Source organism: Arthrobacter sp. NPDC057388 (assembly GCF_042668165.1).
Lineage (GTDB): Bacteria > Actinomycetota > Actinomycetes > Actinomycetales > Micrococcaceae > Arthrobacter.
In genome coordinates this window covers 56946-112541 of the sequence record NZ_JBHVBL010000006.1, presented here as the reverse complement: position 1 = coordinate 112541, position 55596 = coordinate 56946, and the positions used below count along the sequence as shown (strand labels likewise).

At 67.5% G+C, this 55596-nt stretch carries 52 protein-coding genes and 1 pseudogene (2 of these 53 running past the window's edge); 16 read left to right on the top strand and 37 right to left on the bottom strand.

All coding sequences use genetic code 11. The annotated features are described in order from the left end of the window. The 3 genes from ACFUTU_RS04985 to ACFUTU_RS04975 form a co-directional block, all read left to right on the top strand. On the top strand, positions 1–2106 hold the 3' portion of the coding sequence (locus tag ACFUTU_RS04985; RefSeq protein WP_377961374.1) for an efflux RND transporter permease subunit. Its footprint begins 1113 nt before the window's first position; only the last 2106 of its 3219 coding nucleotides appear in the window; its start codon lies off the left edge, out of view; it ends in the stop codon at positions 2104–2106. 167 nt (positions 2107–2273) lie between these two features. Then, positions 2274–3437, top strand: coding sequence for an LLM class flavin-dependent oxidoreductase (locus ACFUTU_RS04980; RefSeq protein ID WP_377961372.1), 1164 nt, complete (start codon positions 2274–2276; stop codon positions 3435–3437). Beyond that, complete coding sequence (locus ACFUTU_RS04975; RefSeq protein ID WP_377961369.1) at positions 3434–3931, top strand: MarR family winged helix-turn-helix transcriptional regulator; 498 nt, start codon at positions 3434–3436, stop codon at positions 3929–3931. The genes ACFUTU_RS04980 and ACFUTU_RS04975 overlap by 4 nt, the downstream gene beginning before the upstream one ends. Before the next feature lie 3 nt (positions 3932–3934). Here the strand turns inward: ACFUTU_RS04975 and ACFUTU_RS04970 are convergent, their stop codons facing one another. Both ACFUTU_RS04970 and ACFUTU_RS04965 read right to left on the bottom strand, forming a co-directional pair. Continuing rightward, positions 3935–4741: a transglutaminase family protein gene (locus tag ACFUTU_RS04970; RefSeq protein WP_377961366.1), complete on the bottom strand. Its 807-nt coding sequence runs from the start codon at positions 4739–4741 to the stop codon at positions 3935–3937. A 67-nt stretch (positions 4742–4808) separates the two neighbouring features. Continuing rightward, the gene (locus tag ACFUTU_RS04965) at positions 4809–5615 is read right to left on the bottom strand and encodes a hypothetical protein (protein ID WP_377961364.1); all 807 of its coding nucleotides are present in this window, start codon (positions 5613–5615) and stop codon (positions 4809–4811) included. A 112-nt stretch (positions 5616–5727) separates the two neighbouring features. Here ACFUTU_RS04965 and ACFUTU_RS04960 point away from each other — a divergent pair, with 112 nt between their 5' ends. Continuing rightward, entirely contained in the window at positions 5728–6390 is a 663-nt protein-coding gene (locus ACFUTU_RS04960) for a DUF1684 domain-containing protein (protein WP_377961361.1), read from the top strand. 46 nt (positions 6391–6436) lie between these two features. Beyond that, positions 6437–7297, top strand: a complete 861-nt coding sequence (locus ACFUTU_RS04955; RefSeq protein WP_377961359.1) for a fumarylacetoacetate hydrolase family protein — start codon at positions 6437–6439, stop codon at positions 7295–7297. An 8-nt stretch (positions 7298–7305) separates the two neighbouring features. On the opposite strand, the gene ACFUTU_RS04950 is transcribed toward ACFUTU_RS04955, so the two are convergent. Genes ACFUTU_RS04950 through ACFUTU_RS04930 form a run of 5 tightly spaced genes read right to left on the bottom strand, consistent with a single transcriptional unit; the run spans position 7306 to position 13171 of the window. After that, entirely contained in the window at positions 7306–8469 is a 1164-nt protein-coding gene (locus tag ACFUTU_RS04950) for a cysteine desulfurase family protein (protein ID WP_377961356.1), read from the bottom strand. Between the two features lie 6 nt (positions 8470–8475). Further along, the gene (gene nadC / locus ACFUTU_RS04945; RefSeq protein ID WP_377961353.1) at positions 8476–9348 is read right to left on the bottom strand and encodes a carboxylating nicotinate-nucleotide diphosphorylase; all 873 of its coding nucleotides are present in this window, start codon (positions 9346–9348) and stop codon (positions 8476–8478) included. Beyond that, on the bottom strand, positions 9341–11143 hold the full coding sequence (gene nadB / locus ACFUTU_RS04940; protein WP_377961351.1) for an L-aspartate oxidase: 1803 nt from the start codon (positions 11141–11143) through the stop codon (positions 9341–9343). Before nadB ends, nadC begins: the two co-directional genes overlap by 8 nt. A gap of 13 nt (positions 11144–11156) precedes the next feature. Next, positions 11157–12464: a quinolinate synthase NadA gene (nadA, locus tag ACFUTU_RS04935; RefSeq protein WP_377961348.1), complete on the bottom strand. Its 1308-nt coding sequence runs from the start codon at positions 12462–12464 to the stop codon at positions 11157–11159. After that, positions 12461–13171 carry an NUDIX domain-containing protein gene (locus ACFUTU_RS04930; RefSeq protein WP_377961346.1) on the bottom strand — a complete coding sequence of 237 codons (711 nt, stop codon included), beginning with the start codon at positions 13169–13171 and terminating at the stop codon, positions 12461–12463. The genes nadA and ACFUTU_RS04930 overlap by 4 nt, the downstream gene beginning before the upstream one ends. A gap of 207 nt (positions 13172–13378) precedes the next feature. Here ACFUTU_RS04930 and ACFUTU_RS04925 point away from each other — a divergent pair, with 207 nt between their 5' ends. The 3 genes from ACFUTU_RS04925 to ACFUTU_RS04915 all read left to right on the top strand — a co-directional run bounded on the left by ACFUTU_RS04925 (position 13379) and on the right by ACFUTU_RS04915 (position 16439). Further along, positions 13379–14761, top strand: a complete 1383-nt coding sequence (locus tag ACFUTU_RS04925; protein WP_377961343.1) for an amino acid permease — start codon at positions 13379–13381, stop codon at positions 14759–14761. 121 nt (positions 14762–14882) lie between these two features. Next, positions 14883–15710 (top strand): alpha/beta fold hydrolase, encoded by an 828-nt coding sequence (locus ACFUTU_RS04920; protein WP_377961454.1) that lies wholly within the window; start codon positions 14883–14885, stop codon positions 15708–15710. Between the two features lie 75 nt (positions 15711–15785). Next, positions 15786–16439 (top strand): phosphoribosyltransferase, encoded by a 654-nt coding sequence (locus ACFUTU_RS04915; RefSeq protein WP_377961340.1) that lies wholly within the window; start codon positions 15786–15788, stop codon positions 16437–16439. 13 nt (positions 16440–16452) lie between these two features. On the opposite strand, the gene ACFUTU_RS04910 is transcribed toward ACFUTU_RS04915, so the two are convergent. The 3 genes from ACFUTU_RS04910 to ACFUTU_RS04900 all read right to left on the bottom strand — a co-directional run bounded on the left by ACFUTU_RS04910 (position 16453) and on the right by ACFUTU_RS04900 (position 19934). Next, on the bottom strand, positions 16453–17784 hold the full coding sequence (locus ACFUTU_RS04910; protein WP_377961338.1) for an MFS transporter: 1332 nt from the start codon (positions 17782–17784) through the stop codon (positions 16453–16455). 114 nt (positions 17785–17898) lie between these two features. Continuing rightward, positions 17899–19353 (bottom strand): 4-hydroxyphenylacetate 3-monooxygenase, oxygenase component, encoded by a 1455-nt coding sequence (gene hpaB, locus ACFUTU_RS04905; protein ID WP_377961335.1) that lies wholly within the window; start codon positions 19351–19353, stop codon positions 17899–17901. 53 nt (positions 19354–19406) lie between these two features. Beyond that, positions 19407–19934: a flavin reductase family protein gene (locus ACFUTU_RS04900; protein WP_377961333.1), complete on the bottom strand. Its 528-nt coding sequence runs from the start codon at positions 19932–19934 to the stop codon at positions 19407–19409. A gap of 134 nt (positions 19935–20068) precedes the next feature. On the opposite strand from ACFUTU_RS04900, the gene ACFUTU_RS04895 reads away from it, so the two are divergent. Continuing rightward, positions 20069–20803, top strand: a complete 735-nt coding sequence (locus tag ACFUTU_RS04895) for an IclR family transcriptional regulator (RefSeq protein WP_377961330.1) — start codon at positions 20069–20071, stop codon at positions 20801–20803. Here the strand turns inward: ACFUTU_RS04895 and ACFUTU_RS04890 are convergent. The 4 genes from ACFUTU_RS04890 to ACFUTU_RS04875 all read right to left on the bottom strand — a co-directional run bounded on the left by ACFUTU_RS04890 (position 20791) and on the right by ACFUTU_RS04875 (position 27530). Continuing rightward, entirely contained in the window at positions 20791–22143 is a 1353-nt protein-coding gene (locus tag ACFUTU_RS04890) for an MFS transporter (RefSeq protein WP_377961328.1), read from the bottom strand. The two genes, ACFUTU_RS04895 and ACFUTU_RS04890, sit on opposite strands and share 13 nt — an antisense overlap. A gap of 143 nt (positions 22144–22286) precedes the next feature. Then, positions 22287–25310, bottom strand: a complete 3024-nt coding sequence (locus tag ACFUTU_RS04885) for an AAA family ATPase (RefSeq protein WP_377961325.1) — start codon at positions 25308–25310, stop codon at positions 22287–22289. Continuing rightward, positions 25307–26488 (bottom strand): exonuclease SbcCD subunit D, encoded by a 1182-nt coding sequence (locus tag ACFUTU_RS04880; RefSeq protein ID WP_377961322.1) that lies wholly within the window; start codon positions 26486–26488, stop codon positions 25307–25309. The genes ACFUTU_RS04885 and ACFUTU_RS04880 overlap by 4 nt, the downstream gene beginning before the upstream one ends. A 55-nt stretch (positions 26489–26543) precedes the next feature. Continuing rightward, positions 26544–27530 (bottom strand): MIP/aquaporin family protein, encoded by a 987-nt coding sequence (locus tag ACFUTU_RS04875; protein WP_377961320.1) that lies wholly within the window; start codon positions 27528–27530, stop codon positions 26544–26546. 189 nt (positions 27531–27719) lie between these two features. On the opposite strand from ACFUTU_RS04875, the gene ACFUTU_RS04870 reads away from it, so the two are divergent. Further along, entirely contained in the window at positions 27720–28814 is a 1095-nt protein-coding gene (locus ACFUTU_RS04870) for an ADP-ribosylglycohydrolase family protein (protein ID WP_377961317.1), read from the top strand. Here ACFUTU_RS04870 and ACFUTU_RS04865 read toward each other — a convergent pair. Together ACFUTU_RS04865 and ACFUTU_RS04860 are read right to left on the bottom strand one after the other, a co-directional pair. Then, a pseudogene (locus ACFUTU_RS04865) lies at positions 28801–28893 on the bottom strand (DUF4395 domain-containing protein); the annotation flags it as partial. The gene ACFUTU_RS04870 and the pseudogene ACFUTU_RS04865 sit on opposite strands and share 14 nt — an antisense overlap. A gap of 85 nt (positions 28894–28978) precedes the next feature. After that, positions 28979–30007, bottom strand: a complete 1029-nt coding sequence (locus tag ACFUTU_RS04860) for an exonuclease domain-containing protein (protein ID WP_377961314.1) — start codon at positions 30005–30007, stop codon at positions 28979–28981. 68 nt (positions 30008–30075) lie between these two features. Between ACFUTU_RS04860 and ACFUTU_RS04855 the strand changes: the two genes are divergently transcribed. Next, positions 30076–30849 (top strand): DedA family protein, encoded by a 774-nt coding sequence (locus tag ACFUTU_RS04855; RefSeq protein ID WP_377961452.1) that lies wholly within the window; start codon positions 30076–30078, stop codon positions 30847–30849. Positions 30850–30927: 78 nt separating this feature from the next. Here ACFUTU_RS04855 and rdgB read toward each other — a convergent pair whose 3' ends face one another. The 6 genes from rdgB to clpS form a co-directional block, all read right to left on the bottom strand. Beyond that, positions 30928–31590: an RdgB/HAM1 family non-canonical purine NTP pyrophosphatase gene (gene rdgB, locus ACFUTU_RS04850; protein WP_377961311.1), complete on the bottom strand. Its 663-nt coding sequence runs from the start codon at positions 31588–31590 to the stop codon at positions 30928–30930. Then, complete coding sequence (gene rph, locus ACFUTU_RS04845; RefSeq protein ID WP_003805875.1) at positions 31587–32345, bottom strand: ribonuclease PH; 759 nt, start codon at positions 32343–32345, stop codon at positions 31587–31589. The genes rdgB and rph overlap by 4 nt, the downstream gene beginning before the upstream one ends. A gap of 69 nt (positions 32346–32414) precedes the next feature. Continuing rightward, on the bottom strand, positions 32415–33212 hold the full coding sequence (locus ACFUTU_RS04840) for an MBL fold metallo-hydrolase (protein WP_377961307.1): 798 nt from the start codon (positions 33210–33212) through the stop codon (positions 32415–32417). Then, positions 33209–34228, bottom strand: a complete 1020-nt coding sequence (murI, locus tag ACFUTU_RS04835; RefSeq protein WP_377961305.1) for a glutamate racemase — start codon at positions 34226–34228, stop codon at positions 33209–33211. The genes ACFUTU_RS04840 and murI overlap by 4 nt, the downstream gene beginning before the upstream one ends. A 127-nt stretch (positions 34229–34355) precedes the next feature. After that, complete coding sequence (locus ACFUTU_RS04830; RefSeq protein ID WP_377961303.1) at positions 34356–34922, bottom strand: DUF2017 domain-containing protein; 567 nt, start codon at positions 34920–34922, stop codon at positions 34356–34358. Next, positions 34915–35295 carry an ATP-dependent Clp protease adapter ClpS gene (gene clpS, locus ACFUTU_RS04825; protein ID WP_377961301.1) on the bottom strand — a complete coding sequence of 127 codons (381 nt, stop codon included), beginning with the start codon at positions 35293–35295 and terminating at the stop codon, positions 34915–34917. The genes ACFUTU_RS04830 and clpS overlap by 8 nt, the downstream gene beginning before the upstream one ends. A gap of 96 nt (positions 35296–35391) precedes the next feature. On the opposite strand from clpS, the gene ACFUTU_RS04820 reads away from it, so the two are divergent. Continuing rightward, positions 35392–36720, top strand: a complete 1329-nt coding sequence (locus ACFUTU_RS04820; protein ID WP_377961299.1) for a nicotinate phosphoribosyltransferase — start codon at positions 35392–35394, stop codon at positions 36718–36720. Between the two features lie 9 nt (positions 36721–36729). Further along, positions 36730–37377, top strand: coding sequence for an isochorismatase family protein (locus ACFUTU_RS04815; RefSeq protein WP_377961296.1), 648 nt, complete (start codon positions 36730–36732; stop codon positions 37375–37377). A gap of 31 nt (positions 37378–37408) precedes the next feature. Here the strand turns inward: ACFUTU_RS04815 and ACFUTU_RS04810 are convergent, their stop codons facing one another. From ACFUTU_RS04810 to ACFUTU_RS04775, 8 genes are all read right to left on the bottom strand, one after another. Beyond that, on the bottom strand, positions 37409–39187 hold the full coding sequence (locus ACFUTU_RS04810; protein WP_377961293.1) for a DEAD/DEAH box helicase: 1779 nt from the start codon (positions 39185–39187) through the stop codon (positions 37409–37411). Beyond that, positions 39187–39528, bottom strand: coding sequence for a DUF3039 domain-containing protein (locus ACFUTU_RS04805; RefSeq protein ID WP_377961291.1), 342 nt, complete (start codon positions 39526–39528; stop codon positions 39187–39189). Before ACFUTU_RS04805 ends, ACFUTU_RS04810 begins: the two co-directional genes overlap by 1 nt. A gap of 84 nt (positions 39529–39612) precedes the next feature. Further along, positions 39613–40395 carry a glucosamine-6-phosphate deaminase gene (gene nagB / locus ACFUTU_RS04800; protein ID WP_377961288.1) on the bottom strand — a complete coding sequence of 261 codons (783 nt, stop codon included), beginning with the start codon at positions 40393–40395 and terminating at the stop codon, positions 39613–39615. 112 nt (positions 40396–40507) lie between these two features. Further along, the gene (locus tag ACFUTU_RS04795) at positions 40508–42079 is read right to left on the bottom strand and encodes a transporter (protein WP_377961285.1); all 1572 of its coding nucleotides are present in this window, start codon (positions 42077–42079) and stop codon (positions 40508–40510) included. Beyond that, a complete protein-coding gene (locus ACFUTU_RS04790; protein ID WP_377961283.1) occupies positions 42061–42825 on the bottom strand; it encodes an ABC transporter ATP-binding protein in 765 nt (254 codons plus the stop codon). The genes ACFUTU_RS04795 and ACFUTU_RS04790 overlap by 19 nt, the downstream gene beginning before the upstream one ends. A gap of 85 nt (positions 42826–42910) precedes the next feature. Beyond that, positions 42911–44014 carry an NADH:flavin oxidoreductase/NADH oxidase gene (locus tag ACFUTU_RS04785; protein ID WP_377961280.1) on the bottom strand — a complete coding sequence of 368 codons (1104 nt, stop codon included), beginning with the start codon at positions 44012–44014 and terminating at the stop codon, positions 42911–42913. Continuing rightward, entirely contained in the window at positions 44014–44997 is a 984-nt protein-coding gene (locus tag ACFUTU_RS04780) for a co-chaperone YbbN (RefSeq protein ID WP_377961277.1), read from the bottom strand. The genes ACFUTU_RS04785 and ACFUTU_RS04780 overlap by 1 nt, the downstream gene beginning before the upstream one ends. A gap of 80 nt (positions 44998–45077) precedes the next feature. Beyond that, a complete protein-coding gene (locus ACFUTU_RS04775; protein WP_377961275.1) occupies positions 45078–46844 on the bottom strand; it encodes a hypothetical protein in 1767 nt (588 codons plus the stop codon). A 192-nt stretch (positions 46845–47036) separates the two neighbouring features. On the opposite strand from ACFUTU_RS04775, the gene ACFUTU_RS04770 reads away from it, so the two are divergent. Continuing rightward, entirely contained in the window at positions 47037–48380 is a 1344-nt protein-coding gene (locus ACFUTU_RS04770; protein ID WP_377961272.1) for an AI-2E family transporter, read from the top strand. A 28-nt stretch (positions 48381–48408) separates the two neighbouring features. Here ACFUTU_RS04770 and ACFUTU_RS04765 read toward each other — a convergent pair whose 3' ends face one another. Beyond that, a complete protein-coding gene (locus ACFUTU_RS04765) occupies positions 48409–49209 on the bottom strand; it encodes an alpha/beta hydrolase (protein WP_377961269.1) in 801 nt (266 codons plus the stop codon). A 52-nt stretch (positions 49210–49261) separates the two neighbouring features. Continuing rightward, on the bottom strand, positions 49262–49618 hold the full coding sequence (locus tag ACFUTU_RS04760; protein ID WP_377961267.1) for an ATP/GTP-binding protein: 357 nt from the start codon (positions 49616–49618) through the stop codon (positions 49262–49264). 117 nt (positions 49619–49735) lie between these two features. On the opposite strand from ACFUTU_RS04760, the gene nucS reads away from it, so the two are divergent. Together nucS and ACFUTU_RS04750 are read left to right on the top strand one after the other, a co-directional pair. Further along, a complete protein-coding gene (gene nucS / locus ACFUTU_RS04755; RefSeq protein ID WP_377961264.1) occupies positions 49736–50431 on the top strand; it encodes an endonuclease NucS in 696 nt (231 codons plus the stop codon). 284 nt (positions 50432–50715) lie between these two features. Continuing rightward, positions 50716–50919: a cold-shock protein gene (locus ACFUTU_RS04750; RefSeq protein WP_056738186.1), complete on the top strand. Its 204-nt coding sequence runs from the start codon at positions 50716–50718 to the stop codon at positions 50917–50919. A 96-nt stretch (positions 50920–51015) separates the two neighbouring features. Here ACFUTU_RS04750 and ACFUTU_RS04745 read toward each other — a convergent pair whose 3' ends face one another. From ACFUTU_RS04745 to atpA, 5 genes are all read right to left on the bottom strand, one after another. Continuing rightward, complete coding sequence (locus tag ACFUTU_RS04745; RefSeq protein WP_377961262.1) at positions 51016–51447, bottom strand: DUF2550 domain-containing protein; 432 nt, start codon at positions 51445–51447, stop codon at positions 51016–51018. A 10-nt stretch (positions 51448–51457) separates the two neighbouring features. Further along, positions 51458–51742, bottom strand: a complete 285-nt coding sequence (locus ACFUTU_RS04740; protein WP_306924356.1) for a F0F1 ATP synthase subunit epsilon — start codon at positions 51740–51742, stop codon at positions 51458–51460. 1 nt (position 51743) lies between these two features. Then, the gene (atpD, locus tag ACFUTU_RS04735; protein ID WP_377961260.1) at positions 51744–53198 is read right to left on the bottom strand and encodes a F0F1 ATP synthase subunit beta; all 1455 of its coding nucleotides are present in this window, start codon (positions 53196–53198) and stop codon (positions 51744–51746) included. Between the two features lie 80 nt (positions 53199–53278). Further along, entirely contained in the window at positions 53279–54169 is an 891-nt protein-coding gene (locus ACFUTU_RS04730; protein ID WP_377961258.1) for a F0F1 ATP synthase subunit gamma, read from the bottom strand. A gap of 76 nt (positions 54170–54245) precedes the next feature. After that, a protein-coding gene (gene atpA / locus ACFUTU_RS04725) for a F0F1 ATP synthase subunit alpha (protein WP_377961255.1) crosses the window boundary here: on the bottom strand, positions 54246–55596 show its 3' portion. The gene runs 287 nt beyond the window's last position; the window shows 1351 of its 1638 coding nt (coding positions 288–1638); the start codon falls outside the window, past its right edge; the stop codon is at positions 54246–54248.

Below are 55596 nucleotides of genomic sequence, written 5' to 3'. Positions count from 1 at the left end.
ATCGGCCTGTCCGGCACAGGGTATTCACTGAACATCCTCACCCTCGGTGCCCTGACCATCGCGATCGGCCGGGTGGTGGACGACTCCATCGTGGTGATCGAGAACATCAAGCGGCACCTGAGCTACGGCGAAGCCAAACTCACTGCCATCCTCACCTCCATCCGTGAAGTGGCCGGCGCCATCACCGCTTCCACGCTGACCACCGTGGCTGTCTTCCTCCCGATCGCCTTTGTGGGCGAGCTCGCGGGCGAACTGTTCCGTCCGTTCGCGCTGACGGTCACCATCGCCCTGCTCTCCTCGCTCCTGGTGTCCCTGACCATCGTCCCCGTGCTTGCCTACTGGTTCCTGAAGAGCCCAGCCAGCGGGGCTGCCGGGGACGTCCCGCGCAGTGCCCGGGAAGTCCAGGCCCAGGCCCACGAGGCCGACCAGCGCAGTCTGCTCCAGCGCGGCTACCTTCCCGTGCTGAACAAGACCCAGAAGCACCCGGTCATCACGCTGATCGCCGCGGTCCTGGTCCTCGGCGGCACCGCCGCCATGACACCGCTGCTCGCCACCGACCTGCTGGGCCGGTCCGGGGAGAACAGCATGACGGTCAAGCAGGAACTGCCCGCCGGAACCAGCCTCGACGACACCAGCGCCGCAGCCCGGAAGGTCGAGGATGTACTCCTGGACATCGACGGGATCAAGGACGTCCAGGTCACCTCCGGCAATGCGCAGGCGGGCTTCACCGCGCTGACGTCCTCGGGTGCCTCCAATTCCTCCTTCACGGTTGTGACGGACGAGAAGGCGAACCAGGGCAAACTGCAGGACACGGTCCGCAGCAAACTGGCGGCGGCGAACGTTCAGGGCAAGATCTCCGTGGGTTCACAGCAGGGAGGCTTCGGCACGTCCTCCACCGTGGACATCACCCTCAAGGCAGCCACCTCCGGTGACCTGAGGAAAGCCAGCGACGCCATGGTCAAGGCCATGACCGGAGTCCCCGGAAGCAGCGAGGTAACCACCAACCTGGCGGCCAGCCAGCCCGTGGTCCAGGTGAAGGTTGACCGGGCCAAGGCCGTTGCCGCCGGCCTCACGGAAGAACAGGTGGCAGGCGTCCTGGCATCCACCATCAGCCCCGTCCCTGCGGGCACCGTCCGGATCGACACGGACGACTTCCCGGTCCAGATCGGGGAAGGCAAACGTTTCACCAGCATCTCCGCCGTGCGGGACATCCCGCTTCCGACAGCGTCCGGAGCGGTCCCCCTCAGCCAGATTGCCGACGTCGAACAGGTGGACGTCCCCGTCTCCATTACCTCGAGCAACGGGCAGCGCACAGCGCAAGTGTCCATCACGCCGTCGGGATCCAACCTGGGCGCCGTCAGCGCCGAGGTGCAGCAGCGCCTGAAATCCGTGGACCTTCCGGCCGGGGTAACCGCGGCGATCGGCGGCGCCACCACACAGCAGGCGGAATCGTTCCGGCAGCTCGGCCTGGCGCTGCTGGCCGCCATCGCCATCGTCTACGTGATCATGGTTGCCACCTTCAAATCCCTGGTGCAGCCACTGATCCTCCTCGTTTCGGTGCCGTTCGCCGCCACCGGCGCCGTGGGTCTGCTGCTGGTGACACGGGTGCCGCTGGGGCTGCCGTCGCTGATCGGCATGCTGATGCTCGTGGGCATCGTGGTAACCAACGCGATCGTGCTGATCGACCTGATCAACCAGTACAGGACTCCGCGCGGCGGCAAGCCGGGGATGAGCGTCGCCGAGGCCATCACCCACGGCGCCCGGCAGAGGCTCCGCCCCATCCTGATGACCGCGCTGGCCACGGTCTTCGCGCTCACCCCGATGGCTCTCGGCCTGACGGGCGGCGGCGGGTTCATCTCCCAGCCGCTGGCCATCGTGGTGATCGGCGGCCTGGTCTCCTCCACGGCGCTCACCCTGGTGCTGGTCCCCGTGCTGTACCGGCTGGTGGAGGGGCGGAAGGAGAAAAAGGAGCTCCTGCGCCAGCTTAAGGAACGGCCCGGTTTCTCCCCGGCGGATGACGATGTGGACGCCGAGTTCGCCGACTGGACCACGGGCATGGTGCCCAAGCTCAGCGGCCGCCGCGCCGCCCCCGGCTCCCCCGACTAGCGCCCTCCCGCCGTCGGCACAGCAGCTTGGGCACCGTCTGGGTAGCAGTTCGGAAGGGCGGGAATATCCTGACGCCGGGGACGTTGAGGTGGGTACATGCAAATACATGTAAATCGGTACACTGTTAACTACAGTCCCGAACAACTTCGGCGAACGGAAGGCTCATCATGCAGATCGGCGTATTCAGCGTCAGCGACATCACCCAGGACCCCACCACGGGCCGGACCCCCACGGAGCACGAGCGCATCAAAGCCTCCGTGGCAATCGCCAAGAAGGTCGAAGAGATCGGCATGGACGTCTACGCCCTCGGCGAGCACCACAACCGCCCGTTCTTCTCCTCCTCCCCCACCACGACACTCGCGTACATCGCCGCCCAGACCGAGCGCATCACGCTGTCCACGGCCACCACCCTGATCACCACGAACGATCCGGTCAAGATCGCCGAGGACTTCGCGATGCTCCAGCACCTCGCCGACGGCCGCGTCGACCTGGTGCTGGGCCGCGGCAACACGGCGCCGGTCTACCCGTGGTTCGGCAAGAACATCCAGGACGGGATCGAACTCGCCATCGAGAACTACAGCCTGCTGCGCAAGCTGTGGGATGAGGACACCGTCAACTGGTCCGGAAAGTTCCGCACGCCGCTGCAGAACTTCACCTCCACCCCGCGCCCGCTCGACGGCGTGGCCCCCTTCGTGTGGCACGGCTCCATCCGCACCCCCCAGATCGCCGAAGTGGCGGCGTACTACGGCGACGGGTTCTTCGCCAACAACATCTTCTGGCCCAAGGAGCACTACCAGCAGCTGATCGGCCTCTACCGGGAGCGCTACGAGCACTACGGCCACGGCAAGGCTGACCAGGCGATCGTGGGTCTCGGCGGACAGTTCTTCATGCGGAAGAACTCCCAGGACGCCGTCCGGGAATTCCGGCCGTACTTCGACAACGCCCCCGTCTACGGCCACGGCCCGTCCCTGGAGGACTTCACGTCGCAGACGCCGCTGACCGTCGGCAGCCCGCAGGAGGTCATCGAGAAGACCCTCACCTTCCGCGAGTTCTTCGGCGACTACCAGCGCCAGCTGTTCCTGATCGACCACGCGGGCCTGCCGCTGAAGACGGTCCTTGAGCAGCTGGACCTGTTCGGCGAGGAGGTGCTGCCGGTCCTGCGCAAGGAGTACGCCGACCGCACACCGAAGCACATCCCGGCTCCGCCCACGCACGCCGGACGCGTTGCCGCCCGGATCGCCGCCGAGGGCGGTGCGCGTGAGGGAACTGCCGCCGGGATCGGCCAGGACACCGCCGCCGCCGCCGCCGGTACCCCAGCGGAGTCACGATGACACCCCGGAACGCCCCGGCCTCATCGGGAGGGTCGGCGTCCGGGCGGTCCGTGTCTACGGTCCGGCTGGCCGCCGAAACCTGGGAGTCGCTGTTCCGGGCGCAGGTGGCCGTGATGCGCCGGCTGCAGTCCGGGCCGGCCTTCCGCAACCTGGCCGTGAACGAGTACGACGTGCTGTTCACCCTGTCGCGGTGCCCCTCCGGCTGGCTGCGGCTGAATGAGCTGAACGACAACGTGCTGCTGAGCCAGTCCAGCCTCAGCAGGCTGGTAGACCGGCTGGAGAAACGCGGCCTGGTGGAACGCACGCCGGCCCCGGACGACGGCCGCGGCGTGCTGCTCAAGCTCACTGAGGAGGGCGCCGCGCTGCAGAAGGAAATCGGCCGGGAGCACGTGCGGGACATCGCCGAGCTCGTTGACCCCGCCCTGACGGCGGCGGAGCAGCGGGAACTGCTGCGGCTCACGGAGAAGCTGCGGGCGTCGCTGCCGTCCCGTTAGCAGTCAGCGGATAACGGCCAGCTTGTCCGGGTCCTCCGCCGGGAGGTCACCGTTTACAGTCGCGGACACACGGATCTCCTTGAGGGTCAGGCTTCCGCCCACGGTGGACAGGAACGCGGTATCGGAGGAGTCGCGCCCCGCCGTGATGCGCAGCATGGCCTCCCGGGGAGCCAGTCCGGTGGGGTCGATCACGTGCCAGGCGCCGTTCACATGGGCCTCAGCGACAGCGTGGAAATCCATCGGGGAAAGCCCCGGGGCGTACACGGCCGCGAGCCGGGCGGGCACGTTCTTGGCGCGGAGCAGCGAGATCGCCAGGTGTGCATAGTCCCGGCAGACCCCCCTCCGGTGCAGGAGGGTCTCCACGGCCCCGTCCGTTCCCCGGGATGAGCCGCTGACATACCGCAGCTCGCTGAACACCCAGTTGCGCACGGCCTGCAGGAGCTCCTCGCCCTGGAGTCCCCCGAACTCGGCGTAGGAGGTGGGAAGCAGCCGGTCGGACTCCGCGTACCGGCTGGGCCGGACGTACCGGATCAGTTCCATCAGCGAGGCTTCGGCAGGCTCTGCCCGGCCCCCGACAGTCGCGGAGTAATCCACGGTGACTTCCGTGGGATCGGCAAACTCCATGTAGTGGAACCTGCCGCCGTGATGGTCCGAAAGCTCAGTCAACGGAACCTGCTCCCCGTCCGCCGTCACGCGGAGGTCTTCCTCAAAGGACGTATAGCCGGGGTTCCTCGCCACGGAAATGGCCATCGCCACCTTGGTGTCGGCCACGGTCTTAAATACCAGGCGGGCAGCAACAGTTCGTTCCATGGGTCTCCGGGGTGTGAGGCGTCAGTGAACCGCGGCTGCGGGCGGGGTGTGCCGGAGCGCAGCGGGACTAGTTCTTGATCTCCAGAGACATTAGCATCCGCTGGACGTTCGCGAATTCGGAGCCCTTGTTGACGTAGCCGGCGGCCTGGTCGAGCGTGTCGAAGGCCTTGGCCGGGGCCACCTTTTCGTCCGGCGCGAACGCCTTCAGCGAGCGCACGTCACTGAAGGAGTAATTCCCCTTGCCCGGCAGCCCCTGCACCACATTCTGCAGCTGGCAGGCCTTGGAGTCGGCGCCGCCCACCAGGTTGGTGATGCCGTAGGAGCCAAAGTAGCGGTAACCCTGGATCACCCGGAACACCACGTGCGGGTCAATGGTCCCCTCCCCGCCGCTGTGCGGCAGCTCCACCGGGACACTGCTGACGACGACGTACGCCTTGCGTGCCGATGCCGCACAGCTCGCTGCAGTGGTGTTGGGCAGGCCCGTCTGGAGGGTGGCCAGATAGGTGCCTTCCGCGTCCTTGACTTCGATTTTCACAGCGCCGGGAAGGGTTCCCTTGTCAGGTTCCACGGACTGGGCGATCCAGTCCTGCGGAAGCTCGAAGCTCACGGTCTTCGCGGGGTCGGTGTAGACCTTCCACGCGGCCGCGGTGGCACCGGCAGTAGCGGAGGCAGCGGGCGTCTCCGGTGCACTGCCCGATGCGGTTCCGGAGGGACCGGCCGAACCTGATGCCGCACCGCCGGCCGGGCTGGTACCGGGTTCCGCCGTCCAGGCCGGCCCACCCTTGCTGTCGCTGCCGCAGCCGGTCATCAGTCCCGCCGTCAGCAGCACGACGGCGGCGATGCCCCTGCGTCCAGAGGCCGTGATCCCTGTCATGGCTCCAGCCTAGCCGGGACGACTGGCCCACCCGCAGGTGGCCGGCCAGCGTTTCGCCCGGCGGCCGGGCCGAGCGGCAACACCCCCAAGGAATAAGCAATAGGCTGTGATCATGGCCGAACATGAGCTGGACGCAGCGGAACAGACCCTGGCGCGCATGTCCGCCGTCGACATTGCCGACTGGCGGCTGCGGACGTTCGCCCTGTACGACACCGTGCGGAAAATCGCCGCGGACAGCCCCGCCGAGGCGCATGCCTACTGGCGGCAGGAGCGCGACCGCATGTTCGGCACGCACCCGGCATCGGCCCTGACGGATGAGGCCAAGGCGTCCTTCTACGGACTCAAGACTGCGGACTACGATCCCGTCTACCGGTTCTACGTCCCCTTGACGAAGGAGGGCGCGGGCCAGGCGATGGCTGTCGAAACCGGGACGGACGGCCTGGTCAGGTTTGTGCGGCTGGGAACATTCGACCTGCCCGAGATGGGGCAGCTGGCCGTGTGGAAGCTGCAGGGCTACGGCGGCGGGATCTTCGTGCCGTTCCGCGACGCCACCGCCGGACAGCCCGGCGGAAGCTACGGCGCCGGCCGCTACCTCCTGGACACCATCAAGGGGGCGTTCCACGGCGTCCGCGGTTCCGGGGACGAGGCGCAGTACGTGCTTGATTTCAATTTCGCCTACAACCCCTCGTGCGCCTACAACGAGGCCTGGGCCTGCCCGCTCGCGGGGCCTGCCAACCGGCTGGCGGTGGAGATCCCCGTGGGCGAGCTGTACTGACGTCACGCAGTTCCCGGCCGCTCCGCCCCGCACATACGATGGCTGAATGACCCCACCCCTCCAGCGGCGGATCGCCCGCGTCCGGCCCCTTGCCCCTGTATCTGCCCTGTCCCCGGACCCCGGCACAGCCCCGCTGCCGGAGCAGTTCTTCGTGGCTAATGATGCCGTGGACTTCGCTGGCGACGCCGGACGGACCTGGACCGTGGTGGACTCGCCCTTCCCGGGTTCACGGGCCAACGCCGCCAGCAACCACCGCCCGGGATGGGAGTCCGGCGCCAGGGTCTCCGAGGACAGTTTCACGTTCCTGGCGCCCAGCGTGCCGGCCAACGTCCTGGGGATGGCGCACAACACCGGGCAGGCCGGCAGGGACCTTCCGCCGCAGGCCTTCCACAAAGCGGCGACGAGCGTGATCGGGCCGGGCGAGGCGATTGAACTGCCGGCCGGAATCGGGCTGGTGGAGCCGGAGGCGGAACTGGCCGTCGTGATTGGCCGGACAGCCAAAAAGCTGACCCTCGAGACCGCACACACGGCGGTTCTGGGCCACACCATCGCCAACGACGTCACCGCACGGAAGCTGCAAAAGTCGGACGAGCTTTGGCTCAGTGCCAAAAGCCAGGACACCTTCACGCCGGCCGGGCCCTGGATCGTCACCGGGCTGGACCACGCGGACTTGCCCGTCGGCGTCGTCCATAACGGCAGCGCACTGCCTGCGGCAAGCACGGCGGGCCTGGGCTGGAAGGTGGACGAGATTCTCGTCTACCTGACCTCGTTCATGACCCTGCACCCCGGCGACCTGGTGCTCACCGGCTTCCCGGCGGCCAGCGCCGGCATCCGCCCCGGCGACACCGTCACCTGCCGGGTGGGCGGAATCGGGGAACTCACCAACCCTGTCAGCGCCGCCGGCTGACCGGCGTCCTAACCCGCCATCAGGCCCAGGTTCCGGACACTTCCGACGGCGGCCGCCACGGCCGCGGCGGCAGCCTCCAGATCCGCCGCGGTCACCGACGAATCAAAGCTGAAGCGCACGGCGGTCTGGGCCACCTCCGCCTTGATGCCAAGGGCCACCAGCACCGGCGACGGGGCATCCGATCCGGCCGCGCAGGCCGAGCCGCTGGAGCAGACCACGCCCTGGCGCTCAAGTTCCAGCAGTACGGACTCCCCGCTGGTGCCCGGAAAGCAGAACGACGCCACTGACGGAAGCCGCTCGGACGGATGTCCGGTCAGCAGCGCTCCGGGGACGCTGTCCAGTACTGCGGTGATGAATTGGTCGCGGAGGCCCGTGACGCGTGCGGCGAGCGCGGGCTGGTCGGCGTGCGCCAGGGTGAGGGCGGTGGCCAGGGCGACGGCGCCTGCAACGTTTTCGGTCCCGGAGCGGCGACCCCGTTCCTGGCCGCCCCCGTGCACAAGGGGCTCGACACGGGTCCGGCCCCGGACGAACAGGACCCCGTTGCCTTTGGGCGCCCCCAGCTTGTGCCCGGAGATGCTCAGCGCGTCCACGCCGAGTGCCCGCACATCCAGCGGCAGCCAGCCGGCGGCCTGGACGGCGTCGGTGTGGAAGGGGATCCCCCGCCCCCGCGCCAGGGCGGCGAGTTCGGCCACGGGCTGGACAGTGCCCACCTCGTTGTTGGCGTACATGATGCTGACCAGCGCGGTTCCGTCGCGCAGCACCGCGGCCAGCGCCGCCGGGGTGACTGTTCCGTGCCCGTCGACCGGCACCACGTCCACGGTGAAGCCGTGGAAGCGCTCAAGGTACCGTGCGGACTCTTCCACGGCAGGATGCTCGACGGCGCTGATCACCACCCGGTTCAGTGCCGGGTCCGCGGCCTGCCGCGCCAGGGCGATCCCCTTGACGGCGAGGTTGTCCGCCTCCGTGCCGCCCGCAGTGAAGGTGATCTCCCCCGGCCGGCAGCCCAGCACCGCGGCGACGGTCTTCCGGGCATCCGCCAGCGCCCGCGCGGCCGAGTCACCGAGCGAGTGGTGGCTTGACGGGTTGCCGAATTCGCCGGTGAGGTAGGGCCACATGGCCTCCAGCACTTCACGGCGCACCGGTGTTGTGGCTGCGGCGTCCAGGAAAATCATGGCGTGTTACCCCACTGTCAGTTCGACGTCGAGGCCGAGGTCCAGGGCAGTGACGCTGTGCGTCAGGGCACCGACGGAGATAACGTCCACGCCTGCGGCGGCGATGTCAGCCACGGTGCGGAGGTTGACGTTGCCGCTGGCCTCCACCACGGCCCGGCCGGCGACCTGCCGAACCCCGGCGCGGAGTTCCTCGAGGCTGAAGTTGTCCAGCATGATGGTGTCCACGCCCGCGGCCAGGACGGGTTCGATCTGGTCGGCGCTGTCCACCTCCACCTCGAAGTGCGTGGTGTGTCCCAGTTGCGCCTTCGCACCAGCCAGAAGCTCGGTCAGCCGGGCAGGGTCTCCCCCGGTCATGACCGCCAGGTGGTTGTCCTTGGCCAGCACGGCATCGGACAGGCTGTAGCGGTGGTTGGCGCCGCCGCCGCACCGGACGGCGTACCGTTCCAGGACGCGCAGGCCCGGGGTGGTTTTGCGGGTGTCCGTGATGCGGGCCTTGGTGCCGGTGGTCAGGGCCACGAATTCAGCGGTCCTGGTGGCGATGGCGCTCATCCGCTGCGCCAGGTTTAGGCCGACCCGCTCGGCCAGCAGCACGCTGCGCGCCCGGCCGGTGACCCGTGCCAGCTTGGTTCCGGCGGCGAATGCCTCGCCGTCTGCCACGAGCAGCTCCACCTGCGTGTCCGGGTCAACCATCAGCATCGCGTCGCGGAACACGCTGCCTCCGCTGAAGACTCCCGGGACGCGGGCGTTAAGGACCGCGGTGGCCTGGGCCTCTGCCGGGATCAGCAGCTGCGAGGTGATGTCGCCGCTGGGCGCGTCCTCCGCAAAGGCCCGCTCCAGGATCTCGCGGACGGGTGCTGCGGGGAGGGTCAGACTAGTCATGGACAAGGCTCGCTTTCGGGCTCAATCTGAATTCTTCGTCAAGGGTGCCGGGACGCTCGCCCAGGCTCAGGACCGGATCCCGCAGGCCGTCGTCCCGGTAATGCGCACCCAGTGACCCGGTGCGTTCGCGGGCGGCGTGGACCAGCAGCTGGGCTGCGAGCAGCAGGTTGGCATCCTCGTGGGCCCGCGGGTCGGCCGACTCCGGCGCGGCTTCCGGACACACATCTTCGAACCACCCGGCAAGCGTGGTTCCGGCCTCCCGCAGCAGCTCGCCGCTGCGCAGCACCCCGGCCTTGGCAGTCATCAGCCGCCGCAGGGCGCTACGCGAAAACTCGCCTGTTACAGCATCGGACGTCTCCGATCGCCCTCCGGAACTATTCGGCGCCTTCTCGGTAACGGGCAGTACGGCCGCGGTGGCAGCCGTCCACTCCGAGTCGACCAACGGTGCCCCGGAAGCGTGCGTCAAGGGGAGGCCGCTAGCGGCCGAGACAGCACGCGGAGGGGTGCCGTTGGGAGACGGAACGGGGGCCAGGTCACCAAGGAACGCCTCGACAGCCCGCCGCCCGAAAACCAGCCCTTCGAGGAGCGAATTGCTGGCCAGCCGGTTGGCGCCCTGGACTCCGGTGCAGGCGACTTCGCCGGCAGCGAAGAGCCCGGGGACGGTGGTGCGGCCGTGCAGGTCGGTGGAGACGCCGCCCATCCAGTAGTGCGCGGCGGGGGCGACGGGAACCAGGTCGCGGGTCCAGTCAATGCCGGCCTCACGGGTGCGTTGCGTGAGGGTCGGGAAGCGCTTCGCCAGGAAGCCCGCTCCCCTGGCATCCTCGAGTCCCCGGGCGTCGAGGTAGACGTGCCCGTTGGGGTCGCCGAGCGCGGCCAGGTGCAGGGCGATGCTGCGGGACACCACATCGCGCGGGGCGAGTTCGCCGTCGGGGTGGTAACCGTGAAGGAAACGGTGGCCGTGCGCATCAACGAGGATGGCTCCCTCGCCGCGGACGGCCTCGGAGATCAGCAGCGGGTCCGGGCCGTGCCCGGTCCCTGCTCCGCCATCCAGCCGCACGAGGCACGTCGGATGGAACTGGAAGAACTCCAGGTCCGCGACTGCCGCACCGGCGCGCCAGGCGAGGGCCAGCCCGTCCGCGGTGGCAACGGACGGGTTCGTGGTCTGGGCGAACAGCTGGCCTGCCCCGCCGGTTGCCAGCAGGACGGCGTCTGCCTGGATGCTGAAAGCCCGTCCGTCCTGCAGGTACTCAACACCCGTGACCCTCCGTCCCTGCTGCAGGAGGGCGGTGACGGTGGCGTGGCCCAGCAGCCGGATGCTGCCCGCGGCCTGTGCGGCCAGCACGGCGCAGATCAGGGCGTTGGCTATCCCGGCGCCGGTGGCGTCGCCACCGGCGTGCAGAATCCGCGGCGCCGAGTGGGCTGCCTCAAGACCCAAGGCGGGGTCGCCGTCGTCGTCCAGGTCGAAGCGGACGCCGAAGCGTCCCAGCGCGGCGATGTCCCGGCGCGCCTCGGTGCACAGGACGCGGACGGCCGCCGGGTTGCAGTGCCCGGCACCGGCCTTCAGCGTGTCGGCGATGTGGGCGGCCACGGTGTCACCGGGGGACGGCTCGTCCAGGACGGCGGAAATGCCGCCCTGGGCGAAGTACGTGTTGCTCTCCGCGGGCGCCCCCTTGGTCAGCAGCACCACCTCGGCGCCTGCCTCCGCCGCGAGCAGGGCGGCGTAGAGGCCGGCGATGCCGCTGCCGACGACGGCAAGCCGACGGCGTGCCGTTCCGTTTTCGCTGGGGAAGGTCATGGCGGGCTCTCTGTTAGGGCTTGGCGGCGAGCATGCGCTCAAGTGCCGTCCTGGCATCCTGCTGCACGTCGTCGTCGACGGTGATGCGGTTGACCACCCGGCCGGCGACGAGCTCCTCGAGGACCCAGGCCAGGTAACCGGGGTGGATCCGGTACATGGTGCTGCACGGGCAGATCACGGGGTCCAGGCAGAAGATGGTGTGCTGCGGGTACTGTGCCGCCAAACGGTTCACCATGTTGATCTCGGTGCCGATGGCGAAGACCGTGGGCTCGGTGGCTGCCGCAATGGCCTTCTGGATGAAGTCGGTGGACCCGGCGGAGTCGGCGGCGTCCACTACTTCCATGGGGCATTCGGGGTGCACAATGACGTTGACGCCGGGGAAGTCTGCCCGGGCCTTCTCGATCTGGGCCACGCTGAAGCGCTTGTGGACCGAGCAGAATCCGTGCCAGAGGATGACGCGGGAATCCAGCAGGGCCTGTTCACTGTTGCCGCCAAGTTCCTTGCGCGGGTTCCACATGGGCATCTGTTCGAGCGGCACGCCCAGCGCCTTGGCCGTGTTCCGGCCGAGGTGCTGGTCCGGGAAGAACAGGACGCGCTGGCCGCGTTCGAAGGCCCACTCCAGGACGGTCTTGGCGTTGGAGGACGTGCAGACGATGCCGCCGTTCCGGCCGCAGAAGGCCTTCAGCGCGGCGGAGGAGTTCATGTAGGTGACGGGAATGACCGGAACCCGGCCCCCGGCGTCGGGCTCGGTGCCGAAGATCTCCTCAAGCTGTTCCCAGCATTCCTCCACGGAGTCGGCATCGGCCATGTCCGCCATCGAGCAGCCGGCGGCGAGGTTGGGCAGGATGACAGCCTGCTCCGGCTTCGAGAGGGTGTCGGCGGTTTCGGCCATGAAGTGCACGCCGCAGAACACGATCGCCTCGGCCTCGGGCCGGGTCAGGGCGGCGTTGGCCAGCTGGAAGGAGTCGCCCACGAAGTCGGCGTACTGGACAACCTCGTCACGCTGGTAGAAGTGGCCCAGGATGACGGCGCGGTCGCCGAGGGCCGCCTTGGCAGCGCGGATCCGGGCATCGAGCTCGGCTTCGCTGGCCAGCTTGTACTCCTCGGGAAGCTGTCCCTGGCGCGGCGTGGAGGCGGGCGCGACGTCGGCGCTGGAAGCCCCGGGGCCATAGGCCGGAACACCGGCGAGGGCTTCGGCGAGGTCATACTCCCAGGGGCCCTGGGCAAGCGCCGAACTGCAGGTGCTGCCGGCACCGGCTGCAGTGGCCTTCTCGGCCTGTTCACGCGTGATCAGCTGGATGGCAGTGTTGACGCTGCTCATGGGGTGCTCCTGTTATCTGGGTCGAGGCCGGGACGGCCGGTAAATCGGTAAAGACGCGGCGGGCGGTGCTTGCCGCCCTGGAGGTATTCACCGGTTTCTTCGATCTCCGGCGTCGCCTTGATCTGCCGGCGGAAGTTGGCGGGGTCCAGTTGCGTGTCCAGCACGGCCTCGTAGACCTCGCGGACCTGGGCGAGGGTGAAGTACTCGCCCAGGAAGTGGTAGGCGATGGAGCCGTAAGCCAGCTTGTTCCGCAGGCGCCACAGGGCATAGTCCACGATCCCGTTGTGGTCGAAGGCCAGGGTGCCGAGCTTGTCGGCGCGGAACCACCGGACATTCTCTGACTCGTCCGCCAGGGCGGCTTCCGTGGGCTGGACCAGCGCCCAGTACACGATGGAGACCACGCGCTGGGTCGGCGAGCGGTGCAGGCCGCCGAAGGCGTAGAGCTGCTCGAGGTAGCTGGGTGCCAGCCCGGTGGTTTCCCGCAGGTTCCGCGACGCGGCGTCCTGCAGCGACTCCGAATGGGTCAGCGGCCCGCCGGGCAGTGCCCACAGGCCCTTGAACGGCTCGCGGATCCGGCGGACCAGGGGCAGCCAGAGCGTCGGCCGGCCGGACGACTCGCTGGGCCGGAGGGCGAAAATCACCGTGGAAATAGCGAGCGACGGCGGCGCGGACTGCCGCTCGGCCACGTTGGCTGAGGTGGTGTACACGGTGATCACCCGCTTCGCTGCGCTTGGCCGGCCCCTGCATGACTTGCAGGGAACCCGCCTGGATTAGTTATGGTCAAGTTGACCTGAACTGATTCTACGGCGCGCTGCCCGGGATGCAAAATGTTGCGGACTTCAGCGCGGGAAGTTGGGTGTAAATTCGAAAGGTCCCAAAAGAACCACTTCCCCTACCCCAAGAAGGTACGCAGCATGACGATGAAGTCCACAGCAGAGCGAGCCCCAGTCCAGCTCCGCCACAGCATGAAGCCCCGCCAGCTCACCATGATGGGGCTGGGCAGCGCCATCGGCGCCGGGCTCTTCCTGGGTTCCGGAGCGGGCGTCCAGGCGGCCGGGCCAGCGGTCCTGGTTTCCTACCTGGTGGCCGGCACACTCATCATCCTGGTCATGTGGGCACTCGGCGAAATGGCGGCGGCCAACCCCAACAGCGGCGCCTTCTCCGTTTATGCCGAACGTGCCCTGGGCAAGACCGCCGGGGCAACCGTGGGCTGGCTGTGGTGGCTGCAGCTGGTGGTGGTCATCGCCGCTGAAGCGCTCGGCGCCGCCGGGCTGCTGTTTTCGGTCTGGCCGGTGGTGCCGGTCTGGGCACTCTCCCTCGTTTTCATGGTGGTGTTCACCGGCATAAACCTTGCCGGCGTGAAGAACTTCGGCGAGTTCGAGTTCTGGTTTGCCATCCTCAAGGTGACCGCCATCATCCTGTTCCTCGCCATCGGCGGGGCGCTGCTCCTCGGCCTCCTGCCGGACGTGGCATCCCCGGGGCTGGCCAACATCGCCGGCGACTTCGCGCCGGCCGGACTGGGCGGCATCGCCACCGCCCTGTTCGTGGTGATTTTCGCGTTCGGCGGCACGGAAATCGTGAGTGTCGCAGCCGCGGAAACCGAAGACCCCGGGCACAGCGTCACCAGGGCCATCCGCACCGTCGTCTGGCGGATCCTGGTCTTCTACATCGGCTCCGTCTTCGTGATCGCTGCCGTTCTTCCGGCCACCTCGGAGGCCCTGTCCTCGCCGTTTGCCGGCGTCCTGGACGCCGCCCGCATCCCGGGTGCCGCCACGGCAATTACCCTGGTGGCCGTCGTCGCACTTCTGTCCGCCCTGAACGCCAACCTGTACGGGGCCTCGCGCATGGTGTTCTCACTCGCGGAGCGGGGCGAGGCCCCCGGCTTCCTGTCCCGGCTCAGCGGCGCAGGGGTGCCGATGCTCGCCGTCGGGGTTTCCGTGGCATTCGGATTCATCGCCACGGTCCTGGAACTGCTCTTCCCGGAGCGCATCCTGCCTGCACTTTTCCAGCTCGTCGGGTCAACGTGCCTCGTGGTCTGGGGTTCCGCGCTGGTCTCGCAGCTCATCCTGCGTCGGCGGGCAGACCGGGACGGCACTGCCCTGCCGCTGCGGATGAAGGGCTTTCCGGGGCTCACGGTGTTCGGCCTCGTCCTGCTGGGACTGGTGTTTGCGGTGGGCTTCAGTGCCGAGAGCAGCCGCATCCAGCTGGTCAGTACGTTCCTGCTGATTGCCGGGATTGCCGCCGCCTGCTGGGCCGGGGCCCGGATCGCCGCATCGCGGCGCGCCCGGCTCCGCTAGCCGTGGATTTGGCCGGTCCGCCGGCGGGTAGAGTGGTGCCCATCCACGGCGGACCGGCGATGAAGCAGTCCCGGCGAGCCCTGCATCAGACAAGGACTGAGACTTGACGAGGACTGAGGCGATGAGCGGCAGACACACCGGCGAACAGCATTCCCACACGGTCGAGGGCACCGACCCGCAGCTTTACGTCGAGGTGCACGATCCCCGGAACGACGCCGGGCTCCGCCCCATCCTCCTCATTCACGGCTTCTCCGCGTCCAGCAAGCTGAACTGGGAGGACACCGGCTGGATCCCGGCGCTGCTTGAGGCGGGCCGCCGGGTCATCACCGTCGACCTTCCCGGCCACGGCCGGAGCGGCGCGCCCGAGGACATGGACTCCTACTCGCCGAGCCGGATCCGGGCGGACCTCCTGCAGATCGCGTTTGACGCCGGCGCCCGGCCACTGCGCGAGGGCGACCCCGCCAGCGGGCTGGACGTGATCGGCTATTCCCTCGGTTCCCGGCTCGCCTGGGAGTTCGGCGCCACCCAGCCCGAGCTGGTTCACCGGCTGGTCCTGGGCGGCCCGAACATCGCCGACCCGCTGGCCGCCTTCGACCTCGTGGCGGCCCAGCGCTACCTGGCCGACGGCACGCCCATTCCGGATGCCTCCACGGCAGGGCTCCTCAGCATGGCGCAGGCACTGCCGAGCAACAACATCTTCGCCCTGCTCTCCCTCGTGGAGGCCATCAAGGGTGAACCGTACGACCCCGCCGAGGCCGTGCCGCACATGCCGGTGCTCCTGGTGGCCGGCGAAAACGATGAACGCGCCGCATCCATGCCGCAGCTGGCCGAGCTGGCACTGAACGCCGGTTCCAAGGCCGAGCAGCTGGTGCTGCCCGGGCGCACACACACCAACGCCATCACCAGCCGGGCCTTCAAGCAGGCGGCCATCTCGTTCCTCAGCAGTTAGGGAACATTCCGGCTCCCGCCGGAGCCGACGGGCGTAGGCTGGTTATCAGGGGCGGAGATACCGGAAGAGGAACCCATGGGCATGGTTTTTGAGGACCGGGACGACGCCGGCCGGCAGCTGGCGGCCGCCCTTCCGCAATTCCGCGAGCGCCCGGACACCGTGGTGCTGGGCCTGGCCCGTGGCGGCATCCCGGTGGCCGTCGCCGCGGCTGGCGTCCTGCGCCTGCCCTTCGGCGCCCTGCTGGTCCGCAAGCTGGGCATCCCCGGCCATGAGGAAACCGCGTACGGCGCGCTGGCCTACTCGGGCGGAAGGGTCGTCCGTCTTCTCAACCGGCCCCTCGTGGAGCGGATTCTGGACGACGGCGTGCGGCAGGAGTGGCTCGACCAGGTGGAGAACCGGGAACGGACCGAACTGCTTCGCCGCGCCGAAAGCTACCCGGCAGTTCACCCCGACCTCAACGGCAAGACAGCCCTGCTCGTGGACGACGGACTGGCGACGGGGGCCACCATGCGCGCTGCGGTCGAGGCCGTGCGGATGGCAGGCGCGGCAACCGTGGTGGCCGCCGCGCCTGTCGGTTCGATCGAGGCGGAGAAGTCATTGTCCCGGGTCTGCAATGTCCTCTGCCTTCACTTGCCGGGCAGGTTCCGTGCCGTGGGAGCTTTCTACCGGCACTTCGAGCAGCTGAGCGACGAGGACGCAATCGCGCTGCTCCAGGGCGCCCGCATTTAGTGCCCGCCCCGGGTCAGTGCCGGCTGATGCCCAGCGGGCGGCCCCGCGTCTCCTTCGCCAAAATCACGCCGACGCCCGAAATGACGCACAGAATCATGATGTAGATGCCGATGGAGCCGGCCCACTTGGTGGCCTGCAGCAGTGACTCGGCAATCGTGGCGGCGAAGGCACCGCCCAGGATGGCACCGAAGGCGTAGCCGATCGAGATGCCGGAGTACCGCACATTGGCCGGGAACATCTCCGCGTACATGGCGGACATGGGTCCGTAGGACAGGCCCAGGCCCACCGTGAGGACGAACAGCGCCACCCCGTAGAGGACGATGTCCTTTGTGTCGATAAGAGCGAACATCGGGATCATCCACGCAAAAACGATCGCGTAGCCGGTCAGGAAGGTCTTGACCCGGCCAATCTTGTCCGAGAGCCAGCCGCCCACCAGGGTGAAGATCAGCCAGCCGAACGATGCGAGCGTCGTGGCCAGCAGAATCTGCGGCGTGGGCATCTTCAGTGTCCTCGTGGCGTAGGCGATGAAGAAGGCAATCAGGAGGTAGCCGGCGGCGTTGTTGCCGATGAAGATCAGGGTGGAGTAGAGCACAGGCTTTTTGTGATGGCGGATGAGCTCGCCCAGCGGCGCCTTGCTTTCGGCCTTACGGGCAGTCATTTCCTTGAAGACCGGGCTCTCACCCACGGCGCGCCGGATCAGGTACCCCACAACGATCAGGACGATGGACAGCAGGAAGGGTACTCGCCAGCCCCACGAGGCGAAGTCTTCCCTGGACATGCTGGTGTTGAGGAAGAACAGCAGCCCGGTGGCCAGGATCATGCCCACGGGAACGCCGATCTGCGGGTAGGCACCGAACAGCCCGCGCCTGCTCCTCGGGGCGTGCTCCACCGCCATCAGGGCCGCCCCGCCCCATTCACCGCCCGCGGAAAAGCCCTGGACGACGCGGAGCGTGATCAGCAGCACCGGCGCCCAGAATCCGATCTGGGCATACGTGGGCAGCATGCCGATCAGTGCCGTGGCGGCTCCCATCATGATCAGGGTGAACACCAGCATCGCCTTGCGCCCCAGCCGGTCGCCCAAGTGCCCGGCAATGATGGCGCCGAGGGGGCGGAACAGGAAGCTGATGCCGATCAGCGCAAAGGAGAGGATCTGCGCCAGGCCGGGGTTGGATGCGTTCAACGGTGCCAGGAACAGTGGCGACAGCAGCGTTGCGGTCAGCTGGGCGAAGATGAAGAAGTCGTACCACTCGATGGTTGTGCCCACCAGGGTGCCGGCGAGGACTTTGCGTTCCTCGCGCTTGCTGCTGGGGCCCGCCTCTGAATCGACGTGTGAAGTTGCGGTCATTGGAACTCCGTGGCTGGGGGCAGTGCTACTGCCCGAGGTGGGTGCCGCCCGATTTACTGATCGAACGGTCAGTTGGTGGAAGGATACTATGAAAGTGTGATGTGGCGCACCCTTTCAGTCGGTTCGCTGCAGGAATTCACGCAGGCGCGCCCGCACCGGCTCACGGTCATAGGTGTTGACCAGCGCCCCCGCCATCCGGACGGGGTCACCGAAGAAGAAGTATTCATAGAGGGACTGCCGGCCCGAGAAACCTGAAATCGAGGCGTCGAATGCGAGCTTGAACAGCCGGACCCGCTCAGGCCCCGTCAGGGTCTTTCCCTGCAGGTACAGGTCGATGTCCGCCCTGGCCTCGCCGTTGACGTCCGCTTCGCCGGGCAGGGCCATCAGGCCCGACGCCGAGAACTTCCGGATGATCTGCGGGAAGCGCTGCGCCATCTTCGGGTACCAGTTGCGGGCAGCGTTGAGCGTCGCCCACTTGGGCAGCATCACGCCGGCCTCGTTGGGTTTGGCGTCCGCCTCCGAAGCCCGGACCAGGGCCTTGCCTATTTCGACGTCGATGATCAGTTCGGCGATGTCCTCCTGGATGTGCTGGAATCCGTCGATGCCGATCGAATCGGCGAGTTCGGAGGCCAGGCCCAGGAAGAACTCGCTCTTGGCGATGGTCCTGGTGACAACCTGATGGGTCATCAGGGCGCCGGCGCCTGTATCGGCGTAGAACGAGTTACAGAGCTGAGGGTTGCCGAGCATGAAGATGCGGTCACCGGGAACGAAGACATCGTCAAAGACGGCGACGGCGTCCATCTCCTCATAACGGGACGCGAGCGGTTCGTCGTGGATGCTTCCGCCGTTGTACAGCGAGGTCCGGCAAAGATAGCGCAGCCCGGGCGCGTCATTGGGAATGGCGAATGCAAAGGAATACGGGGCATCCTCCGGCGTGCCGCGCAGCACCGTGGACGGAAAAACCAGCAGCTCATCGGCGATGGGCGCGATTGTGGCGAGCATGCGCGCGCCGCGGACCACGATGCCGCCGTCGCGCTCTTCCACCACATGCGCTGTTAGCTGGCCGCCCAGCTGCTCCGAACCGGAGACAGACCTGTTCACCTGCGGCGGGATCAGCGTGTGGGTTGCCAGCAGGTCGTTTTCGCGGGCCCGCTCATAATAGTTGCTGATGTTGTCGGCAAACTTGGGATCCGCCTGGGAGAACCACTTCCCGGCAGCGGCCAAAGCAGTGAGTGCGGAGTTCATATAGTCGCCTGTACGGCCAAGGAACCCGTTGCTCTCCTCGGCCCAGGTAGAGGTGGCCCGGCGCCGGTGCTGCAGGTCCTCGATGGTCCGGGGCACGAGGAAGGACGCGTTGACCGGGTCACCCGTCGTGGGCGAGGTGTAGGTCAGCGCGTCCCTGTACCGCTGGTCGTGCTGCATGTCGAACAGTTTCGCGTACTGCCGGGCAACGTTGCGGAAGGCGGGGTGTTCAGCGACTTTCCCCCTGACCACTTCACCGTCGATGGCAATGTGCGGCGTCATCGCATTGAGTTTGTCCAGGTACTGCTGGCCGGTCCTGATGCCCATTGCTGCCTCCAGTCGTCGTTGAACTGTCCGTTGATGGTGGTGAAGAGTGGCACCTACAGCAGGTCTTCTATTCCCAGCTGGCTCTCCGGGATGGTGGTGAAGGCACTGTTGGCAAACGCGAGCGCGTCGCCGCTGCGGTGGTCGAAATCCACCACCTCGCCGAGATAAAGGGTGTGGTCGCCGCCGTCGTACGCCGCCCAGGGCCGGCACTCAAAGTAGGCGAGCACCCCGGCGAGCCGGGGCGCTGTGGCACCTTCCACCCACCGTGGTTCCGGGCCCGGACGTCCCGCGAAGTGCATGGCCAGCTGCCGCTGTTCGGCTCCCAGGATGTTGACGGTGAAGGGGCGGCCGGCCAGCTCGTCGTGGGCCTTCGCGCTGCGGGCGATGCTGGCCAGGACCAGTGGCGGATCCATGGAGACGGAGGTGAAGGAGTTGACGGTGATGCCGTGGCGCTTGGTGACGCCGTCGAAGGTGACGATGGCGACTCCCGTGGCGAACCGGCCGAGGCTGCCGCGGAACCGGTGGTCGCGGGGTATTGAGGTCCTGCCCGGAACGTCGGGGCCAGCTGCCGAATGAGACATCTTTCTTGACTGTTCTATAGTTGGACGGTTCTATAGTTGAACAGGCAATTCCTATATGGAACCGTAACCCAACGTGACGGGCAGCACAAGCCTTCATGGCTGGCAATCCCGCCCCCATGCCTAGGATGGACAGCATGACTCCCAACGCCGCTGCCGCAACGCAGGCAGCGCCCGCCCAGGCTTCTCCGTCGCAGACCCTCTCGCGGGGCATCCGCGCATTGGAGATCCTCGCCGAAGCTGACCGCCCGCTGACCATCGCCGAGCTGGCCGAGGCCATGGGCGTCCACCGCTCCGTCGCCTACCGGATCCTGCGGACGCTTGAGGACCACTCCCTGCTGGTGCGCGACGATGCCGGCCGGGTTCAGCCCGGCCCGGGCCTCGCGGTGCTGGCGCGGGGTGTCTCGCGGAACCTCCAGACCGCCGCCCTTCCGGAACTGACCCAGCTGGCCAACAGCCTGAACATGACGGCCTTCGTGGCGGTGTGGGACCACCAGGACTGCGTGACGCTGGTGACGGTGGAGCCCCGGCATTCTGCCGCCACCGTGGTCCAGCACCCCGGGTCCCGCCATCCGATCAGTTCCGGTGCGCCCGGCATCGCCATCCAGTCTGCCCTGACGGAACACGAGTGGAACCAGCTGGCGCCTGCCGTGCCGTACCGCCAGGAGGCTGCCGAGGCCCGGAAGCGCGGTTACGCTGCCAGCCACGACGAAGTCATTGCCGGAGTTTCTTCCCTTGCCGCACCCGTCCGGGTTCCCGGCGGACGGCCGGCGGCGGTCGCCGTCGTCTATATCCGGTCGGCGCAGGATCCTGAAGCGGTGGCGGCGGCCCTGACGGCCAGCGCCGCCAGGATTGAAGGTCAGCTCGCCTGAGCTGCCCGCTCCCGGGAAGGAACGACGGCGGCGGCAACCGCGCCCAGGGCGAACAGTGCCGCCGCGGCGGCTACCGTGACGAGGAAGGCGGCGCCGTGGCCGGCGTCCTGTGCCAGCTGCCCGCCGACGGACGAGCCAAGGGCCGTGCCCGCGACGATGCCGCTGGCGAGCGCCGTCATGACCGTGGCCAGCCGGCCGGCGGGGGCCACCATGCCGCCAATCGCAAAGACCGTGACCATGACCGGCCCCACCGGCAGGCCCAGTGCGAGCAGAACCAGCACCATGCCCCAGCCGCCGGTCGGCAGGAACAGCAGCGCCGACAGCCCGGTCATGGCTGCGGCTCCGGCCACCCAGCGGGCGGCCACGGGGAAGCCGGCTGGCCAGTAGGCAACCGAGATCGCGGCCGCAGCCGAGCTGATGCCCATGACGGCGTACAGGAGACCGGCTGCCTCAGATGTAGCGAAGCCGGCGGCGAAGGCGCTCAGGGCTGCCTGCGCCGAGCCGAAGAACGTGCCCATGCAGACCATGGCCAGGACCGGAAGTGCCACCGGTGCGAATCCGGCCAGACGGCTCGAATTCCGCATGTGGCCGGGTCCGCGGTGCCGGGTTTGGCTGCCATTTCCCTTCCGGCGCGTATCTTTCTGCCGTAGCGGGACAGCGGCGTGGGTCGGGTGGACGGCAAAGGCCGGGACGAGGGTGAGCGTGAGGGCCGCGGCCAGGGCCAGCGGCAACCACGGGGCCACAAGGCTGGCCAGGACGCCCACGAGTGCCGGTCCAAGCACGAAGGTCAGTTCGTCTGCCGTGCTCTCATAGGAAAGTGCGACGTCCAGGTCGGTGCTGTCACCCGGGCGCCGGCTGCCCTCAGTGAGCGCCATCCACCGGACCCGGGCCAGCGGACCGACCTGCGGGCAGCTGAGGCCTGCCAGGAACGCTGCGGAGATGACGCCCCCTGCGGCGCTGACATCGTGCACCCCGGGTATCAAATACGCGGTGGAGATAACGGCGAGCACGGCCGCGGCATTCAGCGCGGCCGAGATCAGCAGTACCGGCCGCTGGCTGAAGCGGTCGGCCAACCAGCCAAGGACCGGCGCACCTGCAGCTGATCCGATGCCGACGGCACCGGCGGCGGCTCCGCCGACGGCATACGAACCGGTGACGGAGGTGGCGAGGGTGAGGGTGCCCAGGGTCAGCATCGCGAGGGGCAGGCGGGCGAACAGCCCCAGGGGCAGGAAACCACTGCCCGCCAGGGCCGGCAGGCGTGCGAAGCGGCCGCCGAACTTCCGGCGCGGCGTGGTGGGACGGGAGGCGGCGGGTGACTGGGACGCCGTCGGAGTGTGCATATATTCGGGCTCGTTCAGGTCGTGCGCATCGTCCCTCCTCCCGATGCGCCGAACCCGGTAACACTCCAATGGTACTGGACCGGTGATGCCCGCCCGGCGGCGGGCATCACGGGCCGGGTATCACGCCGCGGATGACAGACAGCTCAGACCGTTGCCAGTGCATCGACGATGTGCACCGTGGAACCGTTGCGCTGCTTGACCACTTGGAGCTGGCTGCCGATGCGTTGCTTCATCTCCCCCACGTGGCTTACGAGGCCCACCACCCGGCCGCCATCACGGAGGCTCTCCAAGGCATCCATGACCTGTTCCAGTGCCTGCTCGTCGAGGCTGCCAAAGCCCTCGTCGACGAACAGCGTCTCAATGTCGACGCCGCCGGACTCCTGCTGCACCACGTCCGCAAGGCCGAGGGCGAGCGCCAGCGAGGCCATGAACGATTCCCCGCCGGACAGTGTTGAAGTGTCGCGGCGGCGGCCGGTCCATTCATCCACGACTTCCAGCCCCAGCCCGGATTTGGCGTTCCGGGCTGCCCTCGCGTCGGAGTGCTGCAGCGTGTAGCGGCCGTCGCTCATTGCGACGAGCCTTTCCGAGGCGGCAATGGCGACCTGCTCCAGCCGCGCGGCCAGGACATAGGCGTTCAGGCTCATCCGGTAGCTGTTGTCACCCGAACCGCGGGCTGCTTCGGCCAGGCCCTTCAGGAGTTCAGCGCGGCCCCTCGGCTCCCGCCCGGATTCAGCGAGGTCCGCGTACTCGGAACCCAGACGTCCCAGGGTTTTGGCGGCGCGGCGGGCCAGGCCCGCCGCCAATGTGACGTCCCTGGCGGCTTTTTCGGCCTGCAGGGCCTCAGCGCGGAGCAGGTCCAGGTCCACTGCCTCTTCCCCGGCTGCCTCTTCCTGGACTGCGACGACGAGCTCCTCGCTGGCAAACACTTCCTCAAGCCGTGCCTCTTCATCCCGCCCGGCCTGGACGGCAGACTCCAGCCGGGCCGCTTCCGAAGCCGGCAACAGTGCCTGCCGGGCCTCCGCGGCCGACGCGAAACCGGCGTCGGGAAGGGCACGGTCCAGCTCGGCCCGGGCCTCGGTCAGGCGGGCTGTGGCCTGGTCAAGCTGCGACTGGGCAGCGTCAGCCTGTTCGAGAATGCCCACAACCTGACCAATGGCGCGGCTCCGCACGGCGAGGCTCGCGTGGCCGGCACGGAGCGCTTCGAGTGACAATTCCAAAGCGGCCGACTGCCCTTGGATTTCGGTCAGGGCCGACTCCGCCTGCGCCAGCTGCGCCAGGGTATCGACGCGCGCCTGTTCCGTGGAGTCGATGCGTTCGGCCAGCTCTTCCTGCCGGCTCCTGCCGGCGGCCAGTTCCGCTACGGCGGCCGCCGCCTCGGCAGCGGCTTCCCGGGCGGTATTGGCTGCTTCCGACGCTTCGGCAGGATCGGTGTCGCCGCCCTGTCCGGCCAGAACAGCAACCCGCTGCCTGGACTCGGACAGCTCTGCTTCCAGGGCAGAGAGAGCTTTTTCGGCGGCCTCGCCCAGCTCTTTGGCGCGTTCCTCTTTCTCGGCAAGCCCCAGGACGGAGTCACCGGCGGGCACGGGTGCCGGATGCTCCGGGCTGCCGCAGACAGGACAGGGCGCCCCGTTTTCCAGCCGCGAGGCCAATTCCGCCGCCGCGTTGGCCAGGCGTTCCTCGCGGATGTCCAGCCACTGCTGCCGCAGTTCCTGGTGGTGTTCCCTGCCCCTGAGGTGCCGTTCCGTCACGGCAGCACAGTCAGCCCGGGCAATCGCATACCGCCTGACAACGTCCACCAGTTCATCCGCCGCGGCCGCCTCCTTGGTGCGAAGCACGGACTCCCCCGCCAGCTGTTCCAGCGGCTCCAGAGTCGAACGCAGGGATTCCACTTCAGCACGGAGGGAAAGCAGGCCGGCGGCCTGGCGGTCGCCTGCGCGGGCGAGTTCCTGGCGCCGCTGGGCAAGCCGGGCGGCGCGTTCCTGCAGGCCGCCGAGCAGCTCCTCGTCGGCGAGGCGTTCGCCGACGACGGCGCCCAACGCGCGCAGGCGTGACAGCTCGGCGGCCACCCCGACGGCTGGCAGTCCCTTCCCCGCCAATTCCAGGCTGGTTTCGGCTGTCTCCCGCACTTGGGCGAAGGCGAGGTCCGCGGATTCCGCCGCCCGCGCAAGCATCGCCTCGGCAGTGGCCACGGCCTTCAGCTGGCTGCCAAGGAGCTCTGCCTCCCGGTGCAGGTCAAGCGTGGCAGCAGCATTTGCAAGCGCGGGCGCCGCCGCCTCCGCGTCGGCCCTCCGGCGCAGCGCGGCAGCAAGCTTCATGCGCCTGCCTTCCCTGGCCAGCTCCGCTTCCAGCCGGTCCGTGCAGCCGCGGCGCTCCTCCTCGCAGGATTCCGCTTCCCCGGCCAGCGTCGAGGCGCGCACCGACGCTGCCTCCTCCAGCCAGGACAGAAGCTCCGGATCGCCTGCCGGTTCCGGTGCCGCGTCGACGTCGATTTCCAGGGACGCGGCTTCGGACTGCGCCCGCTCCACCAGCTGGCCGAGCCTCGCCTCAAGGTCCGCTACTTCCCTGGCGGCCCCGGCCGCCTGCGCCGCCAGCTCCCGTTCCACTGCCTCGAACCGCTCCGTCCCAAAGAGCTTTTGCAGCAGTTCGAGCCGGTCCGAGGCCTTGGACCGGAGGAATGCAGCAAAATCTCCCTGCGGAAGCATGACCACGCGGGTGAACTGCTCCCGGTCCATGCCCAGCAATGCGGTGATTTCCGCCCCGGCTTCGTCGTTCCGGCCGGATTTTTCCACCCAGGCACCGCCGACCCGTTCCCGCAGGAGGGTCTTGGCCTGCTGGGTGGTGAAGCCGTTGCGCCCGCGGGCGCTCGGCTTGTCCCAGGCAGGCGACCGGGACACTTCAAAACGCCGGCCGCGGGCCGTGAATTCGCAGGTGACGCGCGGTTCAGCCGCCGGGTCCGCGTGGTCACTGCGGAGCCTCTTGCCGTCCTGCCGTGCCCCGGGAACGGACCCGTAGAGCGCATAGCAGATGGCGTCCAGGACGCTGGTTTTGCCGGCACCGGTGGGGCCATTGAGGAGGAACAGCCCGTGCGCGCTCAGCTGGTCAAAATCAACTTCCTCTGTCCCGGCAAACGGACCGAACGCTGAAATCTCCAGACGGTGAATCCTCACAGTGATGCCTCCTGCAGCCGCACATTCTCCAACGCGCCGGTGAGGGCGGCCTGCTCTGCACTGTCAGGCTCCCGTCCGCGGACGTGTTCGAGGAACCCGCAGCAGACGGCGAGATCGTCCTCGGCCTTGGCCAGCCGGCTGCTGTAGCTCGCCCCGGATGCCGCGGCGGCTCCCTCCGGCTCGAAAGCGAGGACGAGCGTGTCCGGGAACCTCGCCCGGAGCCGCTCCATGGCCTGGGCCGGCCGCTGGGCGTCCGTCAGTGTCACCTGGCAGTAGGCTTCCTCCGCCCAGGTGTGTTCAGGCGACTCCAGCAGCGCGTCCAGGGTCCCCTTGAGGATGGCCAGCTGCCGCGGTACTTCCCAGAGGACCTCGGCCACCCCCGTGACACCGGACTCATCCATGTCCACGAGCCAGCCGCCCTTCAGGTGCTTCGCCTCCGAGAAGGAGTACGCCAGCGGCGATCCCGAGTAGCGCACCTCCGGGGAGAGGGACTGCCGGCCGTGCAGGTGACCGAGCGCGGTGTAGCTGAAGCCGTCAAAAAGGTCCAGTGGCACGGCACCTACTCCCCCGATGCTCAGGTCGCGTTCGCTGTCCGAGCTGATGCCCCCGCTGGCGAACGTGTGAGCCAGCACCACGGAATGGACGGTCCGGGACGAACTGCGCACGGCCACGTCGGACCTGATGCGGTCCGTAGCGGCCCGGGTCACCTCGAAGTGGCTGGCAGTGTCTACCCCAAGCTGCTCGGCCACCAGGCGCGGTTCGAGCCAGGGGATGCCGTAGATGGCCAGCACCGGACCATCGTGGTCCGGCCCGGACTCGCCCAGCGGCAGTACGACGGGGACGTCCAGCTCCTGGAGACGGGTGCGCAGGTGAACGCCCCCCTTCTCCAGAAGCCGGGAGGCGAACCCGAGCCGGATGGCGGAGTCATGGTTTCCGCTGGTCAGGACAACCTGCGCGCCCGCCCCGGTCAGCCGGACCAGGGCATCGTCCAGCAGATTGACGACGTCGACCCCCGGCAGCGCCCTGTCGTAGAGGTCGCCGGCGATCAGCACGACGTCGACGGACAGTTCACTGACCTTCGCAACGAGCTGGTCGACGAAGGCGCGCTGTGCATCCAGCATGCCGACGCCGTGGAAGGACCGGCCCAGATGCCAGTCGGAAGTGTGCAATAACCGCATGTTCATAAGCTAAAGGCGGGCACTGACAATATTGGCGACCCCGCGCTTCGGCGCGTCAGGACTTTTTGGTGCCCGGCCCGTCGAAGAAGTCGCGCGCCTCATCGCGGACTGCTTCCGTCGCCGGGCCCTGGCGGTCCGCACCGCCGGTATGACCATCGGACGCAAGAGCTCTCGCGTCGCCGCCTTCTTCGCGGGCATCGTCGCCGGAGCCGTCGTCGAACTCAGGTTCCGCAGCCGTCCCGTCTTCGGCACGCCCGGTGTGCACCCCGGCGGCGCTTTGCCCCCGGGCATCCGCGAACCCGCGGAAAACAAGGCCGGAAATGCCGGCACCGACGATCGGTGCCATCCAGAACAGCCACAGCTGCTCAAGTGCCCAGCTGCTGCTGAAGATGGCGGACGCAGTGGCCCGTGCCGGGTTAAAGGGCGCATTGCCCAGAGCCTGGCCGAGTTGCAGCAGCACGGCGAAAGCCAGACCGACGGCGAAGGGAGCGGCCGCGGCGTGGTGGTTGCGGCGCGCCGTCATCCCGAGGAACACGGCGACCAGGAGCGCTGCTCCCAGCACTTCGGCGAGCAGCACTCCGGCCATCGAGGTCTGGATCACGGAGTGTTCCCCGAACCCTGCGGTGACAGTGTCAAAGGCCGTGCGGGCATCGGGGATGTTGGGTACTGTGCGCAGGATGCCGAACAGCGCCAGCGCGCCGGCTGCGGCACCGATCAGCTGCGCGCCGATGTACGCTGCTGCGGCGGCAATGCCGATCCTGCCCGCCACGAGGTTGCCCACTGTGATGGCAGGGTTGAAGTGCCCGCCCGAGATGTAGGCGAAGGCCAGCATTGCCGCGGTCACGGCCAGGCCTCCGGCGAGCGCGCCAGGCAGCGGGTTGGACTGCGGAAGAGTAAATAGCGGCACACCCAGCCCGGCAACCACCAGGAACAGCGTTCCGAACGCCTCCGCTCCGAGCCTGGACAGGAGTCCGGGCCGGAATCCGTTGTCACCGGCTGATGGCCGGCCGTCGGTCGGTGGAACGGACACAGGGGTGCTCATGGGAAATCCTTATGTTGTGGTCAGCAGGGAATGCCACTCGCATCGGGAGCCGGCCCCAGCAGTCTGGCAGCAAAGTCTGGACAGTTGCTGAATCCGAGCTTATCCCCCGGTGTCCGCCCGCCCGGAATCGGGAGTTCAAGATCACAGCGCCGTCGGGGAGCGCTCCGGCGGGCAGGTAAATTTGCCTGCATGAGCAATGAAACCGGTGCCGTTCCGTCCCCCGAGTCCCGCATCCATGGCTGTTTGCTGGGCGGAGCCCTGGGCGACTCGCTCGGCTACGCCGTCGAGTTCGATCCCATCGAGGAGATCCGGCGCCGTTTCGGCGCCGCCGGCCTCCGCGATTTTGCGGCGCTCGACGGCGGGACCCACTTTTCCGACGACACGCAGATGACGCTGTACACGGTGGACGGAATCGTTGAGGCCCTGGAGTGGGCCAACTCGGGTGTCGGTGCCGATGCCAACGCCTGCGTGTGGCTTGCGTACCTGCGCTGGCTGGACACGCAGGGTGTGTCCGTTCCGGAATCCGCCCCGCGGCCCCAGCCCCGCTGGATTGATGGCCAGGAGGTGCTCCGGCACCGGCGTGCGCCGGGCAACGCCTGCCTGAGCGGGCTGGCCACCGGCGAAATGGGAACGGCGGCCCGCCCGGTCAACCCGGACTCGAAGGGTTGCGGTACCGTCATGCGTTCCGCCCCCTTTGGCCTGGTTCCGCACATCCCGGCCGATTCCGTGTACAAGTTGAGTTCCGATGCTGCTTCCCTCACCCACGGGCACCCGTCCGCCCGCCAGAGTGCGGGCGCGTTCAGCCTGCTCATCCACTTCCTGGTGCAGGGCAGCGGCCTGGCTGAGGCGGCGCAGGCGGCTCTCGCCCGGGCGCAGGCAGACGACGAGGCGGCACCCGAACTTCGCGAGCGGTTGGACGCCGCCGTCCGACTCGCCGGCGAGGCGCGATCCGGCACAGTCCTCGGCCCGGAGGATCTGGTCCGTGAACTGGGTGAGGGCTGGGTGGCGGAGGAGGCACTCGCCGTCGGGCTTTACGCCGTGCTGGCCACGGCGCCCCAGGCGGACGGGGATGGCCCGTCCGATCCGGTGGCGCACTTCAAGGCCGCCATCGCCGTGGCCATTAACCACAGTGGTGACAGCGATTCCACCGGGTCCATCGCAGGCAACATCCTGGGGGCATACTACGGCGTGGCGTGCCTGCCCGCCGACTGGCTGGAGGCGCTGGAGGCCCCTGAGGTGATCCGCGGCATGGCCAGCCAGCTGGTTGCGGTCACATCCGGCTAAGCGGAATGTTGTTGCAGGCCTCGCATACGTCCGTGGGGATAAAGCCCCGGCGCTGCAGCAGGCCGAAGATGGCGCAGCCCCGCGCATTTCACGACCCTCCCTCAGATCCCGTCGGGTTTCCCCCGACGCTTCCTCAGATCCCGCAGGACGTGAGGAAGGGTTGTTCAGCAGGCGGCGGGATTTGCGGCGGCGTTCGCCAGGTGTACCGGCGCGCCGCCCACCATCTGCAGGAATTCACCCTCGGAGATGACTTCGATGGCCTGGCCGCGGTCGTGGAGTTCCAGCACGCGTTTGGCCTTGCCAGTGAGCCGGCCGGAGCGCAGATCACTGGCCACGAACCCGTCGCCCACCACCAGGACGCTGGTCCGGGCAGTGACCCGGCTTTCCGGGCGTGCCCCCAGTTCCGCGGACCGCACCTTCGCTTCGGGCCGTGGCATGGCAAGCTCGCCCGTGAAGACGACGGTCTGGCCAAACAGCGGATTCCCAGGTTCGGCGTCGGGATTGGGCTCGGGGTTGGGCCCTTCCTCCGGCCACCCGCTGCGGAAGGGCCGGGCCGGGCTTATGCCGCCCGCAGCGGCGAGCGCCGCGACGGTCGCCTTGGACAGCTCGCCTGTGGACGGGTCGAACGCCGGCTGCTGCGGCAGGGCCAGCCCCAGCGAGAGATAAAGCTCGGCGATGCTGTTGGCCCGGTTGCGCCCGGCGATGTCTATCAGGATGCCCGCGCACGCCCGGGCGTCCTCGGCCGCGTCGTGGTGGTTCACCAGCGGCACGCCCGCCTCCTCGGCGGCAAAGGGCAGGGAATTCGACACGAGGGAGTAGCAGCGCCGGGACAGCATCACGGTGCACACGTAGTCGTACGCGGGTCCGGCAAGTCCCGACACCTCGAGCGCTGAGCGGATTACTCCGAGGTCAAAGGCCGCGTTGTGTGCCGCGAGGATGTCGCCGCCAATGAATGCGCCGATCTCCGGAAACAGCTCGCCGAAGCGTGGCAGGCCAGCCACCTGCTCTGGCCTGATGCCGTGGACCCGGACGTTGTGGTAGTCGAACGCGTCGTGGTTTTCCGGCGGCCGCATGAGCCACGAGGCCTCTTCGACGATGACGCCGCTGCGGACCTTGGTGAGGCCAACGGCACACGGCGAACCGCGGAAGCCGTTGGCGGTCTCGAAGTCGATCGCCGTAAAGTCCAAACCCACGGGCACAACTGTAGCCCGGCAGGGGCACGGAACCCGTCAAGTACCCTTGAAACGTGAACTTTAATGCATTGAGCGACTTTGCCGTGCCCGCGCTGGGTGGCGCCGGCCCCGTCCAGCCGCATATGGCATCCTTCCTGCCGGACTGGCTGAACCCCCAGGTTTTCCTGGCTGATCCGGCCCTGGCACCCTGGGTTGTTCTGCTGGTGTGCGGGATCATCTTCGCCGAAACCGGGCTGCTGATCGGATTCTTCCTGCCCGGCGATTCCATGCTGTTTACCGCAGGCCTGCTCGTGGCCACAGACACGATCAAATTCAACATCTGGCTCTTCGCCGCGCTGATCATCGTGGCCGCCATCATCGGCAACCAGACCGGCTACTTCATCGGGTCCAAGGCCGGTCCGGCCATCTTCAACAAGCCCGACTCCAAGCTTTTCAAGCATGAAAACGTGGAGAGTGCGCACAAGTTCTTCGAAAAGCACGGCGGCAAGGCCCTGATCCTTGCGCGGTTCGTGCCCATTATCCGCACCTTTGTTCCGGTCATCGTGGGTGTGGCCGGCATGGACAAGCGGAAGTTTTTCCTGTTCAACGTCATCGGTGCCCTCCTGTGGGGCGGCGGCGTGACCCTGCTCGGCTACCTGCTGGGTGACAAAGTGCCGTGGGTCCGCGACAACCTGGACATCATCTTCATCGTCATCGTCCTGGTCTCGGTGATTCCGGTCGTGATTGAAGTGGTGCGCGGCATGACGGCCAAACGGGAGGCCGCAGCGTTCGGTACGGACCCGGTGGAAGAGTTCATCGAGGAGCACGAGCCCGAGGCCGAGCGCAAGACCAACCTGGACTGACCGGAGCCGCGGAAGGCCCCTCAAACAGGAAAGGCACCTCACGAGTGTGAGGTGCCTTTCTGCTGCCAGCTGCCGGGGCTAGCGCAGGGCTTCAACGATCGACGGGAGCAGCGCCCGGAAAGCAAGCCCGCGGTGGCTGATGGCGTTCTTCTCCTCCGGACTGAGCTCGGCGCAGCTGCGGTCCAGGCCCAGGGGTTCCAGCACGGGGTCGTAGCCGAAGCCGCCTTCACCCCGCGGCTCACGCAGCAGGGTCCCGGCAAGCTGTCCGTACTCCACCACTTCGCGCGCCCCGTCCGCTGATGCCGACGCCGGCACGGCGAGGGCGGCAGCGCACACGAAGGCGGCGCCGCGGTGGCCGTCCGGCACGTCGGAGAGCTGGGCCAGCAGCAGGCGCAGGTTGGCGTCGTCGTCACCGTGTCGGCCGGCCCACCGGGCGGAAAAGATCCCCGGCGCACCGCCGAGTACGTCCACAGACAGCCCGGAGTCATCGGCGATGGCCACCAGTCCTGTGGCTTCGGCCACTGCCCGCGCTTTCAGCAGCGAGTTCTCCGCGAACGTCACCCCTGTTTCGGCAACGTCGGGGGCGCCGACAGCGGCCGCGTCCACTACCTGCGTGTCGACGTCGAGCCCTGGGATCTGCCCGCGGAGCAGCTCACGCAGCTCCCGCAGCTTGCCGGCGTTGCGGGTGGCCAGCACCAGCCGTGGGGCAGTTCCGGCACTCACGGTGCTGTTCACACTCACGGTGCTTCCGCCAGGGTTTCGCGCTGGATGGCGGCCAGCTGCTCGGTCCCCAGCAGGGCCAGGTCCAGCAGCTTGTTCAGCTCGTCCCGGTCAAAGGGGGCGCCCTCGGCCGTGCCCTGGACCTCCACGAACTTGCCGGAGCCGGTCACCACGACGTTCATGTCGGTTTCGGCCCGCACGTCCTCGATGTACGGCAGGTCGAGCATCGGAATGCCGTCGATGATCCCCACCGACACAGCGGCGATGGTGTCAATCAGGGGCTGCGCGTTGCGGGCGATCATCTTGTTCTCGCGGGCAAAGCGGATGGCTTCAGCGAGCGCCACATAGGCGCCGGTGATGGCCGCCGTCCGGGTGCCGCCGTCGGCCTGCAGGACATCGCAGTCCAGCACGATGGTGTTCTCCCCCAGGGCCTTGGTGTCGATGATGGAACGCAGCGAACGCCCGATGAGGCGGGAAATCTCGTGGGTCCGGCCACCGATCTTGCCCTTGACGGACTCACGGTCCGAACGGGTGTTCGTGGCACGCGGGAGCATGGCGTATTCGGCGGTCACCCAGCCGCGGCCTTCGCCCTTGAGCCAGCGCGGAACGCCTTCGGTGAGGGAAGCGGTGCACAGGACCCGGGTGTTGCCGAACTCGATGAGGGCCGACCCCTCGGCCTGCTTGGACCAGCCTCGGGTGATGCTGATGGGCCGGAGCTGGTCCGGGGTGCGGCCGTCGGCACGGATGACGGGGGCAGTGGTTGCTTCGGAAGTCATGCCTTTAGCTTATCGAGGCTACAGGCGTGCCGTGTCAGATCAGCCGGTGCCACGGCTGCCGCCATGACGTCAGACGGTGTAGTGCACGCCCGCCACGGCCACGGCCACGTCACCGGCAAAGGCGGGACGGGCCTCGGCCATGATCTTGGTCTGGGAGGTCCACACCGGAATATGGGTCAGGAGCAGGCGGCGGGCGCCGGCGGCGGTAGCGGCCTCCGCGGCCCGCTTACCGGTCAGGTGGACGTCCTTGATGCCGTCGTCCCGGCCCTCCTCGAAGGCGGCCTCGCAGAGGAAGAGGTCGGCGTCCTTGGCCGCCTCCTCCAGCCCCCGGCACGAGTCCGTGTCCCCCGAGTAGGTCAGGACGCGGGTGGCGGCACCTCCGGCCGCATCCGGTTCCGTGACCTCCACACGCAGGGCGTAAGCCTCCTCCACCGGGTGGTTGACGGCGAAGGGCGTGATGGTGAAAGGGCCCACGGTGACCGACTGGCGCTCGGTCCAGTTGGTGAAGTCGAACTCCTCGTGCATCCCCGGGTCCAGGTCCAGCCCGTAGGCCGTCGCCATCCTGTCAGCGGTTGCGGCGGGTCCCCAGACGGGAATCCTTCCCCGGCCCCAGCCGCCCGGCTTCCAGCGCACCGCCACATGCAGGCCGCACAGGTCCATGCAGTGGTCAGGGTGCAGGTGGGTGAGGAAGATCGCGTCAATGTCCTCGAGGTCGGTGTAGCGCTGGATGGCGCCCAGGGCGCCGCTGCCGAGGTCCATCACCACCTTCCACACCCGTTCGCCGTCGTTGGCGGTCAGCAGGTAGCAGGAGGCGGGTGATCCGGGCCCGGGAAAGGAGCCGGTGCAGCCGACGATGGTGAGCTTCACAGGAAGGACCCCCCGGGAACCGGTCCGGACGCCTGTCCGACGAAGTTGGAGATCCGGGGCCGCGCCGCCGCTTCCCGTGCGGCGGCGATCATTTCGGGGGTAATCCGCGCCAGGCTGCCGGTGGGGTACTGGGCGGCGACGTGGTCCACGTGCCTGACGCTGAGGACCTCCGGCCCGAGGAACCTGCGGGCCAGCGCTTCGAACTGGCCGGGATCGCCGGTGGCGATAAAGCTGTGCTCCGGGGCCGCAGCGTCCGTCCGCTCGAGGCCGTTGCTGGCCAGCGCCCGGTAGACGTCCTTGGCGGTTTCCTCGGCGCTGGACACTAGGGTGACGTCCTCGCCCATGACGTAGGAGATCACCCCGGTCAGCAGCGGATAGTGCGTGCAGCCGAGCACCACGGTGTCCACCCCGGCCGCCTTCAGCGGCTCCAGGTACTCGCGGGCAACATCGAGCAGTTCCGGCCCGGTGGTGATGCCGGCTTCGACGTACGGCACAAACGCAGGGCAGGCCACGGACGTGATTGCCAGGTCCGGCGCCGCGGCGAAGGTGTCCTCGTAGGCCCGGGAACCGACGGTGGCTGAGGTGCCGATGACGCCCACCCGGCCGGTGCGGGTGGCTGCGACGGCCCGGCGCACGGCGGGCTGGATCACTTCGATGACAGGGATTCCGTAGCGCGCGGTGTACCGCTCGCGGGCGTCACGGAGCACCGCGGCCGACGCCGAGTTGCAGGCTATGGTCAGCAGCTTGACGCCGGAGTCCACCAGTTCGTCCATCACACCGAGGGCGTTGGCGCGCACTTCCGCGATGGGCAGCGGCCCGTACGGGCCGTGGGCGGTGTCGCCGACGTAAAGGATGGATTCATTGGGCAACTGGTCAATGATGGACCGTGCCACCGTGAGGCCGCCGACCCCGGAGTCGAAGACGCCGATCGGCAGCGATCCCACATTGACGCCGTCGGCCGTTGCGGACTCCGCTGCAGCTCCTGCTGCCGGGTCCATGCTCGATGCTGAAGTCATGATTATTTGAGGATAGGTCCTCGAATGAGGTCCGGCCATCACTTGTGGTGAGCGACTCATGTCGAATTTGTCACATTTGACGTGGCGCAAACCACACGGCGCCGGGACCGCAAACGGCGGAAACCGCTCAGTCCCGTGTGTCCAGAGACTGCAGCATCGCCTGTACGAGCGACTCCTGCAGCCATGTGGTGAAGTTGTAAACCAGCGCGAGGTAGCTTTCCACGTCCTCGGCCTGGGACCAGTCCTGCATCTGGTGCACGTGGTCCGCGTCCGCCTCGTCCCGGATGTCGAGACGTTCGGCGAGCACCAGCCGCACATCGTTCAGGGCCGTGGACCAGTGCCGGGCATCGGCCGGGGTCAGGACCAGTTCGTCCTTGTCCAGGCCCAGCGCGGCGGCGCGCAGCGCGCCGATCTTGCTCTCCCGCAGCGAGCGTTCGGTGAGCTGGCGGAACTCAAGCGAGGCGGCGGCGTCGTCCTTCACCGCATTGGGGAGCAGCCGCCGGAGGGCCCGGTCGGACGGTTCCCGGACCTCCAGGTCCAGTCCGATCAGTGCTGCGAGCGGATCCTCGGAGCCGCGGTCCGCCGGTTCCAGCATGGAAATGACGTCCGCGAACAGGCTGCGCAGCAGTTCCCGCTCGGCCGGTTCCAGGAAACCGGAGATGCCCTTGAGTCCGTATTTGAAAGCCTTAGCCACGTTTTCCCTTGCCCTTGCCCGGTCCGCCGCTTTTGCCGCCCCCGCTGTCTCCGCCGGTGGCCTTCTCCACGGTGGCCCAGAGGCCGAACCCGTGCATCGCGACCGCGTGCTGCTCCACCTGTTCCTTGCTGCCGTGGGCAACGATGGAGCGGCCCTTCCTGTGGACCTCAAGCATCAGCTTGTTGGCTTTGGTCTCCGAGTAGCCGAAATAGCTTTGGAAGACGTAGCTGACGTAGCTCATCAGGTTGACGGGGTCGTTCCAGATGACAAGGTTCCAGGGGACGTCCGGGGCAGTCAGGGCGTCGGTGGACACCGCGGTTCCGGTCTGGGTGCTCTCCTGGGTGTCAGGGCCGAGCGCAACGCTTAAGGTCATCTGTCCATTCTATGGGGATGCTGGGCCCACGCCGGCGAGGGGCCCGCGGCGAAGCGAAGCGAGACGTGGGAGCCGGTGGGGACTAGAGTGATTTTCGTGAGTACCTCCGCTGGCTGGGAGCAGCCCCGTACGTCCCTGTTCACCGACCATTACGAGCTGACCATGCTGCAAGGGGCCCTCCATTCCGGCGCCGCGCACCGCAAGGCCGTCTTCGAAGCGTTCGCGCGCCGGCTGCCGGACGGCCGCCGCTACGGCATTGTCGGCGGCACGGGCAGGCTCCTGGAAGGCATCATGGCGTTCCGGTTCGGCGAGCAGGAGCTTGAATTCCTGGCGCGCACCGATGTCGTTAATAAGGAGACCCTGGACTACCTGGCCGACTTCCGGTTCACCGGCGACATCTGGGGTTACGCCGAGGGCGAGGCCTACTTCCCCAACTCCCCCATCCTGATCGTCGAATCAACGTTCGCCGAAGCCTGCATCCTGGAGACGTACGTGCTGTCCGTCCTCAACCACGACAGCGCCATCGCCTCGGCCGCCTCGCGCATGGTCATGGCCGCCGGCCAGCGGCCGTGCATTGAGATGGGCTCCCGCCGCACCCAGGAGGAATCCGCCACGGCTGCCGCCCGCGCCGCGGTCATCGCCGGATTCGACAGCACCTCAAACCTGGAGGCCGGCCTGCGGTTCGGCCTGAAAACGGTGGGCACCGCTGCCCACTCCTTCACTCTTCTCCATGACACGGAACGGGACGCCTTTGAGGCGCAGGTCGCCTCCCTTGGGGCCGGCACCTCGCTGCTCGTTGACACGTACGACGTCGAAACGGCCGTCCGTACGGCCGTGGACATTGCCGGGGACAAGTTGGGTGCCGTGCGGCTGGACTCCGGTGACCTGGTGGAACAGGCGCAGTGGGTCCGCCAGCTGCTGGATGACCTCGGCAACCACCACACCCGCATCACGGTCACCTCGGACCTGGACGAATACGCGATTGCCGCGCTGCAGTCCGCACCGGTTGACTCGTACGGCGTGGGCACGTCCCTCGTGACCGGCTCGGGGGCGCCCACCGCCAGCATGGTCTACAAGCTGGTCAGCCGGACCAACGACGCCGGGGAGTTCATCCCCGTGGCCAAGGCCGCCAAGAACAAGACGAGCAAGGGCGGGCGGAAGTACGCCCTCCGCCGGCTCAACGATCACGGTACGGCCACCCAGGAGCTCATCGGCGTGGGCCACCGGCCTGCTGATGACGGCAACGACCGCACGCTGCTGCAGCAGTTCATCAAGAACGGCGAGCTCCTGCCGGGCTGGACGGGCCATGAAGGCGTCCTGCGCGCGCGGCAGCGGCACGCTGATTCCATGGCCGAACTGCCGGCTGTGGTGCACCGGCTGCACCGCGGCGAGCCGGCGATCCCCACACTCTACGAGGACAACTGAGGAGAACTGATGGCACGGGCACTCATCATCGTCGACGTCCAGAACGATTTTTGCGAGGGCGGCGCGCTGCCCGTGGAGGGCGGCGCTGCCGTGGCCGGCGCCATCAGCGAGTACGTCGAGAACCACCACGGCCAGTTCGACCACATCGTGGCCACCCAGGACTGGCACATCGATCCCGGCACCCACTTCTCGGAGGCGCCGGACTTCAAGGACAGCTGGCCGCCGCACTGCGTCGCCGGGACACAGGGTGCCGAGCTTCACCCCGAGCTCGACACCGAACACATCCAGGCGTACTTTCACAAGGGGCTCTATTCAGCGGCCTACTCCGGGTTCGAGGGCCTGCTGGCACCGGAGGACGCCGTGCCCACCGGGGAACGGCAGCCCGGCTCCCTGCCCGGTTCGATGTCTGCTGCCGCTGATCCCGACTACGCCCCCGAAGAAGACGCCATTGGCCTGGACGACTGGCTGCAGAGCCACGATGTGGAGGACATCGTGGTGGTGGGCCTGGCCACCGACCACTGCGTCATGGCCACATCCCTGGATGCCGTCCAGGCCGGCTACTCCGTCACCGTCATCAAACGGCTGACGGCGGGCATCGCCGACGACCTCGAGGACACCTACGCCGAAATGGAGCTGGGCGGCGTCGACCTTGAGTAGCGTCAACCGCGAGTAGCTGTGTTCGGCCTGGTTACGTCCGTCCGATGAACCAGTCCTGGAGCTTCTTCAGTCGGGACTGGAGCTGCTGCTCATTGGCCTGCGCCACGGGAGGCCCGCCGCAGACGGTCCGCAGCTTGGTGTGGACCACCCCGTGCGGGGTGCCCGTCCGCGCCGACCAGGCCGCCACGTTCTTGGCGAGCTCATTGCGCAGGTCCATCAGCATCCGGTGGTCGGGCACTGCCGGGCCGGCGGGCTCCGCTGCCGGGCTTTGGCGCTTTTTCCGGCCCTGCTGCTCGTGCTGGCGCTGGCGCAGCAGCAGGCCTACCTGCTCGGCATCCAGCAGGCCGGGAATGCCGAGGAAGTCGAGTTCGTCCTCGGAGCCGATGTCGCCGCCCGTGCCGAACTCGCCGCCGTCGAACAGCACGCGGTCGAAGGAGGCCTGCGAGTCCAGTGCTTCGAACTTGCCCTTGGTCAGGCTGTCCGATGCCTTTTCCTCGCGGTTGGCCTCGTCCATCAGCGACTCTTCGAGGTCCATCAGGCCGTCGGGGTCATCGTTCTGCGGCCGGTCCAGGGCATGGTCGCGTTCGGCTTCCATGCTGTTGGCCAGCGCCATCAGTGGCGGAACGGACGGCAGGAAGACCGACGCCGTCTCGCCCCGCTTCCGGGAACGCACAAAGCGCCCCACTGCCTGGGCGAAGAACAGGGGCGTGGAAGTGGATGTGGCGTAGACGCCCACCGAGAGACGCGGGACGTCCACGCCTTCGGAAACCATGCGCACGGCAACCATCCAGCGTTTGTCGCCCGCGCTGAACTCCTCGATCTTGCTCGAGGCCTTCGCATCATCGGACAGGATGACAGTCGGTGACTCGCCGGTGATCTTCTTCAGCTGGCCGGCGTACGCCCGGGCATCCTCGTGGTCAGTCGCAATCACCAGGCCGCCGGCATCGGGAACGGAACGCCGGACCTCGCTGAGCCGCTTGTCCGCCCCCGCCAGGACGGCGGGGATCCATTCACCGGCAGGATTCAGGGCGGTCCGCCAGGCCTGGGACGTGATGTCCTTGGTGACCGCCGCCTCCCCGAGCGAGGCAGCCATCTCGTCGCCCGCGCTGGTGCGCCAGCGCATCTGCCCCGAGTAGGCCATGAAGATCACGGGACGCACCACGTGGTCGCGCAGCGCGTTGCCGTAGCCGTAGGTGTAGTCCGCCTTGGAGCGCCGGATGCCCTCACGGTCCTCGATGTACTCCACGAACGGAATCGGTGAGGTATCCGAACGGAAGGGCGTGCCCGTGAGGGACAACCGCCGGACGGCGGGGTCGAAGGCCTCACGGAGACCATCACCCCACGACAGGGCCTCACCGCCATGATGGATCTCGTCAAGAATCACCAGGGTGCGCGCGGCCTCGGTCTTGGCCCGGTGCAGCAGGGGCTTGCTGGCCACCTGCGCGTAGGTCACGGCCACGCCGATGAACCCGCGGCCGTGCTGGCCGTCGGAATTCTTGAAGTTCGGGTCAATGGCGATGCCCACGCGCGCCGCGGCATCAGCCCACTGCCGCTTCAGGTGGTCCGTGGGGGCCACGATGGTCACGCGGTTCACCGTGCCGGCGTCGATGAGCATGGAGGCCACCCTGAGCGCAAAGGTGGTCTTGCCGGCGCCGGGGGTGGCCACGGCCATGAAGTCGCGGGGAGCTTTGCTGAAGTAGAGGTCCAGCGCTTCCTGCTGCCAGGCACGGAGCTTCGGGGCGGTTCCCCAGGCTGCGCGTTCCGGATAAGCCGGGGGCAGGGTGGGTCCGCCGAAGAGTGTCTCCGTCACTATTTGTTGTTGCCTGCGTCTCCGCCGGACCCGCTGCCGCCGTCATTGCCCGGGCGGAGGCCGTCGTAGACCTCTTTGCACATCGGGCAGATCGGAAACTTCTGCGGATCCCGGCCGGGGGTCCAGACCTTGCCGCACAGCGCGATGACCGGCTCGCCCGTCATGGCGGACTCCATGATCTTTTCCTTGCGCACGTAGTGGGCAAAGCGCTCACGGTCACCGGGTTCCACTTCCTGGCGCAGTTCCTCGCGCTCAATGGTTGCGGTGGACGATCCGGCGCCGGAAAGCTCACGCATGGGGTCGTTGTCGAGAGGATCCGTCATGCTACTCATGGCATCCATCTTAGCCGTTCCCCACATGCGGCTGCGGGAGGCGTGCGGCTGCGGGAGGCATGCGGCTTGGGGAGAGCCGGGCGCAGGTTCCGGTCACAGCCCCTGCCATGCCGGTTTGTGGTCGTAGGTGTGCCGGTAGTAGTCGGCAAGCTTCAGCGACGACGCCGCGGCCTCATCCACCACGACGGAGGCATGCGGGTGCAGCTGCAGCACCGAAGCGGGGCAGATCGCGGCGACCGGACCCTCCACCAGGTCATGGACGGCCTGCGCCTTCTGGGCACCCGTTGCCACCAAAATGGCGTGGCGGGACTCGAGGATGGTGCCCAGACCCTGGGTCACCACGTGGTGCGGAACCTCGTCGAGGCTGTGGAAGAAGCGGGCGTTGTCCCGGCGTGTCTGCTCGATGAGCGTCTTGATGCGGGTGCGGGAGGCCAGGGACGAGCCCGGTTCGTTGAAGCCGATGTGACCGTCGGTGCCGAGGCCCAGCAGCTGCAGGTCGATGCCGCCGCGCTCCCGGATCCGGTCCTCGTAGGCGCGGCAGGCGGCGGCAAGATCAGAGGCGCCGCCGTCCGGTCCCAGGACGTTCTCCGGTGCAATGTTGACCCGGTTCGCGAAGTCGCGGCGGATCACTTCCCGGTAGGACTCGGGATGGCCGGGTTCCAGCCCGACGTACTCATCGAGGGTGAATCCGAAGGCCCGGCTGAAGTCCAGGCCCGCCTGTTCGTGGCGACGGGCGAGTTCGTCGTAGACCGGCATCGGCGATGAGCCCGTGGCGAGGCCCAGGACTGCGTCGGGTTTACTCCGCAGCAGGCTTTCCACGGCATCCGCCACGAGGGAGGCTATCTGCCTGCCGCCCGCAAGAATGACGACCTCCATGACCAGGCCTTTCTCTCGGCTGTCCTGCTAGTCAACCATGGCCGGCGGCCGCCCGGCAGGGGCATTCAGGGGTTGGATTTTCACCGGTTGCCTGCTTCACCGGTTGCCTGCTTCAGCGGTTGACAGTGACCTGGGCCAGAAGCTCGGGGCCGCGGGCATCGAGCCAGCGTCCGCCCAGCCGGACCCCCGCAGTAAACAGCGCGGTACCCAGGACCGGTCCCACGGCAAGGTTAATCCAGCCAAACAGCGGGTCCCCGGTGAACACCTGCGCCAGGAGCAGCCCCGCCTCGGGCAGGACCAGCACCAGGAGGACCCCCATCCCGCCGAACTGCACGGCCAGGGTCTGGCCCACGTTGCCCGGGGGCTTCTTGAACGGGCTGTCTCCGGGAAGCGGCACGGCGATGGTGTAGCGGGCGGACACCACGGAGGACAGGCCAAGCCCCGTGAGCAGCACCCCTGCGGACATGCCCAGGATCGCGGGCCACCAGGCCCAGTCGCCGGTGATGAAGAACGGCACGACGGCGAGGACGAGTACCGTGGGCAGCGCGAACGCGAGGCACCCCAGGGCGCGCCCCAGCCGGTCGTCGACGCCGCGCACACCGGCGGCGAGGTGCAGGGCGAATGCGGTGTTGTCGTAGGACACGTCGCCGGAGATGGACCACGCCAGGAGGAACGCCGTGAGCGGCCCGGTGATCATCAGGACCCCGTAGTCGTTGGTCTGGCTGGCCTGGAAAGCCAGCACCACCGGCAGCAGCGGAATCACCACCAGCGAACCTGAGTAGCGGGGATCACGGAACCAGTAGGTCAGTGCCCGCGCGGTGACGGCACCGGCCGGCGTGGCCGGCAGGAGGGCGAACAGTCCCAGGCGCCCGCCCTTCCGGCGGCTGCTTCCGCTGTACGGAGGCGTCACGAGGGCCCGCTCCAGCAGCAGCTTCCAGCACCAGGCAAGCCCCGCCAGGGTGGCTGCGGCAATGAGAAGCTTGAGCACGGCAATGCCCGCGTGTCCGGCCTGGAGCTCGCCGCCCAGGGACCAGGCCGCCCCCAGCGGCGTCCACGAAATCCTGTCCGCCAGCCCGGACAGGAAGGCCCCGGAACCTGCCATGCCCTGGAAGACGGCGGCGATGAGCGGGCCCAGGAGAACCAGGGGAACCATGAACGCGATGCCGCTGACGTCCTTGAACCGCCGGGACGCGGCCAGGCTGGACGTGGCTGTGGTGACCACGCGGGAAAACACCACGCAGGTGAGCACGCCCAGGACAGCGCCCGCCAGTGCGCCCGCCGCAGGCAGGACACCCCGGGACCAGGTGACAACGGTCCCCAGGGCGACGAGCAAGGTGGCCAGCCCGGGAAGGCCGATGAGGCCGCCGAGTGCAAGGCCGGCCAGAAGCTGCGGCATGGGCACGGCCGAGGTCGTGAACCGCGCCGGATCCAGTGTCATGTCCACGGCCGAGGCAATCACCGGCACGATCCCCCAGCCCAGCAGCGCGGCGGAGCCGCCGAGCACCACCACGGTCTGGGCCAGCGCCGGGTCCTCCTGCCGGAGCAGGACCAGCAGCACCACGCACATGCCGACGATGAACAGCGCGTAGAGTCCGCCGAACGCCAGTCCGACCAGCTGCCAGGGGCTCCGCCGCAGGCCGTTCCGGAGCAGCGTGAGCTTCAGCCTCAGAAGGTGCGCAACCATTCGAGCCCCTCTGTCCGGCTCCTGCCGCCCACGAGCTGCACGAACCGTTCCTCCAGGGTTGCTCCGCCCCGCACCTGCTCGACGGTCCCGGCGGCCAGGATCCGGCCGGCAGCCACGACGGCAACGTGGTCGCACATCCGCTGCACGAGGTCCATCACATGGCTGGACACGATCACTGTGCCCCCGGTGGCCACGTACCTGTCCAGGATGTCCCTGATGTTGGCGGCGGAGACGGGGTCCACCGATTCGAAGGGCTCATCCAGTACGAGCACCTTCGGAGCATGGATCAGCGCGGAGGCCAGGGCGATCTTCTTGGTCATGCCGGCGGAGTAGTCCACCACCAGGGTGCCCGCATCCTGGCTGAGGTCCAAAGCTGCCAGCAGCTCCCCGACCCGGGCTGCAACGACGTCCCTGCCCATGCCGCGGAGCAGCCCTGCATACGTGACCAGCTGCTCACCGCTGAGCCGGTCGAAGAGCCGCACTCCGTCCGGCAGGATGCCCATCAGTTTCTTGGCTTCCAGCGGCTGCGCCCAGACGTCCACCCCGTGGACCACCGCCGTTCCGAAGTCCGGACGGAGAAGGCCTGTGGCCATGGACAGGGTGGTCGTCTTGCCGGCACCGTTAGGGCCGACGATACCGAAAAAGGATCCGGCAGGGACGTCGAGGCTGATGCCGTCCACCGCGATCTTGCTGCCGAAGCGTTTGGCTAGCCCCCTGATCGAGAGGGCCACTAACGGAGTGCTCATGCACTCACCCTAGCCGCGGCCCGTCCCCGCGGGGATCCTCCCGAAGGAGTAAAACCGCCGAAGGTGCCGGGGCTGGCAGATGCGGCTAGAAAGTTCTCCGCGGCACGGCCCGCTCGTACTGGGGTGCCCAGCGCAGGTCGTGGCCGAGCTCGAAGGCTGCCCGGAGCCACCAGTGCGGATCCCGCAGAGCCGCCCGCGCGATGAAAACGCCGTCGGCCTGGCCGGTGGCCACCACATGCTCGGCCTGCCCGGGGGATGTCAGCAGCCCGACGGTGCCGGTGGGCACTCCGGTTTCGCGCCGGATCCGGGCCGCGAATTCCGTCTGGTACCCCGGTCCCGGCTGGATCCGCTGGTGCGCCACCGCGCCCCCGCTGGACACGTCAACGAGGTCCACACCGCGCTCAGCAGCCTGGGCGGCAAGCCGGACGGAATCCTCGATGCCGATTCCGCCCTCGGCCCAGTCCGTGGCGGAGATCCGCAGCAGCAGGGGCATGGAGTCGGGAATGACATCACGCACCGCATCGATGACAGCCAGCGTGAGCCGGTTCCGCCCGTCGGTGTCGCCGCCCCAAGCGTCCGTGCGGTTGTTGATCAGCGGGCTTTGGAACTGGTGGAGGAGGTAGCCGTGGGCGCCGTGCAGCTCGATGGTGTCGAAGCCGATGGCGACGGCACGGGACGCTGCGGCGGCAAAGTCGGCGATGACGCGCCGGATGCCGTCCTCCGTCATGGCCTCGGGCGGCGCATAGCCGTCGAAGGCCTGGGCGCCCGGACCCACGGTCTCCCAGCCGCCGTCGGCTGCCGCTACCGACCCGCTCCGGCCGGAGAACGGCCAGTACGTGGACGCTTTGCGTCCGGCGTGGGCGAGCTGGGCACCGATCCTGGTGCCGGCGACGCCGTGGCGGTGCACAAAGCGGACGATCCGCTCCCAGGCCGCGGCCTGCTCGTCGTCGTAGAGTCCTGCATCCCGCGGACTGATGCGCCCCTCGGCGTTGACCGCCGCGGCCTCGGTCAGGATGAGGGCCGCTCCCCCGGCGGCGAATGATCCAAGGTGCATCAGGTGCCAGTCGTTCGGCACGCCGGGCGCCTCGTCGGGTTCGCAGCTGTACTGGCACATCGGTGACACCCAGCCGCGGTGCTGCAGCTCAAGGGAGCGGAGCGTCAGGGGCTGGAACAGCGCGGGAACCGCCACTAAAACAGCACCCGGGCCAGGGCCTGGCGGGCCTTGCCGACGCGTTCGTCGGTGGTCCCCACGACTTCGAACAGCTCCAGCAGGCGCACCCGGGCGGTCTCGCGCTCGGGCCCGAAGTTCCTGCCGATGAACGCGACGACGCGGTTCAGGGCATCCTCCACATGGCCGCCGGCGAGATCCAGGTCCGCAACGCCCAGCTGGGCGCTCAGGTTGTCCGGTTCATCCGCGGCGAGCTGGCGCAGGGCCTCGCCCTCGGGTCCGGAGAGGCTCTGCAGCCGCTCCATGAGTTCCACCTGTGCCAGGCCGGCCTTGGCCTCGGCGTCGGCCGGCATCTCTGCGAGTGCCTGCCGGTAGGCAGCTGCGGCCGCGGCGTAGTCACCCTGCTCGATAGCGTCGAAGGCCTTCTGGTGCAGGGGCGGAAGAGGGGCAGGGCCGGCTTCTTCGGAGGCGCCCGGGCCGCCGCCGACGTTGCCCGTAACGCCGTTCGCGGCCGCCACCGTCAACAGCTCGTCGAGCAGGGGGCGGATCTGCTGCTCGTCGGCGCCGCCCTGGAAGAGCGGAACCGGCTGGCCCTTGAGCACGGCGACCGCGGTAGGGACGGCCTGCACCTGGAAGGCCTGGGCCAGCTGCGGGAATGCTTCGATGTCGGCAGCGGCGAGGACCAGCCGGCCGCCGTAGCCCTCGATAATCCGCTCCAGGGCGTCCAGCAGGCCGGTGGATTCGGGCGAATAGGCAGCCCACAGGGTAAACACCACGGGCACCTGGGCGGACAGTTCGATCAGGCTCTGGAAGTTTGCCTCGGTGACGTCCACCCGGAGGGCGGGTCCGCCGTCGGCCTGCCCGGCCGGCGGGGCGCCTGCCCCGGCAGCGTTGTTTTGCGCCGGGGGCGCCGGGCGCTGCTTGAGCGAGGAGAGGTCGACGGCGCCGCGAAGGTTAAGCTGGCTCGCGGCCGAAGGGACAGGACGGGAAGCTGGCGAACTCATAGCTCCCACTCTAGCCACAAGAGCGGCCGCGGTAGCACCGCGGCCGCTCGAGTGACGGCAGGTTTAGGGAAGGCCGTTCCCTACTTGAAGCTGGCGCCCACCAGCCCGCGCGTGGCGGCCACGAGCTTCATCGGATCCTTCGAGTCGGCCGGCGGCACGTATACGGCCACGGATTCGGCGAACTTCAGCACCATGCCGGTGGTGGTTTCCTTGCCGCCGGCGAGGACGGCCGCATCGTTGCCGATGGACAGTTTGTCGCCGTCGGCCTTGGGCGTGCCGTCGAAGTTGAAGGTCAGCCGGCCCAGGACCAGGGCACCGCCGTCCTCCGTCCGGAACACCACGGTGCTGTCCGGGACAACCTTGTGCGTGAACGCGAACTTGCCGTCAACGCCGTCCTTCACGATGTCCGACTGGTAGGACAGCGTGTCCGCGATGTACGGGGAGGATTCCCCTTCCACCAGCTTGCTCTTGAACGTGGAGTTGGCCTTGGTCAGCCGGTCCGCGAGGCCGGCGAGCGCTTCCTGTCCGCTGTAGAGAAGGCCGGACTTGTCCCCTGCGGCGAGCGACTCGGTGCCGCCGCGGACAATTGCAGGGAAAGTGGTGCCGGGCTGCAGGGGCGAGGTGCCTACGAGCTTGTAGTTCTCCCGCGGGGACTCCTGCACGAGCGTGAGCAGCTGCGGTACAACGTTGCCTTCACCCTGCGTGACGGCCAGGATGGAGCGCGGCCATTCGCGCTTGTCGGTGACCACAGTGGTCAGGAGCTTGGTGGACCGCACAGGCATGCGCGCGTCGTAGGAAGCCACCCGCGACCTGATCTTGTAGTTCTGGGTGCGGACTTCAAGCTCCGTCCCGGCCACGCGGGAGGCGAGCTTCTTGGCGTCCTTGGCGGCGTCGCCGGCGTCAGTGGCGCTGGCAACCTGCTCCAGGATGCGGCGGAACTGGGCGTCCAGGACCACGGGCGTGCCAGCGGCCTTCGCTGCGGCCGACGGGGTGCCGGCGGTGGAGGCCGGAGCTGTTGAGGTACTGGCCTGCGCGGCAGCGGCGGTGCCGGCCAGGACAGCTGCGGTGGTGGCTGCCACCACCACGCTCAGGCGCGTGGAGGAGGACCGCTCGCCGGCCTTGGCGGCTGCCTTGGCGCGGGCGCGCCGCGCAAACGGGCTGCCCTGGCTGTCGCTGCCCTTGGCAGCAGGGCCGTTGCCGGGGGTTCCGTTGCCGGAGGGTCCGCCGTCGCGGGGTGTACCGGTCTTGGGCTTGAGGACCAGCAGCGCACCGCCGGCAAGGATCAGGAGCCCGCCGAGGACCATGAGCGGGACCGCCCACGGCATGGAGGTGTCGTTGGGGAACGTCATGGAGATGGACGACGGCGCGGGCTTCTTTCCGTCCGCCGCGAGCAGCAGGGACCACTCGCCGTCGGCCGGGGCGGACCACGTGTAGTCCAGTTCCCCGCTGGCCTTCTCGGTGCTGACCCAGAGGTCGGAGCCGGCCGGCGAGGGCGCGCTGGCTTCGCCGTCGGTGTGCTTTACCTGCAGCGACTTCCTGTCGTCGGAGAGTCCGGTGACGGTGTTGTGGGCGGTCTTGCCCACCCAGGCGTCCACATCATCCGGGCGTCCTGCCGCGAGCAGGAAGCTGCCCTCACCCTTGACCTTGAGGGTGACCGTTCCACCCTCGAGGGTGCGCAGCTTCTGGTCGATAACGGTCAGGGGCGCGGCTTCACCGGCGGAGGCCGTTGCCGTCACCGTCTCGGCGGGGGCCCAAAAGGTCTTCTGCCCGATGCCGGCCAGCAGTGTCAGGAGGCCGAGCAGCACAAGTGCAACTGCAGTCTTGAAACGCAAAGGAATACCTATCATCAGCGGGGGTTTACCTTCAATAGTAACCGTTTCGTTACCAATAGGCCGGATCGGGGGTTCCGGGGGCCCTGCTGCCACTCCGGCGAAACGCCGCCCGCCCGGCTATTCACAAGGCTGCTGATAGTGTTTGCGATGATCATCACACCCGGCCCGCAGCCGCGGCGCCACGGACGGTAAAGGCATCAAAGAGCAGTGACTGAACACACGGATCCGTCCATGCGCGGCGCCGAGGACCTGCCCGACGCCGACTCCTCCCAGCCCCTCCCCGCGCCCCACCCGGGTGCGGCACACAACACCTCCCCCCAGCACCCCGAAGCACAGAATACGGCCAAGCCAAAGGGCCGCCCCGCCGTGCTCGGCGCGGTGCTCAGGCGCCTGCGCCAGCCCATCCCCGGCGCCCAGCCGCGGCTGCGGTTTGAGTTCCCGCCGGAACACCCCGACAACGCCGAGGCAGAGGAGACCGGGGATACTGAGCGCTTCGGTCCGCCCGGCCCTCGCATCTCGACCCAGCATCCGCTGTACCTCGGATTCATGGGGACCGTCGGTGTAGGCCTGGCGCTGCTGGTCTACTGGATCGGTTCCCACACCACCCAGCTGCTGCTGTGGATTGTCGCTGCACTGTTCATCGCCCTCGGCCTGGACCCGGTGGTCCGCTGGCTGGAGGGCCGGAAGATTCCCCGGCCCGCGGGGATCCTGGTGTCGGTATCAGTGCTGATGCTCGCCGTCGTCGGCTTCTTTGCCACCCTTATCCCCACGATCGTGGAACAAGTCACCGAGCTCGTGAAGCAGGCCCCCGTATGGGTGCGGGACTTCATCAATTCGGATTTCTTCCGGACGCTCGACAACCAGTTCGGCGTCCGGGACCGGATCCAGGAGGAGCTGGACAAGTTCGTCAAGAACCCGGAGGCCATGAGCGGCATCTTCGGCGGCGTCCTCGGCTTCGGGTCGACGGTGGCCAACGGGCTGTTCGGCACGCTGATCGTGCTGGTACTGAGCCTCTACTTCCTCGCCGCGCTGCCGGCCATGAAGAGATGGGGCTACCGGCTGGCGCCGCGGTCCCGCAGGCACCGCGTCGAGGCACTGTCCGAGGAGATCACCCGCTCGGTGGGCAACTACGTCATCGGGCAGGCGGTGGTCGCCCTCCTGAACGCCACCTTTGCCTTCATCGTCATGTCCATCATCGGAGTGCCGTTCGCGGTGCTGCTGGCCTTCATTGTGGCGCTGCTGGCCTTCATTCCCCTGGTTGGCGGCCTGATCGCCGGCGTGCTCGTCACCCTGATCACCCTGACGCTGGGCTGGCAGTCCGCCCTGGCCTACGCCATCTGCTACTTCGCCTATCTGCAGTTCGAGGCGTACTTCATCTCGCCGCGCATCATGCAGAAGGCAGTAGCGGTACCCGGCGCCGTCGCCGTCATCTCGGTGATTGCAGGCGGCAGCCTGCTCGGCGTCCTGGGCGCACTGATCGCCATCCCGACGGCGGCCGCCACCCTGCTGCTCATCAAGGAGATTTACATCGTCCGCCAGGACAAGCATTAGAGCCGGCAAACATTAGACCCGGCAAGCACTAGACGGCGGCGGTGGCCACGGGGCCTTCCCACTCCTGCGGCAGGCCGGCGACGCCCGAGCCCTCCCGGGTGACGTCGTCGACGATCTCATTCAGCACCCGCGCAGCCTGCTTCTCCCCCACCCAGAGGTGCTTGGCGCCGTCGACCCCCACCACCCTGGCCTGCGGCACGATGCCGAACCGGGCTTCCGCGGCGGCGGGCTGCAGGTAATCGTCGTGCTCGGGAACCAGGACCGTCAGCGGCTTGCCGGAGGCCGCCCAGAGCTTGAGGTGCTCGTCGGTGGCGCGGTGCAGCGGCGGGGACAGCAGGATGGCGCCCTCCACCTGAGAGGCTACCGGCTCCACTGCGCCGTACATGAGCGCGAGTTCCGTTCCGAAGGACCAGCCCACGAGCCACCGGTTGGGCAGCTGCCGCTCGACGGCGAAGCGCACCGCCGCCTCGACGTCGTACCGCTCGCCGATGCCTTCTTCAAACGCTCCCTCGCTGGTTCCGCGCGGCGAGGACGTGCCCCGGGTGTTGAAGCGCAGCACCGCCACCCCGGCCAGCGCCGGCAGGCGGTAGGAGGCCTTGCGGTAGACGTGGGAATCCATGAAGCCGCCGTGCGTGGGCAGCGGGTGCAGGGTGATCAGCGTGGCGGTGACCGGACCCGATTCCGGCAGCGCCAGCTCGCCTACCAGCGTGTGGCCGTCCTCAGTGCGGATTTCAATGTTCTCGCGCCGGGCCGGGAGCACCGTTGAGGCGCGGATGGCGGTGGATGCTGATGGCTGGCTAAAAACGTACGACGCCGGGTCAAAAGTCATGCGCACCAGCTTATCTTCCGGGCGGGTTGCGCTTGGACACCGCTCCCCTGCGTTACCGGTAGCGAAAGTTCCGGGACGTCCAGCAGTTGGTGTGCCAGTGGCGCCGCTCAGCCAGTCCCGCGGCAGCTCCGAACAGGTGGTCATCAGCCCAGACCACCAGGTGGGCAATGCCGGGGAGGACAGCTGTTGAGCAGCCTGGGCAGATGTAGGTCTTCTCAGCGTTGCGGGCGGTCATGGTCCGGACCATCCAGTCCCCGTCCGGGGCACTTTCCCGGCGCGCGATTCCCGCGCGGGCCCGCTCCAGGTCCAGTTCCGGCGCGGGTCCCGCGCCGTGCTTCCGCCCGCCCGGGGCGTTTCCGGCCGCACCGCGGCCCGTCTTGGCGCGGCGGGGACGGTTGGAGCGGGGCATGCCTCCATTCTGCCTCAGCCGGGGCCCCGTCCCCTGCAGCGTGACGCAGTGCTAACCGGATGCCGCTTAGAGATGCCGCTTCAGGAAAGACAGGACGGAGAAGGTAGGGTGTAGGGCGTGCGTCTTGTCATAGCCCGTTGCTCCGTTGATTATGTTGGCCGGCTGAAAGCCCATCTCCCCCTCGCCACCCGGCTCCTGCTGGTGAAGGCTGACGGTTCAGTGCTGGTGCACTCCGACGGCGGCTCCTATAAGCCCCTGAACTGGATGAGCCCGCCCGCAGTCCTCCGCGTCACCTCCCCGGAAGAGGCCGATGTCGAGGTGGGCGTCGTGGAGCAGTGGACGGTGCAGTCGGCCAAGACGGACGACAGGCTCATCATCAACATCCATGAGCAGCTTCACGACAGCTCCCACGAGCTGGGACAGGACCCCGGGCTCATCAAGGACGGCGTCGAAGCCGACCTGCAGCGGCTCCTTGCCGACCAGATCGAAACCCTCGGCGAAGGGTTCTCCCTGATCCGGCGGGAGTACTTCACCGCGATCGGGCCCGTCGACATCCTTGCCCGGGACGCCGATGGCGCCACGGTGGCCATCGAACTGAAGCGCCGCGGGGACATTGACGGCGTGGAACAACTGACGCGCTACCTCGAGCTGCTCAACCGCGATCCGCTGCTGGCTCCGGTGCGGGGGATCTTTGCCGCCCAGCAGATCAAGCCGCAGGCGAGGGTGCTTGCCACGGACCGCGGCATCGACTGCGTGACCCTGGATTACGACGCAATGCGCGGCGTTGACGATATCGAATCGCGGCTTTTCTGAGGGCACGGGCCGGTAGCTAAGGGGTGATCAGGCGTTTACTCCGGATTTGCCCAAAATTTGCCGGAATTCGCGTTTTGACCGTTGACCAGACCGTTTGCCCGTGAAATTCTTGTATCAGTCTTTGTGTAGGTGGTTTTCATGCTCGCAAGACATGTTGCGAGCGCGAAGCTCCTGCAACGCAATTTCCGGTTTTCCGGAGTGCAGGCCAGGATTCTTCTCGCGGAGTAACCAAGACCAGTACGAGGTGTGCTGGCCTTAAAAAGTTCCATACTGAGGAGAAATAAATGGCACAGGGAACCGTCAAGTGGTTCAACGCTGAAAAGGGCTTCGGCTTCATCACTCCGGATGACTCCGAGGGCGATGTCTTCGTTCACTACTCCGAGATCCAGACCGGCGGCTTCAAGACCCTCGACGAGAACCAGCGCGTTCAGTTCGAAATCGGCCAGGGCGCCAAAGGCCCCCAGGCCACGGGCGTTACCGTCGTCTAATTAGCCTTAAACTAAATGATCCTCGGCATTCGTGCCGGGGATCATTTTTTTGTCACAAATATTTTCAATTCTTGCAACATTCCGGGATGGACCGGCTCAGCGCCAGGTTCCCACCCCGATGACGGGGCCGGCTTCAAGCCAGGAGGACAGCCCCGTGTAGGCGTCGAACTTCATCGCCAGGAACACGTCCTGGCCCTCATAGCGAAGCTCCACGATCACGACATCGGGCTGCACCTTGACCAGCTCCGCTTCCGTAGGCTGGCGCCGTCCCAGCAGCTCAAGCGAGCTCCGTTTGAAGCGGTGGCGGGGCCTGACGCTCAGAGACAGGAGCTTAAACCACTCAAGCTCATTGTCCTGATAACGACAAACCCCCATCCGCCAGCTCTTTCCAGCCGTACGAATGGAGGCGTCCACCGTGCCCAGGGCGCGCCGCAGGTTAACGCGGCGCACCCCAAAAAGGCACAGCGTAAAAATCAGCAACGCAAACACAGTTGCTATGGCGATGAACGGAAAGGAAGTAACGTCCATCAGGGTTGTGCTATCGGATCCCCGCAGTGGCCGCGTCACCCAGCTGGGCGTTGTCAGCAACGATTACTACACGGTTGTTGTCGACGGAGAAGAAACCGCCGTCGACATCCACGGCAATGCGGTCGCCGGAAACCGGCTCGATCGCCAGCTGACCTTCGGCCAAAATCGCCAGCACGGGCGAGTGGCCGGGCAGGATTCCGATTTCACCATCGCTGGTGCGGGCCTTGACCATCTTGGCCGCCCCGGACCACACGAAGTGGTCCGCTGCGACAATCTCAACCTCAAGCTCAGCCATATTACTTGGTCTGTTCCTGAATCTTGGCCCACTGGCGCTCGACGTCGTCCAGGCCGCCTACGTTGAAGAACGCCTGCTCGGCAACGTGGTCAAGTTCGCCGTCGCAGATGGCCGCGAAGCCTTCCACAGTGTCCTTGATGGAAACGGTGGAGCCCTCCACGCCGGTGAACTGCTTGGCGGTGTAGGTGTTCTGGGACAGGAACTGCTGGATGCGGCGTGCACGCGACACGACGATCTTGTCCTCTTCAGACAGTTCGTCAACGCCGAGGATGGCGATGATGTCCTGGAGTTCCTTGTTCTTCTGCAGGATCTGCTTCACACGGACAGCCGTGTTGTAGTGGTCCTTGCCGATGTACTGCGGGTCCAGGATTCGGGAGGTCGACGTCAGCGGGTCCACAGCCGGGTACAGGCCACGGGAGGCGATTTCACGGGAAAGTTCCGTGGTCGCATCCAGGTGCGCGAAGGTGGTGGCCGGAGCCGGGTCGGTGTAGTCATCTGCGGGGACGTAGATGGCCTGCATCGAGGTGATGGAGTGGCCCTTGGTGGACGTGATGCGCTCCTGCAGGAGGCCCATCTCGTCGGCAAGGTTCGGCTGGTAACCCACGGCGGAAGGCATGCGGCCCAGCAGCGTGGAAACCTCGGAACCTGCCTGGGTGAAGCGGAAGATGTTGTCAATGAAGAGCAGCACGTCCTGGTTCTGAACATCGCGGAAGTACTCCGCCATGGTCAGTGCGGACAAGGCCACGCGCAGACGCGTTCCCGGCGGCTCATCCATCTGGCCGAACACAAGGGCGGTGTCCTTCAGAACGCCGGCCTCTTCCATTTCAACCCAGAGGTCGTTGCCCTCACGGGTACGCTCGCCGACACCGGCGAACACGGAGGTACCACCGAAGTTGCGGGCAACACGGGTGATCATTTCCTGGATCAGAACGGTCTTGCCCACGCCGGCGCCGCCGAACAGGCCGATCTTTCCACCCTTGATGTACGGGGTGAGGAGGTCGATGACCTTGATGCCCGTTTCGAGCATTTCGGTGGAGCCCTCGAGGGACGCGAAGGACGGGGCCTTGCGGTGGATCGGCCAGTGGTCAGCGGCCTGGATCTCGGACTCGTCAACGTCCAGCGGCTTGCCGAGCACGTTGAAGATGTGGCCCTTGACGCCGTCGCCAACAGGCACGGAGATCGGGGCACCGCTGTCCACTACGGACGTGCCGCGGACCAGGCCGTCGGTTGCCTGCAGGGAGATAGCGCGGACGAGGTTGTCACCCAGGTGCTGGGAGGTCTCGAACGTGATGGTCTTGGTCTCACCGTTGAGAGTGATCTCGGTGGTGAGTGCGTTGTAAATCGAGGGGATTGCGTCAGCCGGGAATTCGACGTCGACAACCGGGCCAATGACACGTGCGATACGGCCGGTGGCACCGGCCGTTGCTGCTACGTGTTCGGTAGCGGTGGCAGTCATCTCTCTCACTTCACTCGTAGATGGCGTGGGGTTAAGTTTATCTGGTGGTGCAGGTCTGGCTGGATCCGAGATCCGGCCGGCTAGGACGCGAGTGCGTCGGCGCCGGCAACAATCTCGGAGAGCTCCTGCGTAATCTCTGCCTGGCGGGCGGTGTTGCGCAGACGCGTGTACTTCTTGATGAGCTCCGTGGCGTTGTCGCCGGCGGATTTCATTGCCCGCTGGCGTGCAGCGAGCTCAGAAGCCGCTGCCTGCAGCATGGCCGCGAAGATGCGGGATTCGATGTAGCGCGGCAGCAGCGCGTTAAGCACCTGCTCCGGCTCCGGTTCGAACTCGTAAAGCGGCAACAGCTCCGATTCGGAGGTTGCCTGCTCGTCCACAACTTCGAGGGGAAGAAGCCGGATGACGGTCGGCTCCTGGGTCACCATGGACTTGAAGCGGGTGTACACGACATGGATTTCGTCCACGCCGCCCTCTTCGAAGTCCGTGGCGAAGTCCTCGAGCAGAGCCGCGCCGATTTCCTGTGCGGTGGCGAACTCGGGGGCATCGGTGCTGCCGGTCCAGACACGCCCGTACGGACGGTTCCGGAAATCGAAGTAAGCCTGCGCCTTGCGGCCCACCAGGTACGTCTTGACTTCCTTGCCTTCGGCACGGAGCAGTTCGTTCAGGCCTTCGGCCTGCTTCAGCACACTGGCGGAGTACGAGCCTGCGAGGCCGCGGTCCGACGTGATGACCAGAACAGCGGCGCGGCGGATGCTCGTCGGCTCGGTGGTCAGGGGGTGGTCGATTTCGCTCTGGCTTGCGACGGCAGAAACGGCGCGCGTGATCGCGTTCGCGTAAGGCAGTGAAGCTGCTACGCGTGCGCGGGCCTTGCCGATGCGCGAGGTAGCGATCAGTTCCATCGCCTTGAAGATCTTACGCATCGACGTCGTCGAGCTGATCTTCTGGCGGTAGACCCGGATCTGGGCTCCCATACTTATCCTTTCCTAAGATCCCGATGGCCGGGACTGCCGGACCCCCGAGGGGTTCCGGCAGTCCCTGCCAGCGAAACTAGCGCTTCTGCCTGACGATTTTTTCCTGGTCGACCTGACCCTCCGAGATAGCTTCATGCTCCTCGTGGCCTGCGCCCACCAGATGGTTGTCACCCTCGCCGAAGAAGCCCTTCTTGAAGTCCACGATGGCGGTCTTCAGTGCTTCCACGGTGTCGTCGTCCAGAACGTTGGTCTGTGCCAGCGTCGTGAGGATCGAAGACTTGTGCTTGAGGTGCTCCAGGAATTCGGACTCGAAGCGGCTGATGTCCTCAACCGGAACGTCGTCCAGGTAGCCCTGGGTACCGGCCCAGATGGACACAACCTGGTTCTCGACCGGGAACGGCGAGTACTGGCCCTGCTTGAGCAGTTCCATCAGGCGTGCACCACGGGTCAGCTGCTGGCGGGATGCGGCATCGAGGTCGGATGCGAACATCGCGAATGCCTGCATGTCGCGGTACTGGGCGAGGTCCAGCTTCAAGGTACCGGAGACCTTCTTCATGGACTTCACCTGGGCAGCACCGCCAACGCGGGACACCGAGACACCAACGTCAACAGCGGGACGCTGGTTGGCGTTGAAGAGGTCCGACTGCAGGAAGATCTGGCCATCGGTGATGGAGATCACGTTGGTCGGGATGTAGGCGGAGACGTCGTTTGCCTTGGTTTCGATGAGCGGCAGGCCGGTCATCGAGCCTGCGCCGAGGTCGTCGGAGAGCTTGGCGCAACGCTCCAGCAGGCGGGAGTGCAGGTAGAAGACGTCACCCGGGTAGGCTTCGCGTCCCGGCGGACGGCGGAGCAGCAGAGACACGGCACGGTAGGCTTCGGCCTGCTTGGACAGGTCATCGAACACGATGAGGACGTGCTTGCCGCCGTACATCCAGTGCTGGCCGATGGCCGAACCGGCGTAGGGTGCAAGGTACTTGAAGCCGGCCGGGTCGGAAGCCGGGGAAGCAACGATCGTGGTGTACTCGAGCGCGCCGTTGTCCTCAAGGGTCTGGCGGATGGCTGCGATCGTGGAAGCCTTCTGGCCAATAGCGACGTAAACGCAGCGGACCTGCTTGTTCACGTCACCGGAAGCCCAGTTGTCCTTCTGGTTGATGATCGTGTCGATGGCAATGGCGGACTTGCCGGTCTGGCGGTCACCAATGATCAGCTGGCGCTGGCCGCGGCCGATCGGAATCATGGCGTCGATTGCCTTCAGGCCGGTCTGCATCGGCTCGTGCACAGACTTGCGCTGGGTAACGCCCGGCGCCTGGAGTTCCAGGGCGCGGGTGGTCTCGGCCTTGATCTCGCCGAGGTCGTCGATCGGCACACCCAGGGGGTCCACCACGCGGCCGAGGAAGGCGTCGCCAACCGGCACGGACAGAACCTGT

Excerpts from the sequence above, each read along its gene's own strand:
- ACFUTU_RS04980 (WP_377961372.1), top strand. The coding sequence starts at position 2,274 with ATGCAGATCGGCGTATTCAGCGTCAGCGACATCACCCAGGACCCCACC.
- ACFUTU_RS04975 (WP_377961369.1), top strand. The coding sequence starts at position 3,434 with ATGACACCCCGGAACGCCCCGGCCTCATCGGGAGGGTCGGCGTCCGGG.
- ACFUTU_RS04970 (WP_377961366.1), bottom strand. The coding sequence starts at position 4,741 with ATGGAACGAACTGTTGCTGCCCGCCTGGTATTTAAGACCGTGGCCGAC.
- ACFUTU_RS04965 (WP_377961364.1), bottom strand. The coding sequence starts at position 5,615 with ATGACAGGGATCACGGCCTCTGGACGCAGGGGCATCGCCGCCGTCGTG.
- ACFUTU_RS04960 (WP_377961361.1), top strand. The coding sequence starts at position 5,728 with ATGGCCGAACATGAGCTGGACGCAGCGGAACAGACCCTGGCGCGCATG.
- ACFUTU_RS04955 (WP_377961359.1), top strand. The coding sequence starts at position 6,437 with ATGACCCCACCCCTCCAGCGGCGGATCGCCCGCGTCCGGCCCCTTGCC.
- ACFUTU_RS04950 (WP_377961356.1), bottom strand. The coding sequence starts at position 8,469 with ATGATTTTCCTGGACGCCGCAGCCACAACACCGGTGCGCCGTGAAGTG.
- nadC (WP_377961353.1), bottom strand. The coding sequence starts at position 9,348 with ATGACTAGTCTGACCCTCCCCGCAGCACCCGTCCGCGAGATCCTGGAG.
- nadB (WP_377961351.1), bottom strand. The coding sequence starts at position 11,143 with ATGACCTTCCCCAGCGAAAACGGAACGGCACGCCGTCGGCTTGCCGTC.
- nadA (WP_377961348.1), bottom strand. The coding sequence starts at position 12,464 with ATGAGCAGCGTCAACACTGCCATCCAGCTGATCACGCGTGAACAGGCC.
- ACFUTU_RS04925 (WP_377961343.1), top strand. The coding sequence starts at position 13,379 with ATGACGATGAAGTCCACAGCAGAGCGAGCCCCAGTCCAGCTCCGCCAC.
- ACFUTU_RS04920 (WP_377961454.1), top strand. The coding sequence starts at position 14,883 with ATGAGCGGCAGACACACCGGCGAACAGCATTCCCACACGGTCGAGGGC.
- ACFUTU_RS04915 (WP_377961340.1), top strand. The coding sequence starts at position 15,786 with ATGGGCATGGTTTTTGAGGACCGGGACGACGCCGGCCGGCAGCTGGCG.
- ACFUTU_RS04910 (WP_377961338.1), bottom strand. The coding sequence starts at position 17,784 with ATGACCGCAACTTCACACGTCGATTCAGAGGCGGGCCCCAGCAGCAAG.
- hpaB (WP_377961335.1), bottom strand. The coding sequence starts at position 19,353 with ATGGGCATCAGGACCGGCCAGCAGTACCTGGACAAACTCAATGCGATG.
- ACFUTU_RS04900 (WP_377961333.1), bottom strand. The coding sequence starts at position 19,934 with ATGTCTCATTCGGCAGCTGGCCCCGACGTTCCGGGCAGGACCTCAATA.
- ACFUTU_RS04895 (WP_377961330.1), top strand. The coding sequence starts at position 20,069 with ATGACTCCCAACGCCGCTGCCGCAACGCAGGCAGCGCCCGCCCAGGCT.
- ACFUTU_RS04890 (WP_377961328.1), bottom strand. The coding sequence starts at position 22,143 with ATGCACACTCCGACGGCGTCCCAGTCACCCGCCGCCTCCCGTCCCACC.
- ACFUTU_RS04880 (WP_377961322.1), bottom strand. The coding sequence starts at position 26,488 with ATGCGGTTATTGCACACTTCCGACTGGCATCTGGGCCGGTCCTTCCAC.
- ACFUTU_RS04875 (WP_377961320.1), bottom strand. The coding sequence starts at position 27,530 with ATGAGCACCCCTGTGTCCGTTCCACCGACCGACGGCCGGCCATCAGCC.
- ACFUTU_RS04870 (WP_377961317.1), top strand. The coding sequence starts at position 27,720 with ATGAGCAATGAAACCGGTGCCGTTCCGTCCCCCGAGTCCCGCATCCAT.
- rph (WP_003805875.1), bottom strand. The coding sequence starts at position 32,345 with ATGACTTCCGAAGCAACCACTGCCCCCGTCATCCGTGCCGACGGCCGC.
- murI (WP_377961305.1), bottom strand. The coding sequence starts at position 34,228 with ATGACTTCAGCATCGAGCATGGACCCGGCAGCAGGAGCTGCAGCGGAG.
- clpS (WP_377961301.1), bottom strand. The coding sequence starts at position 35,295 with ATGACCTTAAGCGTTGCGCTCGGCCCTGACACCCAGGAGAGCACCCAG.
- ACFUTU_RS04815 (WP_377961296.1), top strand. The coding sequence starts at position 36,730 with ATGGCACGGGCACTCATCATCGTCGACGTCCAGAACGATTTTTGCGAG.
- ACFUTU_RS04805 (WP_377961291.1), bottom strand. The coding sequence starts at position 39,528 with ATGGATGCCATGAGTAGCATGACGGATCCTCTCGACAACGACCCCATG.
- nagB (WP_377961288.1), bottom strand. The coding sequence starts at position 40,395 with ATGGAGGTCGTCATTCTTGCGGGCGGCAGGCAGATAGCCTCCCTCGTG.
- ACFUTU_RS04795 (WP_377961285.1), bottom strand. The coding sequence starts at position 42,079 with ATGGTTGCGCACCTTCTGAGGCTGAAGCTCACGCTGCTCCGGAACGGC.
- ACFUTU_RS04790 (WP_377961283.1), bottom strand. The coding sequence starts at position 42,825 with ATGAGCACTCCGTTAGTGGCCCTCTCGATCAGGGGGCTAGCCAAACGC.
- ACFUTU_RS04780 (WP_377961277.1), bottom strand. The coding sequence starts at position 44,997 with ATGAGTTCGCCAGCTTCCCGTCCTGTCCCTTCGGCCGCGAGCCAGCTT.
- ACFUTU_RS04775 (WP_377961275.1), bottom strand. The coding sequence starts at position 46,844 with ATGATAGGTATTCCTTTGCGTTTCAAGACTGCAGTTGCACTTGTGCTG.
- ACFUTU_RS04765 (WP_377961269.1), bottom strand. The coding sequence starts at position 49,209 with ATGACTTTTGACCCGGCGTCGTACGTTTTTAGCCAGCCATCAGCATCC.
- ACFUTU_RS04760 (WP_377961267.1), bottom strand. The coding sequence starts at position 49,618 with ATGCCCCGCTCCAACCGTCCCCGCCGCGCCAAGACGGGCCGCGGTGCG.
- ACFUTU_RS04750 (WP_056738186.1), top strand. The coding sequence starts at position 50,716 with ATGGCACAGGGAACCGTCAAGTGGTTCAACGCTGAAAAGGGCTTCGGC.
- ACFUTU_RS04745 (WP_377961262.1), bottom strand. The coding sequence starts at position 51,447 with ATGGACGTTACTTCCTTTCCGTTCATCGCCATAGCAACTGTGTTTGCG.
- ACFUTU_RS04740 (WP_306924356.1), bottom strand. The coding sequence starts at position 51,742 with ATGGCTGAGCTTGAGGTTGAGATTGTCGCAGCGGACCACTTCGTGTGG.
- atpD (WP_377961260.1), bottom strand. The coding sequence starts at position 53,198 with ATGACTGCCACCGCTACCGAACACGTAGCAGCAACGGCCGGTGCCACC.
- ACFUTU_RS04730 (WP_377961258.1), bottom strand. The coding sequence starts at position 54,169 with ATGGGAGCCCAGATCCGGGTCTACCGCCAGAAGATCAGCTCGACGACG.